Here is a 57671-nt window from a genome sequence, read left to right as displayed (position 1 = left end):
TCTCCTAAAGTAGGATGGCGTTTCCCACTTTCTTTGCCAGTACCCCCTAAAGTCACACCCTGATAAATCAGGGTATAATCACCAATAACTGATGTTTCGCCAATCACAACACCCATACCATGGTCAATAAAAACACTATTTCCAACAGTTGCACCAGGGTGAATTTCTATTCCAGTAATAAAGCGAGATATATGGGAAATTAGTCGGGGTACAAAAGGAATACCTATGTTATACAACCGATGAGCCAGCCGATGAAATAACAAGGCTTGTAAGCCAGGATAGCAAAACAGGACTTCTAGCCAATGTCGGGCGGCTGGATCGCGTTCAAAAATAATGCGAAAGTCAGTAAGGAGTGTAGATAGCAAGCTTATTACATCCTCATTTAGCCAAGCAAGTTACCACTATCTTAACCTTTCCAGCAGCATTATTCTCAATAAATATGAGTAAAAAAAGCAAAAGTAAAACAACTATACTAGAGCTTGTTCACGTTAATCACCAGAAATAAATTAAGAGGCAAAGGGAAAAAGATATATTTACTTTTCACCCTTTTTTACCTCGACATTTAAAATCGGGATTTGACAAATTCCTCTAATCTATCTAGCCCTTTTTCAATGGTTATCATGTCAGTAGCATAAGATAGACGGATATTATCATCTGCGGCAAAGGCAATACCAGGAATTATTGCAACTTTGTATTCTTCTAATAAGGACATACAAAATTCCATGGACTTCAACCCAGTTTTGCTAATATCAGGGAACATATAGAAAGCACCATCTGGTCTTGAACAACTCAAACCAGGAATATTATTGAGTCTAGCCAACATCATTTTTCTTCGTTTAATAAAGGCTTGGCGCATCTCTTCAACACAATCTTGTGATTCTTCCAAAGCTGCAATAGCACCATGCTGAATAAATGTACATACATTAGATGTACTATGACTTTGAATAGTAATTGTAGCCTTAATTAAGTCCAAGGGCCCTGCTAAATATCCAATTCGCCAACCAGTCATAGAGTAAGCCTTGGAAAATCCATTACTGGTAATAGTGCGTTGGAATATCTCTTCACCCAAGGACCCAATACTGACATGAACAGCATCATCATAGAGGACACGCTCATAAATCTCGTCGGAGACAACCAGAATATCTGCTTCAACTACCACTTGAGCAATCGCCTGAATTTCATCTGGGCTATATACTACCCCTGTGGGATTGCAAGGGGAGTTGAGAATAAATAATTTAGTTTTGGGGCTAATTGCTTGGCGCAACATTTCTGGGGTTATTTTATAACCTGTGGATGAATTTGCAGATACAACCACGGGCTTACCACCAGCTAACGTAACCATCTCTGGATAACTTAACCAGTATGGTGCAGGAATAATAACCTCATCTCCCGGTTCAATTAAAGCTAATATTAGGTTAAATATAGAATGTTTACCACCATCAGTAATAATTACGTTTTCCGCTTCGTAGTTTAGTCCATTATTGTACTTGAGTTTATTGGCAATTACTTCCCGTAACTTTGGTTCCCCAGACACAGGTCCATATTTGGTCTTACCTTCGCTTAAAGCTCTTGCTGCTGCTGCTTTAATATGTGCTGGGGTGTCAAAATCAGGTTCTCCCGCACTGAAACTACATACATCAATTCCATCTGCTTTCATTGCCTTAGCCTTGGCTGCGATCGCTAAGGTTAAAGAAGGTTTCACCTGACTGATTCGTTTCGCCAGTTTCATTGTCACTTTAAATATTTGGCAAATTTATCCCTTATTTCAGCATATCTCAAACAAGACACCAGAAGAGTATTCGATTTTTATTTGTTTTTATCGTTGACAGTTTTTTTATAACTAAACCTATAACCCATTAAAGTCAACCCAGTACATAAAAGGGTTCGTAGAATCTAAACTTCAATTAATTGCCCAAGAAATTTTCTATTATGATTTAGCCTGATAATTAGGTAATTAGAACTATGTCCCATTTCTAATAAACCCTTAAACATACTCTTGTTCTTGAGGAATAACAAAAAAGAGGAGGTATTTTGGAATTTGGCTTGTCATTCATACAGATTCGGTCTTCTAAAATCTTAGTGTGAAATTTCCCTTATGTTAAAGAAGTTACAAAAGATAATTAATTACAGTTTGTTATGTCATAATTGCTCCACCCATAAGTCGCTCGTAACGATACTTAAATTCCTCCTTTATCAAACACCAATATTCTAAAGTTGAGTCTGTTTCAATAACCGTCTGTGCTGCTTGTCGTGCCAACATCAAAATATCCTCGTGCTCTACCAAATTAGCCAAGGTAAAATCTGGTACACCAGATTGTTGAGTTCCTAGTAATTGACCGGGCCCTCTAAAACGCATATCCATCTCTGATATGAAAAAACCATCCTGTGATTGTTCTAACACCTTCAGTCTTTGTTGAGCATCCGGATTTTTAGAACTATTCATCAATAGGCAGTAAGACTTAGCAGTACCCCTTCCTACCCTTCCTCGTAACTGGTGGAGTTGGGATAAACCAAATCTTTCAGAGTGTTCTATCAACATTACTGTTGCGTTGGATATATCCAGACCCACTTCTACCACGGTGGTTGATACCAAAATTTGGGTTTGATTACCTCGGAACTTACTAATAGCCTCTTCTTTTTCGGATGAACTCATGCGACCATGCAACAACCCCAACTGAAACTCAGGAAATATTTTCTCTTGTAGCCTTTTCTGCTCATTTACTGCTGAACGCAAGTCTAATGTTTCCGATTCTTCTATCAAGGGGAATACTATATATACTTGTCTACCCTGAACTATTTCCCGTCTTATCAAATCATAAGCATAGCGACGTTGTTGTCCTGATAAAAGAGTGGTTTGAATGACTTGTCTTCCTGGTGGTAACTCATCAATCTGACTTACATCTAAATCCCCGTGAATAGTTAATGCTAGAGTACGGGGAATAGGGGTAGCAGTCATAGTTAATACATGAGGTTGTTCCCCTTTCTGCTGTAATTTTGCACGTTGTTCAACCCCAAATCGATGTTGCTCATCAATTACTACTAAACCTAACTGTCTGAACTTAACTGTATCTTGAATTAAGGCATGAGTTCCTACAACTAAGGGTAACTCTCCTGTTTCTAAACGCGAGTGTATGTGTTTTCTTTTCAACATTTTTGTAGAGCTTGTCAGTAATTCAACTGGCAAACACATCAAATTAAACCAACTCAACAACTTCTGGTAGTGTTGCTCTGCTAGGACTTCTGTAGGAGCCATCAAGGCGGCTTGATAACCAGATTGGAGAGTTGCTAAAATGGCAACCACCGCAACCACAGTTTTCCCAGAGCCCACATCACCCTGCACTAGGCGATTCATAGGTGTAGATTGTTGTAAATCTTTGAGAATATCTTTGATAACTCTCTGCTGGGAATTAGTTAACTGAAATGGTAGAATCTTACTAAATGAATCTATGAGATGACCACCGGAATTTAGAATTGCAGTGGCTTTCGTCTGTTTTGCTTGCTGTCGGCGTTGGAGTATGCTAATTTGCAAGTAAAAGAACTCATCAAAGACCAACCGTCTTCTTGCTTGTTGTAATAATTCATTATCTGTGGGACAATGAATGTTGTAAATGGCATCTTTCAATTCCATCAACTCATACTTCTCCCTTAGCCCACAGGGAAGCGGGTCTTGAAGGTAAACTATAGCTGGTAGAGCTGAAATTATTGCCTGTCTTACTGTACTTCCTAAAACCCCTCCTGTAAGTTTATAAATTGGTACTACCCTTCCAATAGTTAGGGAGTCAAGAGGATCACCAGGATGTGCTAATACTTCTAATTCGGGATTATCCAAAGTCAAACCATACTTGTTTCGTTTAACTAGCCCACAAGCTGCTACTGTACTACCGACAGGATAGCGACTCCTCAAAACTTCTTGCCAGCCTCGACTAGTAAAACGTGCTCCTGCAAAAAACCGGCTAATTTTTAACTGCCCAGTATTATCTCTTAATACTATTTCAAGGATCATTAGATTTTTATTGCGGGAGCTAACATGAAAATTACAGCGTTTTACAATTGCAACAATTGTTACTGTATCTGCAGGTCTTAGGGCACTAATGTTTACCTGACTTGCATAGTCAATATGACCACGGGGATAGTAAAATAGCAAATCACGTATTGTGCGTAAGCCCAAACAGGCTAAATTTTCCGCCTTTCTTACACCAATTTTTGGCAATTCCTGGAGTTTTTGTCCCAATCTAGGGGTGTGTCGGAGAGTTACCTTTGATAATGAAGGAATAGTATAAGCAAGAGTTGTGTATTTTGTATTTTGTATTCTGTATTGGTAATCAGATTCAGAGTCTTTCTCAATAATTTTTGCTTCCTGATTGCTTTCTATTACCCTTGACTGAAATTTCAATTGGTGAATATACTGGCGAGTTTGGGCAATTAAATGTTGTCTATCTTGGAGTTTTAAATGAGGATAATTAGAAAATTTTTCTGCTAGTTCTTGCCAACGCAGTCGTTCACTTCTAGGCAATGACCGGGGAAATTTACCAAAAGTCAAGGTGAAAAATTCACTAAAGCGATACTGTCTACCCATCAAATTAGTAAAACCATGTTCTACTTCTATTGATAAAGCTCTCTTTAATCGTGACCAATCCGGTGTTTCATCTAACATCGGTTATTTCATTTTAGATTTTTGTACTAAGTGATTAACATTCTAGTTTTTGCTCTTAGTCTTCAAACCAACTAGCACGCCATGCAGACTCAGCTTCAGCAATGGAACACTCTCTCTGTTTTTGCTGGTATTGTCGTCCTAATTTGTTTAATTTACCAAGAATATAACGAATTTGCTTGCGTAGTGATGAAAGTTGTGTATTAGCAAACTCAATTTCTCCTAACCGTAAACCTAACACCATAATTTGCGTCAAGCTAGTCTCTTCAGAAGAACTACCAGTTTCTACTTCTATTACTAAATTTAATATATTTGGCGGACCTGACATAATTTCTGCTGATGTTTCTGATGCAATTACTGCAGCATCCAAGATTGATGGAGGTAATCTTCGAGGTAAAATGTCAGCATTTTTTAATACACTATTTACCTCGCTAGAAATGTGTTTCAAATTGGCCAAAATTCTTGCTTCTATCTGCTGTTGCCACTTTATTAATTCTGCAGGGTTAGATATTTCAGACGAATAGACCTTCAAAGATAAAAAATTTGATGATAAGACTTGATTAAGTGGGACATTCCCACTCTGTGTTTTTCCTGACTGTTCATGATTATCTAGAGCTTCATATTTCTTCTGATCTTGCTCTGCATTTTCAGAGTTTGCTGATTTATCTTCCTGCTCATGGTTATTGTGAATTTCCAACTGTCGCAAATAATTTATTAAAATATCTTGTTGTTCTAACTCATCTACCTGCATTCCCTCCATATTGGTAAGAGATATAAGTCCTTCTGCTGTTTTTTTAGCAGCTTTCCGAATAGCTTGTTGTAATTTTTGGCGTTGGCTAAGAGACAGCTGCAGAAACCTTTCAGGGTATCCCTGAGTACATATGTAATAACTAGCCAAAATCAATTGCTGTCGCATCGCCTGTGCCAAGCTGTTTAAATAAATACCATAAGCAGCCTTTAACTCCTGGGCGGTTAAAGTGACCGCCTCTTCCAAAGCTGCTATTTCCTTTTTTATATGCTCAATTGCTTTTACCATAAGCCAATTATGGCATATTTACATTTAATAATAATACAAATGTATGCCAGGAGCTAAACCTATAAAAATGCCTATTTTTGGTTAATTCAAAACAGGTCAAGCAAATATAACTAATGACCTGTTTTACAACAAATATTTAAATTGAAAATAAGGAGCCAGCACCTACTGGGCAAATTCCACACTCACAAGTTTCAGAATATTAACATCCAGCACAGGGAGCAAATTTAAACTACTCCTTACGGCCAGTTTGTGCTGCCACCTCATCAGCAAAACTTAGCTCTTCTTTTTCAACTCCTTCACCAAGGACAAAGCGAACGAAGCGGCGAATCTGAATATTCTCACCCAATTGATTAATCCCTTGCCTTACAAGTTCTTCAATAAGAATACTTTGATCACGAATATAAGGTTGATCCACCAAAGATAATTCTTTCAGACGTTTGTCAATTCTACCCTGAACAATTTTTTCTTTGACATTATCTGGCTTATTGGATAAATCGTCTCTTCCCATTTCAATATCCTTCTCTTTTTGGACTATTTCCTCTGGGATATCAGCAACCGTAACATACTCTATATTGGGACAAGCAGCAATTTGCATGGATATATTCCGTACCAACTCCTGAAACTCAGGACGACGGGCCACAAAATCAGTCTCGCAGTTCACCTCTACTAGCACACCAACCCTACCACCTGTATGGATATAGCTGCCAACTAGTCCCTCTGCTGCCACCCGATCAGCTTTTTTTCCTGCTTTAGCAATACCCTTTTTGCGTAGCCAATCTTCGGCCTGCACCATATTACCATTATTTTCTTTCAGTGCTTTTTTACAATCCATCATGCCAGCACTGGTTTTCTTGCGTAGCTCTTGGACAAGTTTTGCAGATATTTCCACCATGTTGCCTCAATTGTTAATTAAATTACTTAGGAAGTTGTCTTAAATTCGAGTATTTTTATTTTACTTGGGGCTAGTTAGCAAATAAAATATAGAATATAAAAGTCTAGAAAAATCTTCCTATTAAGCTTAAAATAACTCTGAAATAGGTGTGATGAAGAAAATATCTCACTCTTGTTCGCCTTCATTATCAGAATCATCTATTTCGTTATAGTCAAAATCTTCCTCTCCTCCTTCATAATCTTCGTAATCATCTTCGAGCAATTGACCATGACGACCTTCATAAATTGCATCTGCCAGCTTACCAACAATTAACTTAATTGAACGAATAGCATCATCATTCGCAGGGACAGGAACATCTACAACATCGGGATCACAATTAGTATCTAACATCGAAACGATAGGAAGTCTTAATTTTTGGCACTCCTGTACGGCATTATATTCCCTACGTTGATCTACAATTACCACAACATCTGGGATTTTTCGCATAGTTTTAATCCCACCCAGATATTTCTGCAGTTTTGCTAACTCCCGGCGTAACATGGAAGCCTCTTTCTTAGGAAGCAAATCCAGAGCACCATTCTCCTCCCGACGCTCCAAATCTTTTAATCGTTCTACTCTGGTTTTAATTGTCGCCCAATTGGTGAGCATTCCACCTAGCCAACGCTGGTTAATGTAGTGAGAACCACAACGTAAAGCTTCCTGAGCAATAATACCTGCAGCCTGCCGTTTAGTCCCTACAAACAAAAACTTTTTGCCTTGTTCCGATTGCAAACGCATATAAGTATAAGCTTCTTCTATCAACTGAGCAGTTTGCACCAAGTCAATAATATGCACACCATTGCGTGCAGTATAAATATACTGGGACATTTTTGGGTTCCAGCGACGAGTTTGGTGCCCAAAATGAACACCTGACTCCATCATTTGAGCCAATGAAACTACTGACATATTCTTACTTTTTGCTCCTATTCGGGTTTAACCTCCTTCCAGGCGGATTTTCAAAGAATGAAAACACCCGAATTCCTGAAAGTGCGAGATTTAATTAGCCATACCAGGCTAACACATTTGTCAAAAGCATAATGCAAAATATTGTTTTAATATTGGGAAAGTAAAGGAATATTCTATCAATTGTAATTTTACTATTTATTTATCTTATGGTATATTTGGAATCTTACAATCTTTCTATCTCTAATTTTATTTACACTTAAATATTTCGCAACCACAACTTCCTTAATTTTGATACTCTGTTTTAGATACTTGAATAAAGGCTAGAGGAACTAAATAAAGAATATGCATATTTTGGAGTAACCTGTTACCTTAATGTCTATTCAAGGTAACAGTTAGTAGTTTATTCTTACTATTCAAATAGTATGGCCTTGCAGATTCTAAATAAATCTGAGACTTAATTGTTTATATTTTTCCAATTAGTATTACAGACAATTGTAGACTTCGCAAAATGCAAAGATGACAACACAAACACTGCAGAAACTAGTAGCATCAATATCCCATTAGTTTTTATAATTACCAGTATTTCTGCCCAGACTTAATTTAGCTAAAAACGAAAATTTTCTTAAACTACTTTCAAGTTACTTTAGAGGGTAGTTTTATTTATTAATACAAATTTTATATTTATTTTAACTGTGCTTCTGTATTAAACAAATTATAACACAAGCTTTGGGTAAGCAACACGATAGTCAGCAAATTAGCAGTTGCCATCATAAATAACAGTACAATTTGATGGGATGCGGCCTGTAATGGTCGAGAGTATTGAACTACACCACTAATTAAGATACCATTCATAAACCCAGGGGGTATGAATATTCCTGCAACTGCCATTTGATTAATAATAGGAAGAAAAGCTGTACGGGTGACCTCCTGACGTAATGATGTAGTTGCCTGTTGGGGATTAGCGCCTAAACTCAAATGGGTTTCGATCTCTAATTGGCTGGAATACATTCTTCTGATCAAGCATTCTCCTGTGAGGATAGCAGTACTCATTGTGCTATTCAGCACCATGGCTCCTAAAGGAATTATATACTGTGGCACGTACCATGATTTAGGTTGGAAAATCAGAAAATTTGCGTATAGGAGCACTCCAGCAGTACTCATGAACATAGATGCCCATAACAAAGGTAAAATAAAGGGGGCTTTCTTGGTAATACTATTCCTCGCAGTAATTGCACACAATGTCAACATTAATATTAGAATTACCACAGCTGCCAAAATATTGTTTAGTGCCAATATAAAATCGAGAGTATATCCCAAAATTAACAATTGAATAATGCTTTTCGCTGCAGCAATAGCAAATGCAAAACCTAGTCCAAATCCTTGCCATATACATAAAACAATTGTAAAGCTGATTAATGCTATTATGGCTATTAAATCTATTAGATTTAAGTGGTTTATTTCTATCATAAATATGTCAGATATTATTCTTTCAGGTATTCATATTGATATGTTGTCAGCATGAATGCCTCTATGTCTTTCCTAGCCATACTTTATAGAGCATCCATATAAATAAAATTACAAATCATGGTTGAAACCCAAATCAAGTCAAGCATGATATTTTACTTTTAAATAAAGAATAATTTTATTAAGGAACGTTTCAAAACTAACCAAAAAGCATAAGAATAAAAGAATATAAATCAACAACTAACTAGTTCATATATGATTTAAAAAATGATTTTATTCGAGTAAAATCTTATAGGAAATTAGGACAACCTGAATAAAGACATAAGCATAATTTTTCAAGATAAACAGGTTATATTAGTGCTTTTAAATACATAATTATAAAGCTACAGACTTTATCCTAGATAGATTGAACATGCAGTTAATTTAACACAAAATATCATCTTACTTGACTTTTTTTTTGGCTAGAGAACTGATTAACTTCAAACTAAGCACACAAGATATAGGAGATTACTAGAGTTTACATATAACACTTATTTTCAGAAGCTTTTAAATCTTTGGTAGGCAAATTCCAAAAATTGATACTTAGTTTAACCAAAAAAGCTGTTGAATATATTAATCTTCTTGATTTTTATGTTTAAAAGCAGGACAGTAACCATCAAGAGTTACTTTAAAGTTATACAAGTGTGAAGCCTGATTCCAACACCTTTGTTTTCTCTGATACTTGCAAATACTACAACAATCAATATCATATGAAGTATAGCGATTGTGAGTTTGACTAATTAATTCTTTAGGAGATAATCCTCGCACAATTAAATCTTCTCCTTGCCATCGAGCTTCTACTAAACCTGTATCAGCAAATTGTCGCCATCGAGGATTAGTTACAATCTCATCCGGTAAGGTAATTGTGACCATTGTTCCTAATTCTGTTATTTCCCCTTTATAACTAGTATCAAAAGAATTAGGCTGTAACAAGACCTCACCTATAGGTAATTCTACTAACATGTTAGCAGTGGGTGAATGAATATGATAGCGATTTTGTAGTTCCTCTAAACAGGCTAAATCTGTCAAATAATTAGGAGAGCCATGAACAAAAATGATATGCTGGGGACGCAAATTGTGAATTAGTTGGGTGGTACCAGAAGCATCACTATGTTGTGCCAGGAAATAGGTTTCTACCATTACCTTCTTTAGTGATTGCTCTTCCAATTTTACTTCCGTCTTTTCCGGTATTAAAATTAGCCAGGGTTTATCATTTGATTGATAGTATCCACTGAGTTTTTCAAGGGAATCAGTCAGAATAATACAGAGAGATTGGCTCATAGAAGAATGTTCTTCCGGATTCAAACGTCTGACTCTTGGACGCACCCTCTCATCCCAAAACAAAGGTTGGTAACGGGCAAAGTTTTGTACGGATGCAGGTAAATGGGGTAGTAACTTAAGATAAGCATCACAACCAATAGCTACTGCACCATCAACCCAAATATCTATATCTCTACCTGTAAAATAGTGGTGGCTTCTTAGCAACATTAGTAGCTCTTGCCCCAATCCTAAAGGTGGAGTAGGTAAAATAACTGAGTAGCCTTTTTTTATTGCAGAATTAATTCTTTCTACTAGTTGATTTTCTTGGTGACGGCGATGGGGATGATGCAATGTGCCATAAGTAGCTCCTACTACCAATACATCCAATGGAAATCCACGTAATTCTTCTAGACGTAGTCCTTCGACAAGCCGTGAATTTGAAAGAAAAAAGTCTCCCGTATACATTAAACTATAAGTCTGTTTGGGAGTAATATAAGTCAACATTATTATAACCGCCCCCGGCAAATGCCCAGCTGGATACAGTTCCACCAATAGACCTTCTTTAAGTTCCACTGCTGTACGTAAAGGCAATGCCTGGCAAAACTGTGGAACCGACTGTTCACAGTCCAACCAATTTAAATGTAATAACTCACTTGTTACCTCACTGGCGTAAATAGGTATTAGTGGGAATTCCTTATGTAATGCCAGTAAACCCCTGGAATGATCTGGATGAGCATGAGTAACTAAAATTCCATCCACTGGTAAAGGGAAGTCAGTTGTTTGACTAAAGTTCTCCATATCCTTAACTAAGGATGAAATGTCAATTAAACCACAATCCAATAAAAAGCGGTGAGGCCCCATACTCACCAACAAACAAATACCTTCACCATTATGGTTAACCCCATAAGTAAAACACTCCAATTCATTATTTGCTTCTACTGTAAGTAGATCAAATGATGATTGAGGCTTATGGTTTGTACTAAATTTCTGTTTACTTTCTGGTCCTTTCGGGGCATTACCCATACTTTATCTTCCTTTCCAAACTCCTAGCAAAATAACTGTCATTATGGACCCCTATTTTCTAGCAATTAGGATATTTTTAGAGGTTCAAACCTTGTTTCACTATTAGAATAACTAAAGTACAAGTAAAAAATCACCTTTTACTAGAAGACTAGGGGAATTGTGTTAATTTCAGCTACTATTTAATGGGCAGAACCATTACCATGATAATTGTCAGAATCATAAAACCCATTCTGTGTACCAAAAAATAAGCAAGTGAGGGTAAAAATAATAGTTAAACCAGCTAGTATCAGCTTCACATCCATTTGTTTTTAGTTCCTGTTACTCAGTACCTTCTTCTATTAAAGCGTTATTTTCCCAGAAGAGAAAATGTACTATATTTAAAGCTATTAAATCATATGTAAATATGTCATCAACTAGTTACATACTGACAATATCCTGATGACTTGACTTTTGGTATCTATTAGGTGCAATGAAAATCTACTTAACTATTTTTAACTATTAATAAATAGGCTAATCATAATTAGAATTAACTTCCAAGTATAATGTGAGTATTCCAGAGTATGAAATTTCATAAAACACAATTAAAGACTTATATTACTGGCCATTTTTTGAGTCATGGAAACAGATAGTAGTTGTACCACCATTAATATTTTCGTGGAGACTACCTACGCACGCAAAACTTTAGGAATTTATCTAGGTAATACATACAGCAACTTTTATTTTTATCATGTAGAGTGGGACAACAGTATTTGGGAGTAAGGGTTTGAGGATTAAATCTACTATTGCTTCCTTAAGATTGAAGGCTTTAACATTAAAAATTATGGGGAACAGACTGAAGAAAAAACTTGGCACCCATCCGATATAAATCCTATTACAATCATGGCTTGTGAATGTGCTGAAGCTAAATCACCTGAAATTCGTACATATCAACATTAAAAAACACACAAAAGAAAGGAATAGTTGGCCATAACCCCAGTCATAACTCCATTTAATACAAAGTTTAGCAAGGAGCCTATTATTGTAATAAAGGATGAATTTGTAGGTTCCACATCAACCGGGCTATCATCTACTAAAAACACATGTAACCATACTAGCAGGCTAAATCAATTGCAATAATTACCATTCTTCTGTATTCTATCATGACAAAAATTCTAGGAAATTTTAATGAATCAGTATTTATTTTCTTAAAGATGTTAATATCCTTGCCCGATAGAACTGATCATCCTCAATATGAGGATAGTAATGATGACTTATCACCATGACCATACCATCATTTACCCAAGTATTAACTTTTAATATATCTGGGTAACTATGACAATCGATTGCTGGACTATGATAGTGAGTTGCAGGCATGAAATTTTCAACCCCTCGGGAAAGACTAACCACAGCATGGTAATAGTATATATCTTGCCATGTAATAATTCCGCAGGTGGAAAAATTTTGCTCCCAAATATCATGACCAATGCTTTGGTGATCTGAGCAGACTCATAGACTAGAGTTATAATTAACTAGTCTTTAAATGATTTCTAAAGATAGACTAGCATTTTCTGGACGACTAGGTCCAGGAGGGATGACTATACCATCAGGTTGTAAATTGTTAATTTTCTCCATAGGTATATGGTCGTTGCGAAATATATGTAGCTCTGCAGCAACTGGGAGTTTGTTATCCAATTATTCCAAACAATGGATTAAATTATAAGCCAGACTGTCATATTTATCAAAAATAATAATCAAAACATATAGCTTTTAATTATAATTCAGTGAATTCCTAAACTTGAGAGATAAATACATATGATTATATGAGCTATTTATAAAACAGAAACCAAAAGGAAATAACCATATCAAATAACTGCTAGAACACTCTTATTAAGGTCTTCAAAAAACTACTAATAAACTTACAATTTTAAAATGCCCCTTCAAAAATCACTCTTAACAAAGGAGGTAAAATTAACATTCCAGCAACTAGTACAGCAACCATTGCTGAAACTAGCACTGCACCGGCAGCACAATCCTTAGCAATTTTTGCCAACTGATGATAATTGTGCTTAACAATCAAGTCTACTAATGATTCCAAAGCTGTGTTGAGTAATTCTAAGGTGAGTACCAAACCACTAGTGATACCAATGACTGAAATTTCTACGGGTGGTAAATGTAACACCAGACTTAAACTAATAGCCAAAGCAAAAATACATACATGAATACGAAAATTCCTTTGAGTCATAAATGCATAAACAATACCAGACCAAGCATACTGGAAACTCATGAACAAATTTGTTGCAACTTTCCAAGAAAGTTCTCTTTTTTTTGTAGTAATAGCCTCTAGATTATCGTTTGATGGTGGGGAAGAAATTCGTTGTGACATGATTATGCAGAAAATAGAATAAGTAAAGTAAAAGACAATTTATAATTGCGGAACTCATAAATAAATCAGCATAAACGTTAACGCCTTGCATATAATTATTGGGAGTATGTTTCCCCAAAATGAATTTCGTCAGAATATATTGGCAGTAAATTTAAACTTCAAACTCAGTCTAATCTACAGTGGATCGAAGTCAATAGTAATACCCACCTTGTTCAGCAGTGCCACCTGTTGATGAAACATGATTTGTAAAGTATATTCATCATGGTGATCCCAGCCCAGCAAATGCAACAATCCATGAGTCGCTAACCAAGCCAACTCAGTCAGGAGAAGATGTTCTTGCTTTTGGGCTTGGCGTTGGGCTGTCTCAACGGAAATAATAATGTCACCAATGCTGAGAGGCATAGAGTTAAGCATGTCTTCGCTTTTGGGATATTTGACCTCCAATGTAGCAAAAGCCAGAACATCTGTAGGTTTATTTTGAAAACGATAATTGGCATTGAGAAATTGGATTTCCTCATCACTAGTCAGCAGTACTCCCAACTCATAACTAGGTGCTGGTGGAATATGAGGTTGCAGATATTCCAACCAGGTTTTAAACCAATTTTTCCATGTTTGGGGATATATACCAGCTGGATACAAATTTAGGTTGGTTAATTTATCTTTAGATGATTGATTTATTTGGCTCTGGATGCATACTTCCACTTGCATGCTGTTGAGTATTCTCTTTCAAACTAGTTTGTTTACTGTCTACTTGTTATTAAATTAGCGGGTCAAATAAGCTAAGCCAAGGAGAATTACTAATATCCCTAAGGTCGAAAGGGCAAAATGCTTAAGTGATTTACTTCCTTTTTGGAGCATATTTCGCATAGCCAATTTGACATAGGAAGGATGTAGTTCTTCAGGGGACGATTTGTTCATAGTTTTATACCTATCTTCTACTAGCCTAATTAATGAATTTAATAGTGTAAATATGACAGTTTGTTGAGTGTTCCTTGGGAAAAAAGAAAAAATGGTTTGAAAAACATAGCAGTAGGTAAATAACATAGATTATGAGCCTAGAATTGCTTTTCCGAATTGTGAGTTCTACATCAATTTCTTCTATCTTCACTCATGGAAAATCCAAACAAACTCCTATTACTATAAACTGGGAATTAAGCGGGAATAGACTTGACTAACTGTGTTTGCTGGCGCAGGTAAGCCTTAATGAATTCATCTAAATCACCATTCATTACATCCGTAATCGCAGCTGTTTCCAGATTGGTGCGTAAGTCTCTTACTATTTGGTAAGGGTGAAATACGTAGTTGCGAATTTGATTGCCCCATGAAGCTTCCACTATATCACCACGAATTTGGGAAATTTCTTGGGCTTTTTGTTCTTGGGCAATTACCAAAAGTTTGGCCTTTAGCCTTGCTATGGCTTTCTCTTTATTTTGTAGTTGGCTACGTTCCTCTGTACATCGCACAGCAAGGCCTGTAGGAAGATGAACAACCCGTACAGCTGTTTCCACTTTATTAACATTTTGCCCACCTTTACCACCAGAACGGGATGTGGTTATTTCCACATCCTTTTCTGGTATATCCAGTTGTATGGAATCATCAATTTGCGGCATAATTTCCACTCCTGCAAAGCTGGTCTGACGTTTACCATTAGCATTAAAGGGGGAAATTCTAACTAGGCGGTGAATGCCCATTTCTGGACGTAAATAACCATAAGCATAGCAACCATCAATTTCCAAAGTGGCAGATTTTATTCCTGCTTCATCGCCTTCAGAAAGTTCTGATAAATGGACTTTATACCTATGGCTTTCTGCCCAGCGGGTATACATTCGTAGTAACATCTCTGCCCAGTCTTGGGCATCTGTGCCACCTGCTCCAGCATTAATAGTCAGTACTGCACCTTGATAATCATAAGTACCGGAAAGCAGTTGCAATAATTCCCACTTTTCCAGTTCACAATTAAGCTGACTAGTTTTAGACAGGGCTTCTTCTAGTAAATCCCGATCTTCCTCTAGTTCCAGCAGCTCTAATACAGCCTTCGCATCTTCCAAACTATCTTTCCACTTATAATACTGTTCCAAATTAACCTTGAGGTTATTGAGTTGTTGAAGAATTTTTTGGGCTTGATTATGTTTATTCCAAAACCCAGGCTGGGCAGAAATTTCCTCCAAGTCTTGTATTTTGGCTTGTAGTGCGGAAACGTCAAAGACACTCCTGAGCTTTACCCAGGCGTTCAGATAACATTTCAACTTCGCGTCTTAGTTCTGGTATTTCCATATTGACGATTGCATTGTGAAAAGTGGCTTCTTAATTGTAGCAATAAGTAAGCCGGATGTTTAAATACGAACCACCTAAAAATAACAACTTAGGACAAAGCCAGACTCCAATAAATTATTCCAAGCCAATTTATATTTTTATGTTGAATTATAGAGATAAACCACCAATTAAAAGATTATTTTAGAATAGGCTTTTGCTGATTTCTCTTGCATTTAGGGATTGACTCAAGTAAGAATCTAACACATCCATCATATCCATAGTTAGGACCATATTTATGGTATTTTATTAATCAACTTTATCAGTAATATGCAGCACTACCATAACTTTAAATATTATGAATTAATAATTTATCTTCGAGACAAACTTGTTAAGAACTTTAACTTATCGTGAATGCGTTAGGAGACAAGAAACTTTTCATTATCACTCAATTTCAGAGAGTACTTGAAAAGTATACCTCTTATTTTTTTATTTTTTTGAAGACTACTAAATATTTAATCTAAAACTATAACATGTACTTTATAGTAATTTTATTTATAAATATGTCTTGTATATTTACCATTTTTATTGCCATAATAGTCAGAAATATGTCATTCAAACCTTTAGCTTCTCGCCGAGACCTTGTTCTTATATAAATATTTGCTGTCTGCTGCAAGCTTTTATTTAGTCTTTAATTTGATCTTACCTAACAATAAACTTATCGTCAAAACTTTGTCTTAACAGTAACAGTAAATAAGTACTAAACTATAGTTTCACAAACCAAATAAGTAAAGCTTACCATGATGGTATTAATACATATCTTGCTATGTGGTTAATATTATAAATTAAACGCCGATAATAATTTTCGCCTCTGATAACTGATAAAAAATTAATCTTTAAAATTTGTAAGAGCTCTTGATCATTTCACTGCTAAAGTTAATCAGAGCTTTTCCCATTATTGCTTAAAAGATTTGCAGTTGGGTTTCTGATTCTAGTAAAAAAATATCAGAATTAATATTTATATAAATATTAATTCTTGCAGAATAACTCGATTCTCTTATGGAGAATCGAGCAAAGGTAAATTGGAAGACAAAATTTTTTATATTTGCTAATATCAGAGGTTCATATAGCAGAGTAAGTGATAAATCTCAGTTTTCGATGAAGAAATTTAGAGGAATTGAAAATGCTGGAGTTGCTGTTATCAGGTCTATTAAAAGTTTGGTTAGATACAGCTGGGGTAAAAGTTCAGCCCTTAGAAATTTTGGAATATTTGACTTGGCAAAGTAATTTGGGAAGAGTTGTATTTAACGATCCCAACCCAGTAGCCAAAAATATTGTGAAACAATATCTGCAAAGTTTAGTTAATAGGAAATTAATTGATAAGAGTTTAATAAGAAATCAGGGAATTTGGATTCAGTCTGGCCCAATGCTTATGGCAAATAATGAGGGGAAAACCCCTATGCCAGCTGCATCCTTAACAAAAATTGCTACTTCCCTGGTAGCATTTGAAACTTTTGGACCAGATTATCAATTTGAAACTTTTATTAGTACCACTGGAAGAATAAAAAATGGGATTTTAATTGGTGATTTGATTGTTCAAGGTAGTGGTGATCCCTTGTTTGTGTGGGAAGAAGCAATTGCTATTGGCAATAGTCTGAACAGAATGGGTATTAAACAGGTTAAGGGAAACCTGAATATTGTAGGGGACTTCACAATGAATTTTCAACGCAATCCAATTTTAGCTGGTCAGTTATTCAAAAAGGCATTGAACAGCTCTAACTGGAATCGAAATATTTTTTTGCAGTACTCTTCAATGATTAAAGGTACTCTCAAACCCAAAGTAGACATTACAGGGGAAGTAAAAGCCCAAAGTCAAGTTAAGCCAGGTACCAATGTATTAATACGCCATCAATCCTTACCAATGAAACGCTTGATTACAGAGATGAATACATTCAGTAATAATGATATGGCACATATGCTGGCAGAAGCTGTAGGTGGTATAGATACACTCAGTACTAAAGCTGCTCAGCTAGCAAAAGTTCCTATATCAGAAATTTTGCTAATTAATGGTTCAGGTCTGGGTTTAGAAAATCGAATTTCTCCCAGAGCTACCTGTGCAATTTTGATGGCATTACAGAAGCAAGCCTTGAGACACAACCTCAATTTGGCTGATTTATTCCCTATTGCTGGTGTTGATAAGCGGGGAACTATTTTGTTTACCAAAAATTTACCCAAAGCTACTGTGGTTAAAACTGGTACTCTTAATACTGTAAGTGCTTTAGCAGGGGTATTACCCACACGTGATCGTGGTTTGGTTTGGTTTGCTATTATCAACCGTGGGTATCGAATTGCAGCTTTCCGCTCTAAACAGGGTAAATTGTTAACTAGTTTAATTAAACAGTTAAATTTTCCTCAAAAAGTTCCATATGCAATTACTCGCCATGAAAAAACTAATTCTGAACTACAGTTTGGGGCCAAAAATCGCAATCAAATTATTTATGAGGGATAATTTAAAGGTAAAGAAAGAGGGAAAATAAAAAGAATCAGTATTCTTTTTAAAAGTCAGAAAACTCCCATATTCTTATTGTGGAATTATCTCTGATACCACACTTTTTCTATTATTACCACCACTGATAACCATATGACCTATTTTTAAATTTCCTACTGCCTTATCACCATTAAAAGTTAATGATGGTTTGACTTGTTTATATACTACATCACCCGAAGCCTCAATAGAATTTTTATCTAACAACCAGGTTAATTTTTGGGATTTAATAAACTTAATATGCTGTCCTGTTACATAAACGCCGCCCCCTAAAGACAATATTTTCTGAGGAATTTTCAATTCACCATAATTTCCTGTAACTTTAATATTTTCCGACTTTTGGAATACCTGTACAGAAGTGTTACTGCTAACTGTATGTGTATTGATATCCCACGTCATCTCTTTGCTTGTGATTTCCATAAGTGGTTCCAGCAAATGTATCTGAGCATTTTTGGTGATGCGGGCGATTTTCGCTTTTAAATCTACTTCTGCAGCACTACCTCGAAGATGCTCAGCTATTTGCCTATTTTTGAAATGATCAATTTTTATAGTATGACTGGTAATTAATTTGTCTTGCATAATTTGCCATGTCAAGTGTTGGGTTCTGATTTTTAAAGGGGGATTTATGGAGTCTATTACCACATCTCCAGAAAAATCAATCCTTTGGCTACGTGTTTTTATCCTAGCTTCTTTTGCAATTGCTTTTAATTGTTTATGAGTACCATTAATTTCTTTACGTATAATCAGCAGATCTTTCTGGGGTTTCCATTCCAACTCATTACCCCGAAGTACAGCACCATTTTTGGGGTTAATGGCAGTAATTTTACCCCTAAGAAATAATCTCTTGTCATCTTGCTTAATATCTGCTGCGTCTGACTGAATTTGGTAAACAACTTGTCCATCTTGATATATTTCACCATAGAGATTATCTACTCGTCCAAACTGCTTGTTTTTAGTGTAAACGGCTCGTTTTGTCTTGAAACTCCAAATTGGCTGCCCTACTTTATCAGCTTGTTCTAAGGTTACATCAAAAAAAATCAAGTTATTATCCAGTTTCTGACTGGTAGTAATTTGTGTTTTTGGAATATATGTTTGACTACTACAACTATACAAACCAGTGATACAATATAAAACAATTACAGATAGTAATCTTATAGAAACTATTGTATGGAAGACCAATTGCAACATTGCCACTTTTAAATAATGGTTTTCCTTGTATTGAGGAATGTATTATATCAGTTTATCTATGATTCTTGAATATACTAAAAAGACAAAAAACAAGATAAGAGAATTTAACCTGTTAGATTTATTAGTTAATAAGAGGATATCCAGTTAATTGATTAACTATATAAGGATAATACGGCAGTCTATATCCAGGCAGGTATTCAATCTACAATTTGATTTTGTGGGGGTTTTCTTTAATTTTACCTGGAATGTACTCTAATGTGTTGGGGAAACAGATTGTCAGAAAATTTATATACTAAATTTTCTAAAAAAGCATTATCCATAAAGTTAATATCTATTAAACAATTAATTGATAAACTTCATAGGACTGATAATCTATAACAAATAATGAGTATGTCTAATCTTACTCGAGTTAAATTTGACTAGTAGATTTCCAGGATTTGAAAATTGTATAATCACATTCTTATTAATCTTTAAGGATATTCTCCAAAAAAAGCCCTAAAATTATGATTTTTATCAAGAGAAAAAAATGAGAATAGAGATTTGAGTTAGTCAAGTATAATTCACAAAAATGCTATTACTAAAGTGAAGATTAGAATTGGTAATAATAAAGTTTACCTTAAAATGAATGTATATTTTAGAAGCAATTTTAACAATTACTATCTCAGTCCTATAGTAATTTATATTTAATGGCATCATAAAATGTATTTTATTAAACATACAGATTATATAATCGTAAATTAAGCTTAACTCAATTTCTAACAAATAGATTACTCCGGAATTTCTAAACTAATACCAGGATTTAAAAGGGTGCCTAAAAAATTAACCCTTGACAAGGGTAATATTAATAGGATGTTTTTTGAATATCTTCTTTTACCTCTTCTAAGTCAATATAGCTATTACTAATATTACTTAAACGATCATTAGTCATTGAGCAGAAACTAACTACTACCACTATTACATCACGATAACCATCCAAATTCACTACATATTCCAAATTTCCATCTCCACTAACTAAGACAGCAGTATCATATGAATCTACCAATACCATCATTATTCACTGCGATTTCAACATCTAAATTTGACTTATTTGAGTCATCCAGCAGCTGCACTAATCCTTTTCCTATTACATAATAACCATTGCTTCGTATCCACAATAAAAACTCTTGCTGCGTCTCATTTACTCTATCAATACTTATGTAAAAGAATGCATGTAGAAGTTAGGAATCAGAGGTTAACTTGTACAAGAATTTGGTATGGTCACTTTCAATTCCTAGGTGTAAAGCTGCATAAAATAAGTTAGAAACGTTAATAAATATAGCTACATGACTTTTATTCTAGAGTAGATATAGATGAGTTTATTAAGTGCTCTAACATATTTAAAATACCTTACTTAATGAAAATATGCTCTGAATTATTACTGTGTTTCGTTAATTTATTATGAGATTTATATACAATTTTTGAATTGTAATGAGGCTAATTTAAGTCTGATTTTTTCAAGTTGTTAGTAACACAGCATGTATATCAATGTCAAAATAGAAATATTAAAATTAGAACAGCCTGAAATTTTAATTTATTTGTTTTATATTAATGATAATACTTATTATATAAGTATTATATACAAACTCTAAAAAAGAGAAGAGTATGATATTTGTGTTGACTATTATATCATCGTGGGAATTATTTGATTAACTTATACTGTTTATCATCTTTCAGGAAATATTTGAAATTACAGTGCCAACAGAACTCATTTTTAAGAAAACTCCCTATTCATATTCATGAAATTAGTAATTTAATCGGAGAAAACTTCACCAAAAAGTATAACCATAGTTGATTTTTTCTATATTTATTATGTTGTAAATAATTCTCAAATATAAACTATACGCATTTATACTGAATGAGATTCAGGCAGCTCTATACGTTTAAAGATGGGTTTAGCTTTACCAAGAATTTGTCCACTAGCTAATAAACCCCATGTACCATGAGTATTTACAGGTGCCTTTAAACTGGGTAATGAGTCATTAAAGTTAATTTCAAACCCTAGTTGTTGATAAATATCTGTACTAATATCAGGAATAACTGGAGACAAGAAGTAAGCTACCAATCTGACTGATTCTAGAACTGCATAAAGTACTTGTTCTAATTTTTCTTGTTGTCCTTGTTTGTATAATGACCAAGGGGCCTGCTCGTCAATGAATTTATTACTTGCTTTAATTAGAGATAGAAGAATTTCACATACCTGATTGAAAGCTAGTGCTTCATAAGCAATTTTTACCTTGTCTGTGAGTTCTAAGCCAATAACTTTTAAAGGATTTTTAGTAGGGATATCCTGACTGTCTACTGGGGGTATTTTACTATCACAATATTTCTTAACCATATTGAGGGTACGATTAAGTAAATTACCCAGATCATTTGCTAGATCAGCATTTAAAACGTTGATAAATCTGGTTTCATTGAAATCACCATCTTTACCAAATTCAATTTCCTTAATAAAGTAATAACGAATAGCATCGGCGTTATATCTTTCTCTAAGGGTAAAAGGATCAAGTATGTTGCCTAGGGTTTTACCCATTTTATGTCCATCTTTAGTTAAAAACCCATGTCCAAATACTTGTTTAGGTAAGGGCAAACCTGCTGACATGAACATTGCAGGCAAGTATACTGCATGAAAACGAAGAATATCCTTACCGATTAGATGTAAGTTAATTGGCCACCATGTCCCAAGGGCATTCTCTAAGTTGGGTTCTGAATCTGTATCTAACAAAGCAGTAACATATCCCAATAGAGCATCAAACCATACATATAGGGTATGTTTTTCATCACCAGGTACAGGGAAACCCCAGTCTACATTTACACGAGAAATGGAAAAATCTTGTAAGCCTTTTTCTATAAACTTAATTATTTCATTACGTCGACTAGTAGGTTGTATAAAATTTGGTTGATTTTTGTATATTTCTTCTAGCTGACTTTGGTATTTCGACAAACGAAAAAAGTAATTTTCCTCATCACGCCATTCAGCTTTTTTATTAGGATGTAAGGGACAAAAGTTTCCTTCCAGAAGCTCTCTTTCTTCTTTAAATTCTTCACAAGATACACAGTACCAACCTTTTTGTTGTCCCAAGTAAATATCATCTTGTTTTTTGACTCTCTGAAAAAACTCCTTGACAATAGTATGGTGGCGAGGATCTGTTGTGCGGATAAAACGATCATACTTAATATTTAATAATCCCCACAATGAAATAAATTCAGCAGACATACGATCACAAAAATCTTGGGGAATTTCTCCTTTACTCTCAGCTGAGCGCTGAATTTTTTGACCATGTTCATCAGTACCAGTAATAAAAAGAACTGAATTTCCCATAAGCCGATGATATCTTGCAAATACATCAGCTGCCATAGTGGTATAAGCACTACCAATATGAGGTAAGCCATTTACGTAGTATAGGGGGGGTTGTCAATGCAAATTTATTGTTTTTTTTATTCACTAGATTCATAGAAATAACAAGATTTTAAAATAGTTGATAATTTAATTGTATATTCTCAGGAAAAAGAGAACTATATAATAGATACTATTACAACCCTAATTATATATTATCTGGATTCCTATGATCCGACATTTATGTTTTTTGTATGTATATGTAATAACTCAAGTATTTATGTTTATTCAAACACTATTTTTAATAATTAGTGAAAATATATTTATTAGGGATATTTTACTCTTAAATTGCCCTAAGTATTAGACAATGATATTTAGTAGATAAAGTAAGCATAGGTGAGTATAGAGACAATGGCTATTAATAATAGTGACAGACCTCAGATAGTTTCATAGTTATAGTAAAAGACTTGTATATAGGAGTAGGCAGCAACACCTTGAAATAGTTGGCTATAAGGTATTTAACAATTAGCTTAATAAAGCTAAAAAATAATATATGAACTTAATTCAGGTGTTATTATAGATAGTAAAATATTTTCATGTGTGATCAAATTTCAAAAATTCCACAACATATTCTAGTTAAAATTTCATTAGATAGATTTACTACTACACCTTAAGAGTTCTGATTTTTGTATAATTTTCCCCTCTTAATTTTACCTATTTTAGTCAAGTATTATTAATTATCATTTTTTGCTTGTATGCGAAGCTACAGGTTCTATGTATAATATATCACAGGTATATTAAGATAAGCTTAGTTACGATAGAAATAGGGCCTTTTATATCGTAACTAATATGATATAAATATCAGGATAATTTAATATTACAAATCTTTTTGATGAATCTTATTAGCTTAACTAAGTTTTCACAACAACACAAATAAGAATTATCTAAAAATAGCAGTATATATATTTATATAAATGATAAATAATGATTAAGAGACTAGAACCTACTAAGCATTAATTCTAATTTATGGTGAAATAGAAGATAAACCAGAGTTTATGAACTGTTTTCTTAGTGATTGCTTGACTCTAGAATGGTTATCTAAGGGCAATATCTATCTAATAAAATTACTTCAGTTAAATTTATTTACAGGTTTTAATTAAATCTATAAATTAATTTGTCAAACTACTTACTTACCATTTTGGCAATAGAATTCTTATGATTCCTAATAACAATTGATAGAATCCAGTATATTATTTAATGTAAATTCTTACAAAGAGTAGACTAAACTTTCTTGTAAATAGTTGTATATTAGATATCTTCAAATTGGATTTTTTTAGTTAGAAGCAAGACAATCAAAGCACATGAATTATCAAATCCTAGTAATTGATAGAGCTAACAGAAAATGACTATGACCATTCTTAATTTAGTAAAGAGGTATATTAAACTTAGTCAAATCATTCAAAATTGCAATTAATATTTTTTCTATCCTCACTATCATAAAAAACCAGAAAAATAAGTATAAAAATCACTCCATATAGCTAAATTGTAAGTAAGTTAAATCTTATACTAGAATTATATGGTTAATTTTTGCTACCATCGAATAAAAATTCTATATTTTAATGATAGTTAAAATAAAAATGACTCAGGCAAGAACTCAATTTAACAAGCAATTCTTTAATCCTCCATTCTTAATTTTTACTAGTATGGGTTTGTCCAGTCATTACAATAACCTAGACAAATTAAGTGGCTTGTATTTTATAAAAGCTTTGGTTAATAAAGAATGTCTTTGATTATTTTATCAGGTACTGATGATTAGCTGAAACTATGAGTTATTCTCCAATATCTTTAAAGACTCTTTTATCTTGCTATAATCAAAATTCATACCTAAGGTAAGTAGCATGATTTTTACTCCTGGCAACTTTTAAGTTATCCTCTTAGGCATGTAAGGAAAATCAGCATAAAATCGAATTTCTAAGTAATACTGGTATCATAAAGTTCAAAGAGAAAATAAAATGGAAGTTAAAACCAGCAATGCTAACCTTTTACAGTGGACAGGAGATGGTTTGGCTATTGGTTTTTTTGAGGGAAAGCTAGAATTAATCGGCGATTTAGCAAACTTAAATGATAAATTGGCTGGTGCCATTCAGGAACTTATTACTGAAGAAGAATTTAAAGCGAAGATTAACAGTATCATTTTCACTAGGGTAATTGGTGGTAGCCAGGTTCGGAAAATAATAGTGGTAGGTTTAGGGAAAGCAGAAGATTTCAACTTAGAAAGTCTAAGAATAGCTGCTGCTAGTATTGTTCGTGTTGGTAAAAAACAAAATGTAAATCTTTAGCAATTAGCTTGCCTATTTGCAATAATTTGGCAGAGACGGCCAAAACAATTACTGAAAGTGTAGAATTAGCAGTATATGAGGATAATCGCTTTAAATCAGAGCCGGAAGATAAAAAAAATACTATTGAGACTGTAGATTTAATTGGGTTGGTTGGGCAAGAAGAAGCTATTAATCTAGCACATCAAATTTGTTCTGGAGTTATACTTGCCAGGGAGTTGGTAGCTGCACCGGCCAATGAAGTTACACCTATTACCATGGCAGAGACTGCCCAAAAACTAGCTACTGAATATAACTTGCATTTAGAAGTATTAGAACATGGAGAATGTGAGAATCTAGGTATGGGGGCTTTCTTGGGGGTAGCAAAAGCCTCTGATATACCACCAAAATTCATTCACCTGACCTACCAACCTCAAGGTATCCCCAGGCGAAAATTAGCAATTATTGGTAAGGGTCTAACTTTTGATTCTGGTGGATTAAATATTAAGAGTGCTAGTAGCAGCATTGAAACCATGAAAATTGATATGGCTGGTGCAGGGGCTACTTTTGGAGCGGCCAAGGCCATTGGTCAAATCAAGCCAGATGTGGAGGTACATTTCATCTCTGCTGTTACCGAAAATATGATCAGCGGTTGTGCTATGCACCCAGGAGATATCTTAAAAGCATCAAACGGTAAAACAATTGAAGTTAATAATACTGATGCAGAAGGACGTCTAACTTTGGCTGATGCTTTAGTATTTGCTGACAAGCTAGGAGTGGATGCAATTGTTGATTTAGCCACTCTTACAGGTGCTTGTATAGTAGCTTTAGGCAATAATATTGCTGGGATGTTTACTCCTAATGATGAATTAGCTAAACAATTAGATATTGCTGGATATAAGGCAGGGGAAAAACTATGGCGTATGCCCATGGAAAACAAGTATTTTGAGGGATTGAAATCTAGTATTGCAGATATGAAAAATTCAGGACCTAGTGCAGGTTCTTCCATTACAGCATCTTTATTTTTGCAACAATTCGTTAAAAATACTCCTGCTTGGGCACATTTAGATATTGCCGGTCCGGTTTGGACAGATAAGGAGAGTGGAGTTAACAACATTGGTGCAACTGGTTTTGGTGTACAATTACTTGTAAATTGGGTAATGAGTTAGAAGAGTAAAGCGAAGATGATAATACAAAGTTCGCATACATCGATTAAGGCATAAATGTCATTGAATCCATAAGCATCGAAACCAGCGTTGTCTGGTGACATTGAAGTAAGCCTAAAATAACAAAAATCCCAAACCTCTGGATCTGAGCTTGAGGAAATACAAGAGACCTTAAAAATAGGAGTTTGATATGTATTAGGATAAAGTCTGAATAGACTTAGTGGTAAGTCAGAGTTGCAGATAAAATTATGCAACCCTATTCTTTATTTATGAAGCTTAGTCTAATTAAGCAAAACAGAGTGTAAATAATCTGTCCTGGGGAAACGTAACCAAGCTTTGTATTGTATTACAAAAACATCTTAGTTTGAAATAGAAAGTAAAAGTAATTGTTGTTTGTAAACAAGTTGCTAGTAGAGTATCAAAAGCTTTCCTATTTGATCAAGTTATGGTCCCCAGCAGCCACTCTTAATTTAATAAGCACCAAATTCTTAAAGTAATCTCATTTAACAAGTAAATTTGATGAGTATTTCTTAATTGACCGATATGTTTAGTCAATAAATTTTTAAGCTAAATTGGGTTATCTTTTCATTTGAGTATTCATTCTCCTTAATATATAATAAGGTAGTGAATTCTTGGGTCATATCTTACCAGAATTCTGTAAATTTTATAAACCTTCTAAAATTTGAACCTAGAGAATTTTTTCAGTTGTTAATAGTTATTATTTTGAAGTAATTATTGGCATGATATTTCCCGATTTGTACAGATTGTTACAGATAGGAAAATTTGGTAATCTCTAATAAAGTGGTTGTATAGTAAAACTTGACCAGTACTCAATACTAGGTAATCACAAATGTAATTGTGACACTGCAAAATTTTATATATTAAGAGACACAGATATTATAATAGGTCATAACCATACTTATTTTTCTATCTTTGAATTGCCATCAAACTTAAAGTATTCAACTAATAGCACTTACCTAAAATTAAATTTAGGATTGATAACAAATTGTACTTCTATTATATCTTATAAATTATCCTAACTGTAAACTAATTAAGAATTTGAAATTTATTTTTGCAGACTTTTATTACACCTATACCAATACATCATAGAATTCCTATTTACAAACATGAGTTTAATAAAAAAAGCATTATTCCTAAAATTCTTATATACAGTGTTTTTGGTGCAAATGTAGTAAACCTAAATTTAATAATATAATATATATCCATAATCTAGGTTTGTAAATTTCCTCTCAAGTTACCATAACTCTTTATCTGTCTATATTTTATTTTTTAACCATTTATAATTTCATATTTCGAAAACAAATAGTCTTAAAAATTTCTTCCACTAATATGAATATGGTGAAGTGTATAATACAACATATGTAATCAACAGCAATGAGGGTTACCAAAAATTACCCTTTGTTATATTTTTCCCTTAAGGTTAGACTTATTAGGTTTTAGCCATACTGTATAGCTAGCTATTTATTAAATTCTCCCTTTCATATCAATTTCCATTATTAGTAAAATCAAATTCCTGATAGGAATCGTTGTACAGAAATATTTAAAACATAAGTACAAAATCAAACCATAACTTAAATCAATATCCTTAGTATATTTGCAACCACTTCCGGTATAGACAGGTAAGCAATCTCAGTTTAGTATTATATTAATCTCCAAAAAGTGTTATTGATAATCCATTATATTAAATGGGCTTAATAATAAACGAGTTCTAGAAACTATAAGATAATTCTCTACTATTACACTGATTCAATTATGTTTAAACTATTATCTTAAGTAGTTAATATAAGGTAATTATGTATTCATAAAAATTTTTGATTAGTTCAATTTAATGCTAAATTGCTGGAATTTAAAATTAATTTAACTTCTCCTAATCACCTATGAGTTTTGATATACACTTTTTAAGTAAGCCCGAATAGCTTTTAAGTAAGTTTATTAAAAATCTAAATCTTGATTTTAGACTTCAGTTATTGTAATTTCAACTAAAAATAGAATATTATGCCCAGTTACATTTCTGCTATACTACCTTTTACTTACGTTAAATCCTGTTGCCAGCCACACTAATGCCCTAGCGCCATCACGAACAGATTTTTGAATTGGTTCTGGAGGTTTGTCAGAAGGAACAGGTATTGATTTAAAAGTAATACCCCGGCTACCTAAAACAATTTCGCCAACAACTGTAGCACGACGCATATGAAAATCTGATGTAATCAAATAAACACTTTTAATACCATGAAACTCTAAATCGTCGATTATAGTAGTGAAATTAGTGACTGTGTCTACTGCCTCATAATCTAAATATAATCGCTTAGGACTAATTCCAGCCTCTGTAAATACTTGTTCTGTTGATGTCTTAGGACTACCCCCTGTAATCCATATTGGTAGATTTGGATGTTGACGGACAAACTTAGCTGTGAACTTCTCACGCTCTAGATATTGGCTTGAACCACCTAATACAAGTACAGCTTGGGGGACTACCGATTGAGCTTTTATTTCCTTATTATATGTAGACCAAACATATAAGAGTATTAGTATAAGCATAAACCGAAAACATAGTCTTGATAGTGGTTTATTCAAGGGTTTTATACTTAGTTTTACTAAAAAATAATAGTGATGAACAAGATTTTAATGTTGAAGTAATACTTGTTTTTATTTATTCAGCTAAGTTAAATGAACTCCTAAATGTTAATAAAAACAAGTATTACAACAAGTTAAATCTATTGACTAATGTTTAGTTTGAACATGGTACTGTTTTTCAAACAAAATATTTCATGAATAACACTACTCCTAAATTGAGATATACAAAATACAAAAGTATGTAATTATCTTACGGTGACGGGGCTGGCGCGGCTCGAACGCGCGACCTAGCGCTTAGGAGGCGCTCGCTCTATCCAACTGAGCTACAGTCCCAAATAAAACACCGAACATAAATAATAATAGCAGTTGTTTTAATCTAACTACCAGTTTTTTTAAATAATTGTCATCTATTTCTAATTCTATAGATAAACCTTTCAGCTTCCAGAATAATTTTTTGTTGCTTGTCACTGAATTGTCATATTTATAAATTTAATTTCCCTTGAAAGGTATGACAACAATGAAAAAGTTAGATTTATTTCTGTGTTTCTGGGCGCCTTTAGGAAAATATCAGGTAAAATTTTAGCTGCAAGACAGGTTAGTTACAGGAAACAAATTCATGAATATTGATCTTGGTCATTTACTCCAAACTTAGCTATGGATTCCGTCCACCAAAGTCCTTATACCACCCTCTCTTGTAATCGATGAAAGCTTAGGCTGGGTTCTTTTCAATGCTATTTCAGTTACGCTAAAGCCATTATTATGGAACCATAAAACCCCAATAATTTCCTTTGTAAGGTATAGATATTAAATAAGTTAATTTAATCTAAAATCCCATTTAAACCAACCTGTGGGTTATGATTTATTAATACTTATGCTCATCTAAGCTTAAAAATTTGCATTTAGGATAACTAAACAGCAGTAAAACTCATTGAGAGAATCAGGCTTTCTAACTTGAATGTAATAATAACTGGGCAATAGATACCAGTAATTTTGACAGGTTTTCATAATAGATTGACTATTTTTGTAAGGATTTTAAACCCTGATAATTTTTAAGTGAGTTATTTTAACCCCTAAAATTTAGTCTGGGATATAGCTTATAAAATTGCTCTTAGAAGTATGTAACAGTTATGGTGTCTAATTAGTATTACTTTAGTACTTTTACTTAGTATCTCAACGATCATAGAGTTTAGTCATTTTTAATAACTTCTGACTCAATTGAGGGGTTAATAAACTAGAGCTGGTGTAGCGCCATCGCCAGTTGCCTTTATTTGTACTAGGGTCATTTATTCTCCCTTGATTATCCAGATTTAACACATCTTGTAAGGGTATAATAGCCAAATCGGCCACAGAAGACAAAGCCAGACGAATAAATTCCCAGCTAATTGACTCTATTTTTTCCGGTGAGTCATAACCTAAATAATTAGCAGCATGTTCTTTAGACTCCAGACTAGAAAATTCTTGCCACCATCCTAAGGTAGTTTCATTATCATGGGTGCCAGTATAAACCACACTGTTATGAGTATAATTATGAGGCAAGTGAAGATTATCAGCATTACTACTAAAGGCAATTTGGAGAACACGCATGCTAGGAAAATCAAAATGATCCCGTAATCTTTCTACTTCTGGGGTGATAATACCCAAGTCTTCTACCATTACTGGCAATTTACCTAAAAGATTACTCAGAGTTTCAAAGAACTCAAATCCCGGTGCAGATACCCATTCCCCATTAATTGCAGTTTTCTCCCCTGCTGGAACTCGCCAATAGGCTTCAAAGCCACGGAAATGGTCAACTCTAATAATGTCCACATATTTTAGGGTTGAATTAAACCTTTCAATCCACCAAGCAAAGTTGCTTTCTTTAAGTTTTTCCCAGTCATAAACTGGATTACCCCACAATTGTCCTGTAGCACTGAAATAGTCTGGAGGTACACCCGCAATATAAGCTGGGTTTAAAGTTTGTCTATTTAGCTGGAAAATTTCCGGATTAGCCCATACATCTGCACTGTTATGGCAAACATAAATAGAAATATCCCCTACAATTTTAATGTTTTTACTATTGGCATATTCCCGTAGTTGTGACCATTGTTGAAAAAATATGAATTGTAAAAACTTATGGTAGGCAATAGTTTCTTGGTATTTCTCTGCTACTAGTTTGAGATCATTTGACTGTCGGCAAGCGAGCTTTTTATCCCAATTATTCCAACTATCACCATTATGTAATTCTAGCATTGTCATGAATAATACATAATCATCCAACCAAAATGATTGTTCTTGACAAAATTCCTCAAATGCTAATTTGCCTAAACCTTTTAATGATTTTTGCCAACGTTGATTTGAGAGCTTTAATATCCTTGTTTTGTAAGTAATAACACGGCCAAAATTTACTCTTTGGGGATTATCTTCAGGTGGAAAGGGAGCTAGTTCTTCAGCTTGCAACAATCCTTGTTTTACTAACTTTTCTAGACTTATTAATAAATGATTACCAGCAAAAGCACTAAAATTCATTGTATAGGGAGAATACTCATAACCAGTAGGTCCTAGGGGCAAAATTTGCCATAGTTTTTGACCACTTGCCTCCAGAAAATCCACAAATTTATAAGCAGATTCTCCTAAATCCCCTATTCCGAATTGACTAGGTAGACTAGTTGGGTGTAGTAAAATTCCACTTGCTCTGGAAAAACTCATATTTACCGCCTATAACAATTAAATTAGAAACCAGAACCAATAATATTATGAGCCAAACAAAGTAAGTAAATTCAATTATTACAATGAAATTATGCAAATTCTCTAGTAGTAACATTAAATATTGAGAAATAAAAATCATGCAAAATTCATTATTGAAAGACGATCCCCTATGGTTTAAAGATGCGATTATTTACGAGGTACCGGTGCGTGCCTTTGCTGATAGTGATGGAGATGGCATCGGAGATTTCAAAGGATTAATGGAGAAATTAGACTACATTCAGGATTTAGGAGTTACAGCAATTTGGGTACTACCCTTTTTCCCATCTCCTTTACGGGATGATGGTTATGATATTGCAGATTATAATAGTGTTAATCCAATTTACGGAAGTTTAGAAGACTTTAAGGCTTTTTTAATAGCTGCTCATCAGAGAGGAATTCGGGTAATTATTGAGCTAATTATCAATCATACATCTGACCAACACCCTTGGTTTCAAAGGGCATGCAAAGCGCTACCAAATACTAAGGAAAGAGATTTTTATGTGTGGAGTGATACCCCGGAAAAATATCCAGATGCCCGAATCATTTTTAAGGATTTTGAGCATTCCAATTGGGCTTGGGATCCATCAGCAAAGGCTTATTACTGGCACCGTTTTTACTCTCACCAACCTGATTTAAATTTTGAAAGTCAGGCAGTGAAACAAGCTATATTTGAGGTAGTAGATTTCTGGCTGAGTATGGGGGTAGACGGACTAAGGTTGGATGCTGTTCCTTATCTATACGAACGTCAAGGAACAAACTGCGAGAATTTACCAGAAACTCATGCCTTTCTAAAACAATTACGACAACACATAGACAGAAAATTCCCAAATCGAATGTTATTGGCAGAGGCTAACCAATGGCCGGAAGATGCAGTTAAATATTACGGTCTTGGAAATGAGTGTCATATGGACTTCCATTTTCCTCTGATGCCTCGCTTGTTTATGTCTTTGCAAATGGAAGATAGTTTTCCCATTATTGATATCTTACAGCAAACACCCCAGATTCCTGACAATTGTCAATGGGCTTTATTCCTACGTAACCATGATGAACTGACTCTGGAAATGGTAAGTGATGAAGATCGGGATTATATGTACCGCGTTTATGCTCAAGACCCACAAGCAAGATTAAATCTAGGTATTCGTCGTCGTTTAGCACCTTTAATGGGGAATAACCGTCGCCAGATTGAATTGATGAATGCTTTGTTAATGTCTTTGCCAGGAACTCCCGTTCTTTACTATGGGGATGAAATTGGTATGGGAGATAATATTTACTTAGGTGATCGTAATGGTGTCAGAACCCCCATGCAGTGGAGTGCAGACCGCAATGCAGGCTTTGGTTATGGAAATCCTCAGAAGCTTTATGCACCAGTTATTCTAGACCTGGAGTACCACTACGAAGCGGTAAATGTGGAAGCACAGAGAGCAAATTCCAATTCTCTGTGGTGGTGGATGAAGCGATTGATTGCCACCCGAAGAAGATTTCAAGCCTTTGGTAGAGGAACCTTTGAATTTCTATATCCAGAGAATCGCAAAGTTTTGACTTTCATTCGGACTTATGATGGAAAGCATATTTTGGTGGTTGCCAACCTATCCCGGTTTGTCCAGACAGTACATATAGATTTATCTAGCTTCAATGGAATGATACCGGTAGAAATATTTGGTAGAACGGAGTTTCCTGCCATTAGTGAAAGACCTTATTTTATTTCCCTTGGTCCACATTCGTTCTACTGGTTTACCCTTCAATTAAGCCCCAGTCCTACCTGTCCTGTCAGAAAACTTAACCAAATACCGAAATTAGTAGTGAGCGAAAAATGGCAAAATGTCTTTACCAAGATAGATGCCAGAATAGCTTTAGAAACCGCACTACCAAATTATTTGTGCAGCTGTCCTTGGTTCGATAGTACACGGGTGATTCAAGGGGTTAATATTATTGAAACTATTCCCATTGCTTCTTCCAAACATGAAGCTTATATTCTATTGGTAGATATAGATTATACAGAGGGTGATGCCAATACTTATGTTTTAACTTTGGGTTATGAATCAGAAGGTATAGATAGTCAAAGATTTATAAACAGCCCAGAACAAATAGTTGCTCAAATTCAGGTACGTGGAGACGAAAAAATAGGAGCTTTATTTAATGCTCTTACTGATAAAGACCTCTTAGAAATTCCCTTGCTATCAGTTACACAAAAACAAAAATACCATGGTAAATTAGGGGAGTTAGTCCCAACTCAAACAGAAGCATTCCCGTATGTTTGGCAGAATATTACTGAACAATCTTCTAGTAATAGCTGGGAAGCTCACCTATTAAAGGGGGAACATAATAACACCTCAATTATCTATGGAGACAAATTAATATTCAAACTTTTCCGCAAAGTGGAAGAGGGTATTAATCCCGACTTAGAAATCCGTACTTTTCTCAATCGGAAGACTCGTAACTTGCACTCACCCTTATCAAAACATTTTGCTGATGTTGCCAGTGCTTGGGAATACCATCGAAAGGGTTACAAACCAATAACATTGGGTATACTACAGACATATACTCCTGATATTGTTGATGCTTGGTCTTATAGCTTAGATAGCCTAAGAGACTTTTTTGAACTAGTACTACCCAAACAAATAGATATTACCGAGATTGATTTACCTCCATCCTTACTATTTGTCGCTCTTAATACAGATATTCCCCAGATAGTACAGGAATTAATGGGTTCGTTCTTACGTATTGCTGAGTTACTAGGACAGCTTACTGCTGAACTGCATATAGCCCTTGCTAGCGATAATGAACATCCTGACTTTGCCCCAGAACCATTTTCTTCTTTTTATCAGCGTTCTGTATACCAGTACATGCGAAACCAGGCAGGTCAAGTTTTAATCTTGTTAAAAAAGTATCTCAGCAGATATAGTTCCGAGATTCAGGCATTAGCAAAGATGCTACTGAATCAGCGGGATTCAATCCTAGAAGAGTTTAAACAACTGCTGAACCGAAAAATTACAGCTATGCGTACCCGTTCTCATGGACATTATTCATTAAAAGAAGTATTGTATACAGGCAAAGATTTTATTATCATTGACTTTGAAGGAGATACAAGCCGTTCTTTAAATGAGCGACGCATGAAACGATCACCACTGAGAGATGTGGCATCAATGTTACAATCCTTCTACTGTGTTTGTAGTATGGCTCTACGTAATGAGAAAGAAAGTGGTATTATCCACACAGACAAGTTACCTGTTATGGAACGTTGGTCACAGTTCCTATTTTGTTGGTCTAGTGTTGCTTTTTTGAAGGCCTACTTTGCTAATGCTGGTGATGCAACTTTCCTTCCTCAAGATAAATCAGAATTACAGGTACTTCTGAATACCTTTATTTTAGAAAAATCTATTTCGCAGTTAGACTACGAGCTGAGAAACCGTCCTGACTGGGTAGAAATAGCTTTGCAGAGGACTCTGAAATTATTGGAGCCTATTTAGGTCTTTTCGGTTATTAAGTTTGAAATAGTGGGAACGTGTTCAACCCTCAAGTATTATTTTCCACCATTATCTTAGTTTTAAACTTTATATATGTAATCGGCAATTAACTTTCAGAAAACCTATATAAATATCTCATAAAATAAATAAAAACAGACAACTTTTCAAGTATTGCCTCGTGGTGAGTATATGAGTTTTATCTACTAAATAGTAGGTAAAAGACAAGGCAGGCATTGCCCACCTTACTTAATAATATCTAATAAAGGATTGAGGATAAATCGTCAACTAAGCTAAGCAAATGCTGCGGTCTTCACATCATTCCTTGCCAAGATATCCTGTAACTCCTCCGCATCTACAGTTTCCTTTTCTACTAGGATGTCTGCAAGTTGGTTGAGTATATGGCGGTTCTCTTCTAATACTTGCTTTGCCCTTATATAGGCTGCATCAACCAACTGCCGTACTTCTTCATCAATAGTAGCAGCAGTCTCTTCTGAAAAATCACGCTCAGACATAATATCTCTCCCTAAGAACATATTACCTTGCTGACGACCCAAGGCCACAGGTCCTAAGCGATCACTCATACCAAAACGAGTTACCATCTGACGTGCAACACGTGCAACTTGTTGTAAGTCATTGGAGGCACCAGTAGTTACCTCTTCATCACCGAAGATTATCTCTTCTGCCAAGCGACCACCTAAAGCTACTGCCATTTGGTTCTCCAAGTAAGAACGACTATATAAACCGGAATCCATTCTATCCTCATTAGGAGTAAACCAAGTCAAACCACCTGCCCTACCGCGAGGAATAATACTAATCTTTTGTACAGGATCATAATCAGGCATTAAGGCACCAACTAAAGCATGACCAGCCTCATGATAAGCAACCAGTAACTTTCGCCTTTCACTCATTACTCTATCCTTCTTCTCGGGTCCAGCTAAAACCCTGTCAATGGCATCATTAATTTCATCCATGGAAATTTCTGTTAGATTCCGACGTGCTGTCAAAATTGCGGCTTCATTCAGCAAGTTGGATAAATCGGCACCAGTAAATCCAGGGGTACGACGAGCAATCCGATCTAAATCTATACCCTTAGCAAGGGTTTTACCACGAGCATGAACGTTAAGAATTTCTACTCGTCCAGCATAGTCTGGACGTTCTACGACTACCTGACGATCAAAACGTCCAGGACGTAATAATGCTGCATCTAAAACATCGGGACGGTTAGTAGCAGCAATTATAATAATGCCAGTATTTCCTTCAAAACCATCCATTTCAGTCAGTAATTGGTTTAGGGTTTGCTCCCGTTCATCATTACCACCACCTAAACCAGCACCACGCTGACGACCTACTGCGTCAATCTCATCAATAAAAACAATACAAGGGGCACTCGATTTTGCCTGCTCAAACAAGTCACGGACACGTGATGCACCGACACCTACAAACATTTCTACAAACTCAGAACCAGAGATGGAGAAGAAGGGAACACCCGCTTCCCCGGCTACTGCACGTGCAAGAAGTGTTTTACCAGTTCCTGGAGGACCAACTAAAAGAACTCCTTTGGGGATTTTTGCTCCTACTGCTGTGAAACGGTCAGCGTTTTTCAAGAAATCCACAACCTCATTCAATTCTAGTTTAGCCTGTTCAATACCAGCTACATCACCAAAAGTAACTTGAGTTTGTGGTTCCATTTGTACTCTGGCTTTAGACTTACCAAAGTTCATCGCCTGGCTACCAGGACCACTTTGGGCACGACGTAGTAAAAAAACAAACCTACTAGCAAAAGTACTGGGAAAAAAAGGCTGCTTAGAGCTTTAAACCAGAATCCATCATCACTTTGAGGTAAAACATCAATACCTACACCCTTAGCACTTAAAGTTGCAATTAGCTCTGGATCATTAACCAAGGTTACTAATCTTTTACTGGTTTCATCCTTGGGGGTAACTAATGCCTGTTTACGATCAGGACTAATACTAACTTTTTCCACCCTATTATTTTCAACTGCCTGGATAAATTGACTATATCGCCATGTTTTTCTAGCTTCAGGTTGCTTATCTAAGAATGCAGTTCCTAAGGCAATCAGGACTATAAAAAGCAATGCATACAGGCCTGTATTTCTCCATCGTTTATTATTCACCTAGATTTAGTCCTCCTATAAATTTTTCTAAGTTTCTGCAATTTTCCTGATAAGAAGAGGTACAATTAATAGTTGTGTTAACTTATTTTAAATAATACCAGAATTAATAAGTCTTATGATAAGGGCATTCCCTTTAACTGTTGTAAGACTAGATTTTCGACATCGTAATTTTAACAATTCACATGGAGAAACAACTGTGTAAATCGTAATAATTTCTACAACAATTTTCGAACCATTCTATTGTTCAGAATTCCTCTAGCACTTATTAACGTTGGTTTTCCAAGCATTGTAAAAGTTACAATTGCATAATACCCAGTAGAATTCTCTTTGTTGAGTGTGTTGTCTACCAGTAACTTAACCCCATTATCACAAATTATTCTGTACTTGTATTTGCTAAGTTTCCCTGAGGATTAACTCAACTTACTTCTTGGGTATTGAGTTTTCCTATACAGATTTTGATTGATCATAAACTGGGGTACTCTCAATATTTTATGTATAGGGTAAAAGTCCCTATAATCTTTCTTGTGGAATCCTTGAAATAATTCCCAGCTTTGTTTTCTATCTGAATTAGAAGGTAAAATTCTCCCAGTAATCCATTTTCAGTTATTAGGGAAAACGGATTATGAAAAATATAAACTTTAGAAATTGATAACCATGCCAAGCACTGATATGCTGTGTTTGGAATAGTGCAGTCATAACTTAACTTACCATTATGAACTCAGGTAGTAGGGAGAACTATTTATTTTGCTATAATATAAACCAGAATTACTAACAGATAAACTTAGGATATTTTGATTGCTTAAACAACCATGATAGCCAGTAGATAATTATACTTTGTCACATAAATCTTCACTTTCAAGCTTTAATAACATATTTAGTAAACACTCCTGTCTCGATACCCTTATAATATTGCATTCTAGGCATAGTAGCAAAAGTAGCAATTAGGCAATTATTTGAAATGTATAGAAATTCAACCAATTTGAGAACTGCTAATTTAAATAATAAAAACATTAATAATGTCAGTTTTAACAAAAATAAAACCTGTAGTCTCAAGCCATGATAACCACCATATTAGTAAAAGAATATATAAAAGAACCATATAAGAAAGTGTAGAAATGTTACCCTAAAACTTATCTTATGCGCTTATATAAACAATAATCATACATATTCTATTCAGATAATTATATCCTTATGATTGCAGTGATGGTGACTGTGAGAAGATAACACACCCCAAGAATAAGCATCTTATAGAAATAACTCTTATTCAATAATTTAGTCATTAAAATCCTAGGATACTTTAGTGTATGTGGTAAACAGGAAAATCATTATCTCGTTAAATAAAAACCATAGGGTAAACTAAGAAATAAATTACTTGGAGTATAATTAAAGAGTGTAATTTACCTCAATATAAGTATGAATTTATAAAAGTAAAACATTATTAAAATCAAACTTATAAATTTATTGGGTTGTTATTTTTTACCGAACTCTGAGAAGATGTATAAAAGATGAAAAAACACAGAATAACTGTTGACTGTGAAAATTGACTCGAAGTTAAAAGTGAATGCCCCCGAGCATATTAAGAGCAGCTCTGATACTACTGATTTAGGACAGATTACTAAGGATATTGATCTTAGAGAGAAACCAATATTAGTTTTTGGAACGACATTTGTAACTGTATTTATGGCGGAAATTGGGGATAAAACTCAGTTATCAACCTTATTGATGAGTGCAGAGTCTCACAAACCATGGATGGTATTTTATGGTTCCGTGATGGCTTTACTAACCACAAGTTTACTGGGTGTGCTTGTTGGTACATGGATGGCAAAAAAATTGCGTCCTGAAACTATAAATATAGCAGCAGGAGTAATACTATTATTTATTTCTCTGATGCTCATTGGTGATGTTTTAATTGATTAAAACATCTGTCTGCTGTACCTACGAACTAAATACATGAATACTATTATTTGACTTAAACGCAGTGTTATCATATCTTGCAATGTAAACTAGTGGCAAATGGCAAATTAATAACTCCAATAAATGTAAATAAATGAAAAATGAGAATTACTAAAACCTAAAATAAGCAATAAATTTAATGATAGATTATCATCTAATTGGACTCAGCTTTGTCACAGTATTTTTGTCTGAGCTGGGGGATAAAAGTCAATTGGCTACCATTGCTCTTTCTGGACGTTCACAGGCTCCCCGTGCAGTATTTCTTGGCACTGCAACAGCCCTGATTATAAGCAGTTTTATAGGAGTATTGGCAGGGGGGACAATTGCAGAATTCCTACCAACAAAATTATTGAAAATAATTGCTGCTCTCGGATTTGCTTTTCTTGCTATAAAGCTACTCATTTTTGGTGAAGAAGGTAAGAAGTGAAAGGGAAAAGAGCAGATTTTGTTATTTTGCTCATATTTATACCAGAGTTGGCATAGTCATATCAAATTTAATTAACCAAAAAAAATGCGGCAAATTTGTTTTTCCCATTCACTCACATTACTTTCCACTTATCCAGGAAGTGCCAAATCACACTATAACAAGTTATAAATTTAGTTAAAAATACTGTAAAATCATGGAAATATTACCGGAAGAATTGCAGACCTTACAAGGAAAAGTTGCAATTGTCACTGGCTCGTCGAGAGGTATTGGTAAGGCAATTGCTAAAGAGTTTGCTAAGTTGGGTGCAAATGTAGTTGTCAACTATGCTCGTTCTAGTCAACCGGCTGAGGAATTGGTAGCAGAAATTACCTCGGTTGGGGGTAATGCAATTGCACTGCAGGCTGATGTATCTAAAGTTGAACAGGTAGACTCATTATTCAAGACCGTAATCAGTAAGTATAAAAGTATTTATATTTTGGTTAATAATGCAGGTATTACATGTGACACATTGTTATTAAGGATGAAACCAGAAGATTGGCAAGCAGTGATAGATTTGAATCTCACAGGTGTTTTTTTGTGTACCCGCGCAGCTAGTAAGAATATGCTTAAGCAGAGGTCAGGAAGAATAATTAATATTGCCTCCATTGCTGGACAAGTAGGTAACCCGGGACAAGCCAACTATAGCGCCGCAAAAGCAGGGGTAATAAGTTTCACTAAAACAGTGGCGAAGGAATTTGCCTCACGTGGGATTACTGTAAATGCGGTTTCTCCTGGCTTCATTGCCACTGATATGACAGAAAGCATAAATTTAAATGAAATTCTCAGGTATATTCCCCTTGGGCGTTTGGGGCAACCTGAAGAGATTGCAGGCATGGTAAGATTTCTTGCTTCAGATGCTGCCGCAGCCTACATTACTGGGCAGGTCTTCAATGTTGATGGTGGCATGGTTATGATATAAAAAAATGTTGATGGATATAAAAATTAGTATTTAGCATATTAAACAAGACTATAAATTAAACCCTATTCTCTCCGCTAGTTCAATTTGGGCTTTATACTTTGATGAAATACTCATTGTTCTTCATCTAGCTTTTGTTAGAATTCTGAACCCTAGTATTTTGTTATTTGTGGTGTTCGTTATAATTTCCTCATTTCAACATCTGCCCCTCCAATTGCTATCTTAACCTTATTAAACTTTCACTGCCCTCATTCTCTGCCAAACAGTAAATCCCAAAAGTAAAACAACTCCAATAGTAGTAACTGAAATTACAGGAACACTCATACCTTGTACTTTCATCGCTGCCAAGTTACAAACCAATGCAATTGACCATAAAGTTAAAGTTGCACAACGTTGAGATAAACCCCAAGCTAAAAGACGATGGTGTAAATGGTCTTTTCCTGGAGTACTCATTGGATTTTTACCTGCCATTAGTCTCCGTATGATAACCTGGGTGGTATCTAATACAGGTAGTAACAGGAATAAAACTGGGGGTATTAAGGCTACTAGAGTTGAAATTTGTAGTTTACCCAAAATTGTTGTTGCTGCAAGCACATAACCGAAAAAATATGCTCCAGCATCACCCATGATTATGTGTGAAGGATGAAAATTATGGCGTAAAAAGCCAAGAGAACCACCTCCAAGAGCAGCTAGTACTAGAGTAGCTGCAGCACGATTAGGGAATTGAGCAGAAACTGCTAACAGACTCATAGCGGTAATAAAACTTACTCCTCCTACTAAGCCATCCATACCATCCATCAGATTAATCGCGTTGGTAATTCCAACTACCCACAGTATTGTTAAAAAAATGGAAAGTAGTGAATCAACAGGAGTTCCAAATGTGACTTCTAGTCTAATGTCATTCCCCACTAGTAATAGTGCTGTTAGTACTTGTACCAATAGGCGCACTGAGGGTGGTAAACCGAATTGATCATCAATAAAGCCAACCAAAACTAGAATTGAACCTCCTAGTAGTACTGTTAGCACCTGTGCTAAAACGTTTTGTAATTCAATCGGTCGTAACAAACTAGCTAGCACCAATGCTGCTACAACTCCAGCATAAATTGCCAAGCCACCTGCATTGGGCAAAGGTTCTTGGTTAAGACGACGGGCATTAGGTTGATCTGCCCACCCGACCCTTAGAGCAAATTTTCTGACAGCAGGAATTAAACGCCATGTTACTACCCAAGCTAATAAAAACGTAAACACTACAGCTAGCCAGCCGGAACCGCCAGGGCTAGCAATACCCATTACCTTCAGGTAGTTGTATATATTCATTCACCAATCTAATTAACTAATAAGGATTTTTCACAGGATTATCAAGTGTATGCTAATCGATTTTGATGATTGATCGGTAATTTCCCAATCCTATGGGGTTAGCACTCTTTACCTTAGAGTGCTAAATTGTCTAATGGAAGAGATAGAAAAGCAAAACATGGCAAAAATAATTTCCTTTAATGAAAATTCACGTCGGTCACTAGAAAGGGGTATTAATGCCCTAGCAGATGCTGTGAAAATTACTTTGGGACCCAAGGGTCGTAATGTGCTTTTAGAAAAGAAATTTGGTGCACCTCAAATTGTAAATGATGGTATTACAGTTGCCAAAGAAATTGATCTGGAAGATCCTTTAGAAAATACTGGTGCTAAATTAATACAGGAAGTTGCTTCCAAAACTAAGGAAGTTGCTGGAGATGGAACTACAACTGCTACAGTTTTAGCTCAAGCCATGATTAGGGAAGGGCTAAAAAATGTAGTAGCAGGAGCAAATCCTGTAGCGATAAGACATGGAATTGAAAAAACTGTTGAGTATTTAGTTGGGGAAATAAGTAAGATCGCAAAGCCAGTAGGAGAAGATGTAATTGCTCAGGTAGCTGCTGTTTCTGCTGGCAATGATGACGAAGTTGGCACAATGATTTCTGAAGCAATGGTTAAGGTAACCAAAGATGGCGTAATCACTGTAGAAGAGTCCAAATCCCTAAGTACAGAATTAGAAGTGGTAGAAGGGATGCAAATTGATCGCGGTTATATTTCTCCCTATTTTATTACTAACAATGAGCGTATGACGGTGGAACTAGAGAATCCCCGTATTCTCATTACAGATAAGAAAATTAGCAATGTTCAAGATCTAGTAGGTATTCTGGAAAAAGTTGCCAAGAGTGGCCAACCATTACTAATAATTGCCGAAGATATAGAAGGTGAAGCTCTGGCTACCTTAGTTGTAAATAAAGCTAGAGGCGTGTTATCTGTGTGTGCTATTAAAGCCCCTGGTTTTGGTGATCGTCGTAAGGCAATGTTAGAAGACATTACCATTTTGACTGGTGGCCAACTAATTTCTGAAGAAATTGGTTTAAACCTGGATGCTGCTTCTTTAGACATGCTAGGAACAGCACGCAAAATAGAAATTGATAAGGAAAATACCACTATTATTGCTGCTGGAGATAATACACAGGATGTGCAAAAGCGCATTGCACAGATCCGCAAGCAACTGGAGTTAACGGACTCCGAATATGATAAAGAAAAACTACAAGAACGTATTGCCAAGCTAGCAGGTGGTGTTGCCGTAATTAAAGTCGGTGCGGCCACAGAAACTGAACTAAAAGACCGCAAGTTGAGGATTCAGGATGCCCTGAATGCAACGAAGGCCGCTGTCGAAGAAGGAATTGTTCCTGGTGGTGGTACAACATTAATTCATTTATCTACAAAAATTGATGCTATTAAACACAAACTAACAGAGGAGGAGCAGATTGGTGCAGATATCGTAGCCCGCTCTTTAGAGTTGCCTCTATGTCAGATAGCTGATAATGCTGGTGCTGAAGGCTCCGTAATTGTAGATAAAGTAAGAAATACAGAATTCAATGTTGGTTATAATGCCATCAATGGAGAATACCAAGATATGATTGCGGCTGGAATTATTGACCCTGCTAAAGTAGTCCGTTCTGCTCTACAAAATTCCGCCTCAATTGCTTCCATGGTATTAACGACGGAAGCGATAGTTGCTGAGATACCCGAAAAACAACCTGCTGCTCCTGACATGGGTGGTATGGGTGGTATGGGTGGTATGGGTGGTATGGGTGGTATGGGTGGTATGGGTGGTATGGGCATGCCTGGCATGGGTATGATGTAATCCTATCCTAAGAATTTTTATTTCACCCTGCTTATCCCATAACGATAGTATAGAAAACCCCTCTTTAAAATTAAGTAAGAGGGGTTCTCTTATTAAGAATAATAATATGTTTTCAAATATTCATCATGAACATAATTTTCTACATTTTGCCAATAAAGCGAAATAGATAAACTCCCAGAAAACCTTTGATATATGATAAATAGTATATGAAAGTTGTCGCAACTAATGTAATTATTTAGAATTGAGAAAAAACCGATATTTCTAAAAACACTACTGAAAGATAACTTGATAATAATTATTATGACGTTACATTAATGATAGTCTTTAGCTCCTAGCTGGACTCTAACACAATCAAAAGGTGCTATAACGTGAAAGTGTATTTTTGTCAAAAATATCCCGGAATCACAAAGTTTATCTAAAAAAAGGGGCTGGCAAGCCCCCACCAATCAGTCAATATGATTCAACAATCTGGGTACTCCTAAATGAGAAGGAATAGTAACCAAAAGAAACTACTAATTTCAAATCTCTTCTTCATATTCTGGCTGTCTTTCCCTAATTTCTTTGGGGGGAATATTTACTGGTTGCGGTTTATCTTCCCAAGCATCACTTTCTAAATCATCATTGTGTTGATTATATTCTTCGGCAAATTCATTTGCATTTGTCATAAAAGGCTGAGAGTATTGTTTAGCTTTTCCTTTAGCACTGCTCCAATTATCTTCTTCTTCATAGGGGATTGGTTCAGTTTCATACTGTAGAGCTTTCATAACCTGAGGGTGGGGACGTTGTTCTTCATAGTAGTCTTCATCCCATTCTTGTCTTACTACAGGTTCAGGGTGACGGATTTTAACTTTGGGAGATTCCAGAGGTACACCACTAGGTAATTGGTTAGATGGTGCAACAGTACGGGGGGTATATATTCCTTCGTCTTCTCCTTCCCAAGGTGCTTTTCCTAATCCTAATCTCTCTAATAAACCGACGGTTAACTGGGTGACTCTCTCTTCCGCACCTTCAAATACAATCAATCTATTAGGGCCTGTACTGACAATCTCTTCAATAGATAATTCGTAAGTACTTAATAATTGATCTGGAATTTGTGGCAATCCAAAATAGGCAACAACAATGGAATCAATTTTGCCAGTTTTACCGTTGAATTTAAAGCTGCGCACTTTACCTAACACTTCCCCATTTTCGGTAATTACTTCCCAGTTAATGAGAGTGCTGTAACAGCTTACATTAATATCTTCAATTACTTCTTCGTCATCAACCAGAATTACATCGCCAATTTGATTGATTTTTTCCAGGTACATATACTGTGGGATAACAGATACAGAGATCAGGCTGTCTCGTAGGCTTAGAGCCACAACCTCTCGCTGATCTATATCTACCCAAACTTGATTAACAATGCCCAACCGTTTGCCATTGTTACGGGTAATTACCTGAGTATTTAAAATATCGGAACGCCTAGTAATTTGTTCAGAGGTCATTCTATACGGAGTCCTGATCTCGAATCCGGTTTATCAACACACACTATTATTAACAATAACTCAAGCAGAGTTAGAGTTTGTTTGCAATCTAATACCCAGAACTTGGGTATTAGTTCCCCGTGCTTGAGTCACACCAATTGTACGCTCGGCTGATTCTATCATCGGGCGACGCAAACTCACAACTATAAATTGTGCTTGTTGTGCTTGTTGTTTAATCATTTTAGCTAATCGTTCCACATTAGCCCCATCTAAAAACATATCTACTTCATCAAAAGCATAAAAAGGCGAAGGACGATATCTTTGCAGGGCAAAGATAAAACTTAGGGCTGTGAGGGATTTTTCTCCTCCGGACATCGAGACTAATCGCCTTACAGGTTTGCCTTTGGGATGGGCAACAAGGTTGAGTCCACCTCTAAAGGGATCTTCAGAGTTATCTAGTTGCAAGTAGCCATCCCCATCAGAAAGGATGGCAAAGATAGATTTAAAGTTTTCGTTAACAGCATCAAAAGCTTCTTTGAAGGCTCTTTGTCTTAAGGTTGTGAAGTTTTCAATTCTTAATAATAGCTCAGTGCGTTCCCCTTCCAAAGTTTCTAATTTTTCACTCAGTCCTTCTAGACGTTTTTGGGTGTGATCATATTGTTCTAATGCCAGCATATTCACTGGTTCCATTGTCTGAAGGCGTTTGGAGAGTACTCGTAATTCTTTTTGTAGGCTTTCCAAGTCTGCTTCATCTGGTACTTCTAGCAGATTTGAGGGTAATTCAGCAGTCAAAACAACCATTTGTTCTTGAACTACTGTCAGTTCTTCCTGAAATTTTTGTTGGCCTTCTTGCAGTTTCTGCAGTTCCCATTCCAATTTTTGTTGATTTAGCAAGTCTGCCCGTAATTTCCCCTCTATGCTATTACGGATTTTCTTATCTTTTTCTAAACCTCTTTCAAATTCTTTTATTTGAGTCTGGTTTTGGACTATTTCCCCACTCAGAATAAAGATTCTGTGATGAATATGCTTAATTTGTTCTTGGCGTTTTATTTGTTCCTGTTGATATTCACCAACACGTTCTTGGGCAGATTGAATTTTCCCTTGGAGGCTTTGCTTATGCAATTCGAAGTTATTCAAATTGTTTTCAGCTTCCCGCAATTTCTCATCTATTATTTGCAAATTCTGCTCTTGATTTTTGATTTTACCTTGGATCTTTTGCCACTTTTGTGAGGTTTGGGATCCTTCCAAATCTGCTAAGGTTTGTCTTATTTGTTGTAATTGTTTCTCCCCCCCTGATAATTCCTGAGATAGCACTTCTAAGCGAGCTTTGGCATAAGCAAGTTTTTCTTGATTTTGTATAAATTGTGATCGTGCTGCTTCTAATTGTCTAGTTAAAGTTTTTATTTCTTTACCAATTTGCTCACACTGCAATTTCTGCTCTCTGTAATTTTGACTCGTTTCTGCTAATTGTTGCGATAGTTCTTTCAATTTTTGGGATAAATTACTGATAGTTTGATTACAGCAAATTAGAATTTCTTCAATATGATTTAGACGAGTTTTTAAAGCAGTTACCTCTTTAGATTCTGCTGTTTCCGTCCTACCAAATCTCAAAGAAGAACGATGACCAACATAGCCACCAGTTATAGCACCGCTAGTTTCCAATAATTCCCCTTCTAATGTAACAATACGATATTTTCCTAAATTTTGCCTAGCCAGTTGAAGAGTGGAAAAGATTACAGTATTACCAAATACATACGAAAATATCCTAATATAGCAATGATCGCATTCTACAAGATTAACAGCATAATCAATAAAGCCATTAGAATCTTCCAAGGATGGGGATAATGATAAACTGGAAGGACTGATTTTATTTAACGGTAAAAAAGTTGCCCTTCCTGCTTGTTTCTGATTTAACAGCCGAATTCCATTAGCAGCAACAGAATCATCTTCCACTACAATATGCCCTAAACGACCACCAGCAGCGATTTCTAATGCTAATTGATACGTGGGGTTAACCCTGCCCAATTGTGCTACCAAACCACAAATTCCAGGTATTCCTGATTGCAATATAATCTTACTAGCATATTTACCCTGTAATTCCTGATGTGCCTGCCTCTGGGCCTCCAGCTTGTCTAATAGACGTTGTTTTTCACGTTGCTCTTGGTACAGTCGCTTTTGAGTATCTTGTTGAGTTTGCAGTTCCTTTTCTATTACTGCCACATTATGGGCTAAATCATCGATGGGATTACTATGATTATCCAGCTTCACTTGCAGAAGTTTATACTCCCCTTTTTTTCCTCTAATTCTGTCTCCCAAATAGTGATCTGTTGCGTTTGTTCCTCAACTTGTTGCAGCAATTGAAGATGACGTTCCATTAACTGTGCTTTTTCTGTGCGTTGGGGTTCTAAAATTTGTAGTAAATTTTCAATCTGTCGGTTTAATGCTGTTTGCTGCTGTATCCAATTTTCAGAATTGGAAGCAGTTTCCATGGCTACCGCCCGGGAAATTTCTAAATTTTGCTGTGCTACTTCCCGTTCATTTTTTTTGCTGCAATAATTACAATTTGCTGAGTTAATCGTTCAGTGAATTGCTCTAGAGACTGCTGATTCTGGATAATTTCCTCTTGGGTTTGTTGTAACTTGTGAGTGATATCCTGGGAAACTGCTTCTATTTCACTTTGTTGGCATTGTAATTGTTTCCTTTCTGCCTCTTGATTTGCTAGAGTCGATTGAGTTACTAGAAGTTTTTCCTCTCCCAATGCCTTTACATTAATATTAAGCTTCTCTAACTCCCGACTTTCATGAGCAATTTTGGTATTTAAATTTGTAAGTTGTAACGTTAATTTATCATAGTTACAATCGCAAACTTGTATCTGTGTGAATAACCTGTCCTGATGAGTTTTCAAGGAACGCCATGATAGAACACTTTCCCACTTCTGCTTCTCTAAAAACTCTAAACGTAACCTTTGATACTTTTCCGCCTTTATTTTATCTTGAAACAGACAGTCACATTGGATGGTCAATTCCCTTTCAATAATCCTGCAATTATCCTCCTTATCTTTCACATCTTCTAAGGTTTTCCTTGCCTGATTAATTTTTCGATCAAATGCTGCCACCCCTGCTAATTCATCAATTATTTCCCTTCTTTCATTAGCATTCATGGAGATAATACTGGTAACATCTCCCTGTAGAACAATATTATACCCCTCAGGATAAATATGTAAGTCGGCTAAATCCTGATGCAGTTCTGTCAGGGTGGAAGAAATACCATTAATGTAGTAATTGGATGTATAAGTTCCCTGGGGGTTAACCCGTAACCTTCGAGTTACACTCCATTCCCCATCTTTTTGTACCTGAATCTTCTCACTACGAATTTTTTCATTTTTGGTTTCCTTACTATTGTCTATTTCTCCCGCAATTCTCACTAAATTAGGATTATTTTCTGCTTCCTCCACTGTGGATATTTTGGGTGATTTATCCAAACTGCTTGTAACATAATCAGATAGATCAAACGTAACCGTTACGCTCATTTCGACTGCTGAACGAGGTTTTCCACTTTGGTTAGTATTTACCAAATCCGGGAGCCTATCCGCCCGCATTCCCTTAGAACTAGCTAAACCCAAACAGAATAATAGTGAATCGAGAAGATTCGACTTTCCCGAACCATTAGGTCCAGAAATCACGGTAAATCCTTCGAGAAGAGGAACTCTACTTGTGCCACTAAAAGATTTGAAGTTAGTTAGTTCTACACTTTTTACATGCACCATAGGCGCCTTCCGACTAGGTTTTTATAGTTAAAATGTACGATATGAAAGGTAATTAGGGGTTAAAGGACTTTAAATTTACTTAATTTAATTTAAAAGAAGTATAGGGGTTTCATAGACATGGGGGACAAGTTTTTCTGAGACTATTATATAAGCCTTATTTAGGGGGATGATGGAAGTCTTACCTCAATCAATAAGTATTTGAAGTAAAAAAATCCTAACCACATCATTAATTATCTGATCTTATACTGGAGAAAATTTCTACGTTCTATAATGAATAATATATTGAGTAATTTCCGGAAAGCAAAAACTAATTTGACCAATATCATTATAGTGATTCATGGATAGATTTGGGTTTTTTATTCAAGACACTCCAACACAAATCAAGTGAACATCTTCAAATGGATAAATAAATAGGTAAGGAACAACATTTATATAATGGTTAAAAACACCATTATATTATCATCCTAGATCTTGCAAAAATATCATGCAAATTACCTTAAAATGATGGGTTTGAATTAGTTTGTTTTTTTCCCTGTAATATACCCAATTTAATATTTTTAGTTAGATAAAGTAAAATTAGGTCATTGTAATTGAGGAGAGGAAGGATATCTGTAACGTGACCTATTTAATAGTCATAGACGTTTTAGGTTAGAAGTATAACCGCTGAGAATTAAGTATATCAACTATAGGTATAGACTATTTAAAAAACATGGGTTTCAGTCTAAGGTTATAACTTTGCAGTCATAACCTTAGCCTTATTGAACAGTTAGCAAATAGTCAATAAGGCTTTTTTCAAATATTCTTGTTTTTATAGAATAGCTATAATTAACAAGAGATTCGGGATAGGCTTCTATCTGCCTAACTATGCCAAGTTCTTAACACAATTAATTTGATTATTGTTATTCTCATAATTATTATAATTTATCTCCACATTATTTGTTATTTTTGTCTTTTAAAGACTGTAGTGATATTTATTAACCAAATTAAACTTAGCTAAAAAATGTCAAGCATACCTACATATAGTAAAATCTCTATGAATTTTAAACTTAGGGTTTCAAATCCTAACTATTTTTGAGTGAGCTTTTCCAGCTATAGAGTTTAGACTGAACTCTATACAGCTACTTTATTAAAAGTGAGTTTAACCTATTATAATAAAACTATTAAACAAAAATTTACCCTAAAAATCTAAAAAGCTCTACGGATGATCATTTCTTTACTTTACTCCGTTTGTGCTGCTATCATCAGCTACTATATTCTTGACTGCTTAGAGATTATTATATTATCTGAATATGAAGCTGAAGTTAAGTATGTCAATATGCCATTTTTCATGTAATTTGGTTATTTTTCCACAATGTTCAGGTTAAAAGCCTGATATAATCCCCTGACAACTAATTAGTTACTTGTCAGGGGAAATAATGACAAAATGGCAGGAAATCACTGGTGGAGTTACAGCACCCAAAGGGTATCAGGCTTCAGGAGTTAGTGTTGGATTTAAACGTTCTGGGCGGCCTGATTTAGCATTAATCTTGTCTGATGTAGAAGCAATTGCAGCTGGTGTATTTACTAATAGTCAAATGAGATCAGTCTCTATTGACTATTCTCGTCAGCGTTTACGGATAAAACACAGCGCGAGGGCAATTCTATGTAATTCGGGACAGGCTAATACAGGAACAGGAAAACAAGGGATTCTGGATGCAGAGGAGAGCGCCCAATTACTAGCAAAAGAACTAGGTATTGATATAGAACTAATTCTATTAGCTTCTACAGGGGTTATTGGGCAAAGAATTAATATGGGGGCAATGCGTAGTGGTATTAATTATTTAGTAGCAGAATTGTCCAAGGACGGATCTGATGCTGCATCCCAAGCTATTATCACCACAGACTTAGTGAAAAAATCCATTGCCTTAGAAATGATGATTGATGATCGACCAGTACGAATAGGTGGAATTGCCAAGGGTTCGGGAATGATTCACCCTAATATGGCAACTATGTTAGCCTTTATAACTACAGATGCTGCAATTTCCCCTCATTTGTGGCAAGAAATGTTAATTAGGTCAGCTAATAGGAGTTTTAATTCTATTACTGTCGATGGGGATACTAGTCCAAATGACTGTTTAATTGGTTTGGCAAATGGACAATCCCGCACACATGCAATTACTGAAAAGGGTAAAGATGCAGACAAATTAGAGGAGATGTTGACTGCTGTATGTCAGCATTTAGCCAAAGCAATCGCTCGTGATGGTGAAGGTGCTACTTGTTTAATAGAAGTACAAGTAACTGGGGCTGTAAACGAAAAATCAGCTTGCCAGGTAGCTAAAACTATTGTTGGTTCTTCTTTAGTTAAGGCCGCTATTTTCGGTAGAGATCCTAACTGGGGAAGAATTGCCGCTGCTGCTGGTAGAGCCGGAGTCCAATTTGACCAAGATCTTCTACGTATTCAATTAGGAGATTTTTTAATCATGGAAAACGGGCAGCCCCTGGAATTTGACCGTATGGCAGCTATTGCATATTTAGGACAAGCATCACAAGGCGCTTATTTACAAGGAGACATCGTGTTAATTCAGGTAAGTATTGGTCATGGTTGCGGTAAAAGTGTGGCTTGGGGGTGTGACTTAAGTTATGACTATATCAAGATTAATTCTAATTATACTACTTGATTAAGTAACTCCTGATGCAATTATGAGAGCACAATAGTGCTCAGGGGAATTAATTTACATAACGATATGAAATTCTCTTAATGCAAATTCTAAACAACCAATTTATGAATATATAGTTAAAGATACCAAGTGCTAACTGCTTCATAATATCTATAACACTATCTAAAATTAATTATATCTTTATTCGAGGGTCGAAAATATTAAATAGCAAAGGAGTCGCTTAAAAATATATTGTTTAATAATCCTTTATTTGCTACTATGAATTTTAACTAAACTATATTCATGACAGTTAGTACACCTATAATTTAATTGTCCCGGTTTTAAGTCTTCTTTCGGAATTTCATCATGTGAATACAATTTCATGTATTTTGGACATTTGTAGTAATTATTACTAGGGTATGTTGGCAGGCATAAATTGGTGGTGTGTAAAAAATAATATATTGTTAGTTAACTTTAATTTCTTCATATGTGTCGCTTATTAACATATTTTGGCATGCCTGCTGTTTTAGAAGACTTACTATATGAACCAGAACATTCCCTAATTATACAAAGTTATAAACCAAAAGAAATGATTTCGGGAACAGTCAATGCTGATGGCTTTGGCATTGGTTGGTATCATCCGCAAAAAGATGTAAAACCATTCACCTATAAAAGTACTCTTCCTATTTGGAACGATGTTAATCTCCCAAGCCTTAGCCGCTATATAGAGTCAGGGTGTATACTGTCTTATGTACGTAGTGCAACTCCTCAGCAACCACTGGATTTGAGTAATTGTCAACCCTTCACTTATGGTAATTTATTATTTACTCACAATGGAAGAATTGACAAATTTCATAAAACACTATGCAGGCCTATTCGTAATATTTTAAGCGATAAAATATATGGAATTATAAGCGGTAATACTGATTCAGAACATATATTTGCCCTAATATTAAATAATTGTCAGAAATACCCAAAGAAAACATTAGAGCAATCCTTATATACTACTTTACTCGAACTGCAAGAACTAGCAGAAAGTTATCAAACTAACGTTTATGCTAATGTCACCATTAGTGATGGTAAACGCTTAGTTGCAGCCCGATTTGCAACAAAACCTCCAGCTCCTTCCCTCTACTGGCTACAGGATAAAAGCAAAGATACAAATCCTATTATCATTGCTTCTGAACCATTATTTTCAGGTAATTGGACAAATTTTCCAGAAAATAGCATTATCAATGCTGGAGAAGATGGTTATATTAACATTCAGCAAATCTAAGTAAAAAACACCACCTTCAAAAATGTCTCTAGTTGAAGAATTTAAGGCTTGTCGTCACAAAACTCTACAAATTTTCAAGGATATCGACAGGGAAACCCTTTGTTATCAAGCCGACCCTAATTTTAGTCCAGTGGGTTGGCATCTAGGACATATTGCTTATATAGAATCTCTTTGGTTGCTAGAAAGTAGTGGGGGTTTACCTTGTTTATTCCCTCATTACCGTCAGTTATTTGCAGCAGATAGTTTACCCAAAAGTCAGCGGTGTAATCTGCCAGACTTAGGGGAAATTTATAATTACCTAGAAGTCGTTAGGAAACAAGTGTTTCAATATTTGGAAACAGTTAATTTAAAGTCAGATATCAAGTTATGCTACTTTATTATCCAGCATGAAAGCCAGCATTATGAAACCATATGCTCAGTTTTAGAAATCATTAAACAACAAAAAAATTATCAGCCTCAGTTAACCTCTGGTAATTATTCTTCACTTAATAATGAATTAGTAGAAATAGCTGCTAGTAAATTTCTTATGGGTAATAACTCCACCTATGCAATGGATAATGAATCACCCACGATTACTATACATCTAGACACTTACTGGATTGATAAATACCCAGTTACCTGTAGCCAATATCGTAAATTCATTGAGTTTGGTGGGTATAACAATCCCAAATACTGGAGCAAATCAGGTTGGCAATGGCGACAAAAAATAAATATTCAACAACCCCTATATTGGCAAAATAATATTGCCTTAAACAATCATCCAGTAAGTGGTGTTAGTTATTACGAAGCTCAAGCATACGCTTGCTTTATTGGTAAACGACTCCCCACAGAAGCTGAATGGGAAAAAGCAGCGAGTTGGAATATAGAAAACAACTCATGTCAGATATATCTTTGGGGAGATCAAGAAAATACCCGTTATTACAACTATAATAACCACATAGGTACAACAACGGTAGTAGATAGTTACCCCTTAGGACAAAGTGCCTATGGATTATTTGATACTCTTGGTAATGTTTGGGAATGGACTGATTCCTGGTTCTGTAGTTATAAGGGATTTAAATATCATCCTTCTAAAGAATATTCTCAAGTTTACTTTAACAACCAATACCATGTTTTGAAAGGTGGTAGTTGGGCAAGTACTCACTGGATATTACGTCCTAGTTTCCGCAACTGGTACCATCCAGAAACCAGGCAGGTTAGGATCGGTTTTCGCTGCGCTGTAAGTTAATTGGAGTTTACAACTGGTATTTATTATTTCAAGGAAAAAATCACAAAATACCAGAGCTCACAATCTAGATATAAGTAATTAGAGTATTTTAAGATGGCCTTTCCTTTATATTGTTTGTGATGTTTTATTGACTTATCACTAAACCAAAATTACTCAATAAGTATTACTAATTAATAATTGCTTTATAAGCAGCAACTCAAAATAATTTACTTGGATTTATTCTAAAATATGCAAAAAATATTTCCGGAATTTTAACTAATTAATTCAGTATAATAATTTTTGTACAATCACTTCATGACAATATATACTAAATTCTATACTCTTCTGAGTAATAACTCACATTCCTAGACTAATTGCTAACATGCTATAAACTTATCAAAAGTAAACTATAAGATATATATCGCCTTTTATAAAATATAGGTAATGGTGTTTATTAAAACTTTAAAAATGCTTGGATAATCTAATGAAATGAATTTACTCACCTGTTACATAAAAAGTTTCTCGTACTTAAGAGAAATATATAAACGGATATTTACTATTTAGGTTTTTTATTGGGACTTCCTAATTTGCTGGAGAAATTATTTATTTTAAAAATACTCCTCCAGTTTAACTACTGCAAATAAGACTATTCAAATCAATCCTAAAAATTAACTGCAGTAAATAGTTTTGGCTATTTCACATTCTTACCAACATCAAAACCCACATATTATCCTATTGTAGATTACACTTTTTAATATTTTGAATTTCGATGGATCCCTCATCAGAGGTATTATTACAACTCTCAATTTCTATCCAAATCTAACTACTAAGAATATGATTGATTATCTGGTTAATATCATTTTTGCATCAATGATGGAAGTTTTGCTCTAGTTTACTAAATTAAGGCACTATTGTAGGTCCAAACTATTACTAATTTTTTGCTTCTCATGTTATTGATAGAATAACGATAATGGCAAGTTTAAAAACCCTTTAAAGGAGTATATAATCAACTGACATGGGATGATAAACATCAAGTAAGCAAAAGAGCAAAGAAGTACATAAAGTAGTATTTCTTTTTGGGGCTAGATAGAAATATAAATAATTATATGGAAAAATATCATCATAGTATAGAGCCCATACATCAAGGTAAAGGAAGAGAAGTAATATATAGATGAGATATATTTTGATCATCCTAATAGTGAAAAGATTTCCAGCGCCAAGGAAGCTTATGATTATGTAAATACATACTGAAGTTTTTATTCAACAGTATTAATATCAAATATTTAATAATATAGATAATTATGGAGGCTAAAGTTCAGCAACTCAACAATTAGGAGTAAAAATCAACATAATTTAAAACCGAAAGCATAATACTAAGACTATTAGCATACAGAACAAGTCCAAAAGTACTTTCCAGTATGGCCCGCTAACAGAATAACTAGCTAGCTTATCGCCAAATAATACAGGTAGCAGCATATATGGCTGGCCAAATTATATCTATCTATATCTTACTAATGTTTAATTTGCATGGTGTAGTCATTCATATAAACTACTTGTTTTTCGGGAAAAAAGTCTGAACAGTTTCAATTTGACTAGAGAAGTAAGCCAATTGCTGGCTAACAAATCTACGCTTTCAGTTGTGGAGCTTGACACAAATTAATTAAACTAATTCAATACTTATTATCTCAAAGTAAATTTAAAGAAATAATTGCTGAAAGTGGAGGTAATAATACCCTCACAGGTTTTTTTATCTCTATTCAATCTCTTATAACTTTAGATATTTTCTAATTTGTATCTTAATTCATATTCTAAGAAAAATTACTTATTCCTAATTAAGAACCCAAAACACCAAGTATGATAGAACTCCTGATTACCGCACTTACCATTATTTTGGGTTCTGCAACTTGTGCTATGGCAGAAACGGCTCTGTTTTCTGTTCCCAGAATTAAAGTACAACAATTAGCACAATCAAAAAAACCAGGAGCAGAAGCACTACTGGCAATTCGTAAAAATATGAATCGGCCAATCGCTACTATTGTAATTCTTAATAATATTTTTAATATAGTTGGTGCTGCTGTAATTGGTATTCTTGCCGATAAGGTTTTAGGGCAAGCATGGGTGGGTGTTGTCACGGGAATTATGACATTGTTAATTATTATTTTTGGTGAGATAGTTCCTAAAACTATTGGGGAACGTTATGCTCAAACTATTGCTGTGATTTTCGCTTTACCAGTCCGCTTTCTAACAGTGGTGTTTATTCCTTTGGTATGGCTAGTAGAAAAAATTACACTCCCTTTTACGCGAAGTAAGAAAATACCCACCACTAATGAGGCAGAAATCCGCTTCCTTGCTACCATTGGTTATCAAGAAGGGGTAATTGAAGATGATGAAGCTGAGATGATTCACCGAGTATTTCAGTTAAATGACTTAACTGCTGCCGATGTTATGTCTCCACGAATAACTATTACTTATCTTCATGGTGATTGTACTTTAGGAACAGTTGAACAAAGTATTATTTCTTCTCAACACAGTAGGATTTTAGTGGTTAAGGATTCTTTAGAACAAGTACTTGGTCTAGCACTTAAGCATGAATTGCTCACCGCTCTAATTCAAGGTAAATATGAACAACAAGTTGCTACTTTGATTCGTCCTGTGCATTTTGTACCAGAGATGGTACGTTTGGATAAACTACTCAAGAATTTTCAAGATACTCATGAACATTTGGTAGTGGTATTAGATGAGTATGGGAATATATCTGGTGTTGTTACTTTGGAAGATGTGTTAGAGGTGTTGACCGGTGAAATTGTCGATGAAACAGATAGAATTATTGACTTACAAGAGATAGCACGTAAACGCCGAGAGAATATGCTTAAATCTAGGGGTTTATACGATGTCTTGCATAAGTAATAACTAGTTTAGCATTAACAACTTGACCTTTTTATAATAAGTAAATTGCAGGATAAGTATACTGTATCTGCATAGGTTAAATTTTTCACTCCATTTAAGTTTAGCTAGTGAATTTACAAACTAAGAATATTAAGTTATCGATAATATTATTCTTATTTGGTAACATAACATAAAATGGTGCGAAAATTATAGCATTAAAAGTACAATTAATAACCATAACGGATAATAATAACCTGAAATCATACATTTAATGCAATATCGACTTTACTATTTCAATGATCAGATATAAAAGTAAGTATGAAAACACTTACTTTTATATCTGATCATTGAAAACTTTAATTCAAGAATTACGAATAGACTTTAGTCGTATGATTATGAATAACTAATAACATGGAGATTATTATCTTAATATTAGTTAACCATCTACAGCAAGAAAAAAATATGGTACATCTTAGCTTAAAATATAGGGTTAATCTTAATATTTATTAAATT

Annotated in this window: 31 protein-coding genes, 1 tRNA gene and 5 pseudogenes (1 of these 37 running past the window's edge); 12 read left to right on the top strand and 25 right to left on the bottom strand. The window is 35.0% G+C overall.

The window, feature by feature from the left end:
- From cysE to RINTHH_RS11340, 9 genes are all read right to left on the bottom strand, one after another.
- Nucleotides 1-365: the 5' portion of a serine O-acetyltransferase gene (cysE, locus tag RINTHH_RS04055; RefSeq protein WP_008233214.1), read on the bottom strand. The gene continues 382 nt to the left of window position 1, outside the view; the window shows 365 of its 747 coding nt (coding positions 1-365); its start codon is at nt 363-365; the stop codon falls past the left edge of the window.
- A gap of 197 nt (nt 366-562) precedes the next feature.
- On the bottom strand, nt 563-1729 hold the full coding sequence (locus tag RINTHH_RS04050; RefSeq protein ID WP_008233213.1) for a pyridoxal phosphate-dependent aminotransferase: 1167 nt from the start codon (nt 1727-1729) through the stop codon (nt 563-565).
- A gap of 405 nt (nt 1730-2134) precedes the next feature.
- Entirely contained in the window at nt 2135-4654 is a 2520-nt protein-coding gene (gene recG, locus RINTHH_RS04045) for an ATP-dependent DNA helicase RecG (RefSeq protein ID WP_008233212.1), read from the bottom strand.
- 55 nt (nt 4655-4709) lie between these two features.
- Nucleotides 4710-5687 carry a hypothetical protein gene (locus tag RINTHH_RS04040; protein ID WP_008233210.1) on the bottom strand — a complete coding sequence of 326 codons (978 nt, stop codon included), beginning with the start codon at nt 5685-5687 and terminating at the stop codon, nt 4710-4712.
- Nucleotides 5688-5916: 229 nt separating this feature from the next.
- Nucleotides 5917-6579 (bottom strand): translation elongation factor Ts, encoded by a 663-nt coding sequence (tsf, locus tag RINTHH_RS04035; RefSeq protein WP_044304586.1) that lies wholly within the window; start codon nt 6577-6579, stop codon nt 5917-5919.
- A 165-nt stretch (nt 6580-6744) separates the two neighbouring features.
- Nucleotides 6745-7524 carry a 30S ribosomal protein S2 gene (rpsB, locus tag RINTHH_RS04030; RefSeq protein ID WP_008233207.1) on the bottom strand — a complete coding sequence of 260 codons (780 nt, stop codon included), beginning with the start codon at nt 7522-7524 and terminating at the stop codon, nt 6745-6747.
- 681 nt (nt 7525-8205) lie between these two features.
- On the bottom strand, nt 8206-8991 hold the full coding sequence (locus RINTHH_RS04025) for an ABC transporter permease (RefSeq protein WP_008233205.1): 786 nt from the start codon (nt 8989-8991) through the stop codon (nt 8206-8208).
- A 609-nt stretch (nt 8992-9600) separates the two neighbouring features.
- Nucleotides 9601-11310 (bottom strand): MBL fold metallo-hydrolase, encoded by a 1710-nt coding sequence (locus tag RINTHH_RS04020; protein ID WP_008233204.1) that lies wholly within the window; start codon nt 11308-11310, stop codon nt 9601-9603.
- Between the two features lie 179 nt (nt 11311-11489).
- Nucleotides 11490-11612, bottom strand: coding sequence for a hypothetical protein (locus RINTHH_RS11340; RefSeq protein ID WP_008226342.1), 123 nt, complete (start codon nt 11610-11612; stop codon nt 11490-11492).
- A gap of 313 nt (nt 11613-11925) precedes the next feature.
- Between RINTHH_RS11340 and RINTHH_RS10985 the strand changes: the two genes are divergently transcribed.
- The gene (locus tag RINTHH_RS10985; protein WP_008233201.1) at nt 11926-12069 is read left to right on the top strand and encodes a hypothetical protein; all 144 of its coding nucleotides are present in this window, start codon (nt 11926-11928) and stop codon (nt 12067-12069) included.
- A gap of 417 nt (nt 12070-12486) precedes the next feature.
- On the opposite strand, the gene RINTHH_RS10980 is transcribed toward RINTHH_RS10985, so the two are convergent.
- From RINTHH_RS10980 to prfB, 6 genes are all read right to left on the bottom strand, one after another.
- Nucleotides 12487-12663 (bottom strand): type 1 glutamine amidotransferase family protein, encoded by a 177-nt coding sequence (locus tag RINTHH_RS10980; protein WP_008233199.1) that lies wholly within the window; start codon nt 12661-12663, stop codon nt 12487-12489.
- A gap of 162 nt (nt 12664-12825) precedes the next feature.
- Nucleotides 12826-12981 carry a glutamine amidotransferase gene (locus tag RINTHH_RS04010; RefSeq protein ID WP_008233196.1) on the bottom strand — a complete coding sequence of 52 codons (156 nt, stop codon included), beginning with the start codon at nt 12979-12981 and terminating at the stop codon, nt 12826-12828.
- A 232-nt stretch (nt 12982-13213) separates the two neighbouring features.
- Nucleotides 13214-13672, bottom strand: a complete 459-nt coding sequence (locus RINTHH_RS04005) for a diacylglycerol kinase family protein (RefSeq protein WP_008233194.1) — start codon at nt 13670-13672, stop codon at nt 13214-13216.
- A gap of 174 nt (nt 13673-13846) precedes the next feature.
- Nucleotides 13847-14380, bottom strand: coding sequence for an rRNA maturation RNase YbeY (ybeY, locus tag RINTHH_RS04000; protein ID WP_008233190.1), 534 nt, complete (start codon nt 14378-14380; stop codon nt 13847-13849).
- A gap of 54 nt (nt 14381-14434) precedes the next feature.
- Entirely contained in the window at nt 14435-14590 is a 156-nt protein-coding gene (locus RINTHH_RS10370) for a DUF3285 domain-containing protein (RefSeq protein ID WP_008226326.1), read from the bottom strand.
- Between the two features lie 233 nt (nt 14591-14823).
- A protein-coding gene (gene prfB / locus RINTHH_RS03995) for a peptide chain release factor 2 (RefSeq protein WP_155943900.1) occupies nt 14824-15946 on the bottom strand; the annotation gives its coding sequence in 2 pieces (ribosomal slippage) (nt 14824-15873 and nt 15875-15946; 1122 coding nt in all).
- A 1159-nt stretch (nt 15947-17105) separates the two neighbouring features.
- Between prfB and RINTHH_RS03990 the strand changes: the two genes are divergently transcribed.
- Complete coding sequence (locus RINTHH_RS03990) at nt 17106-18431, top strand: D-alanyl-D-alanine carboxypeptidase (protein ID WP_008233185.1); 1326 nt, start codon at nt 17106-17108, stop codon at nt 18429-18431.
- A 72-nt stretch (nt 18432-18503) separates the two neighbouring features.
- On the opposite strand, the gene lptC is transcribed toward RINTHH_RS03990, so the two are convergent.
- From lptC to metG, 3 genes and pseudogenes are all read right to left on the bottom strand, one after another.
- Complete coding sequence (gene lptC / locus RINTHH_RS03985) at nt 18504-19655, bottom strand: LPS export ABC transporter periplasmic protein LptC (protein WP_008233184.1); 1152 nt, start codon at nt 19653-19655, stop codon at nt 18504-18506.
- Nucleotides 19656-20422: 767 nt separating this feature from the next.
- A pseudogene (locus RINTHH_RS11185) lies at nt 20423-20989 on the bottom strand (LabA-like NYN domain-containing protein); the annotation flags it as partial.
- A gap of 551 nt (nt 20990-21540) precedes the next feature.
- A pseudogene (gene metG, locus RINTHH_RS03975) lies at nt 21541-23146 on the bottom strand (methionine--tRNA ligase).
- 1894 nt (nt 23147-25040) lie between these two features.
- On the opposite strand from metG, the pseudogene RINTHH_RS03970 reads away from it, so the two are divergent.
- Nucleotides 25041-26512, top strand: a pseudogene (locus tag RINTHH_RS03970) (leucyl aminopeptidase).
- A 2037-nt stretch (nt 26513-28549) separates the two neighbouring features.
- Here the strand turns inward: RINTHH_RS03970 and RINTHH_RS03965 are convergent.
- The 3 genes from RINTHH_RS03965 to malQ all read right to left on the bottom strand — a co-directional run bounded on the left by RINTHH_RS03965 (nt 28550) and on the right by malQ (nt 31789).
- Nucleotides 28550-29068, bottom strand: coding sequence for a YdcF family protein (locus RINTHH_RS03965; RefSeq protein ID WP_008233178.1), 519 nt, complete (start codon nt 29066-29068; stop codon nt 28550-28552).
- Between the two features lie 295 nt (nt 29069-29363).
- Nucleotides 29364-29437: transfer RNA gene (locus RINTHH_RS03960), tRNA-Arg, on the bottom strand.
- Between the two features lie 837 nt (nt 29438-30274).
- Nucleotides 30275-31789 (bottom strand): 4-alpha-glucanotransferase, encoded by a 1515-nt coding sequence (gene malQ, locus RINTHH_RS03955; protein WP_008233177.1) that lies wholly within the window; start codon nt 31787-31789, stop codon nt 30275-30277.
- A gap of 137 nt (nt 31790-31926) precedes the next feature.
- Here malQ and treS point away from each other — a divergent pair, with 137 nt between their 5' ends.
- Nucleotides 31927-35295: a maltose alpha-D-glucosyltransferase gene (gene treS / locus RINTHH_RS03950; protein ID WP_008233176.1), complete on the top strand. Its 3369-nt coding sequence runs from the start codon at nt 31927-31929 to the stop codon at nt 35293-35295.
- A 287-nt stretch (nt 35296-35582) separates the two neighbouring features.
- Here treS and ftsH3 read toward each other — a convergent pair.
- Nucleotides 35583-37426, bottom strand: a pseudogene (gene ftsH3, locus RINTHH_RS03945) (ATP-dependent zinc metalloprotease FtsH3).
- Nucleotides 37427-38983: 1557 nt separating this feature from the next.
- Between ftsH3 and RINTHH_RS03940 the strand changes: the two are divergent.
- The 3 genes from RINTHH_RS03940 (at nt 38984) to fabG (ending at nt 40764) form a co-directional block, all read left to right on the top strand.
- Nucleotides 38984-39343, top strand: a complete 360-nt coding sequence (locus RINTHH_RS03940) for a TMEM165/GDT1 family protein (protein WP_008233169.1) — start codon at nt 38984-38986, stop codon at nt 39341-39343.
- A 178-nt stretch (nt 39344-39521) separates the two neighbouring features.
- On the top strand, nt 39522-39806 hold the full coding sequence (locus RINTHH_RS03935; RefSeq protein WP_044304590.1) for a TMEM165/GDT1 family protein: 285 nt from the start codon (nt 39522-39524) through the stop codon (nt 39804-39806).
- A gap of 193 nt (nt 39807-39999) precedes the next feature.
- On the top strand, nt 40000-40764 hold the full coding sequence (fabG, locus tag RINTHH_RS03930) for a 3-oxoacyl-[acyl-carrier-protein] reductase (protein WP_008233167.1): 765 nt from the start codon (nt 40000-40002) through the stop codon (nt 40762-40764).
- A gap of 228 nt (nt 40765-40992) precedes the next feature.
- Here fabG and RINTHH_RS03925 read toward each other — a convergent pair whose 3' ends face one another.
- Entirely contained in the window at nt 40993-42078 is a 1086-nt protein-coding gene (locus RINTHH_RS03925; RefSeq protein ID WP_008233165.1) for an MraY family glycosyltransferase, read from the bottom strand.
- Nucleotides 42079-42235: 157 nt separating this feature from the next.
- On the opposite strand from RINTHH_RS03925, the gene groL reads away from it, so the two are divergent.
- Entirely contained in the window at nt 42236-43924 is a 1689-nt protein-coding gene (gene groL / locus RINTHH_RS03920; protein ID WP_008233163.1) for a chaperonin GroEL, read from the top strand.
- A 518-nt stretch (nt 43925-44442) separates the two neighbouring features.
- On the opposite strand, the gene RINTHH_RS03915 is transcribed toward groL, so the two are convergent.
- Entirely contained in the window at nt 44443-45408 is a 966-nt protein-coding gene (locus tag RINTHH_RS03915; RefSeq protein WP_008233161.1) for a PRC-barrel domain-containing protein, read from the bottom strand.
- Nucleotides 45409-45468: 60 nt separating this feature from the next.
- Nucleotides 45469-49153: pseudogene (gene smc / locus RINTHH_RS03910) on the bottom strand (chromosome segregation protein SMC).
- A gap of 1415 nt (nt 49154-50568) precedes the next feature.
- Between smc and argJ the strand changes: the two are divergent.
- From argJ to RINTHH_RS03890, 4 genes are all read left to right on the top strand, one after another.
- Complete coding sequence (gene argJ, locus RINTHH_RS03905; RefSeq protein WP_008233155.1) at nt 50569-51810, top strand: bifunctional ornithine acetyltransferase/N-acetylglutamate synthase; 1242 nt, start codon at nt 50569-50571, stop codon at nt 51808-51810.
- A 466-nt stretch (nt 51811-52276) separates the two neighbouring features.
- Nucleotides 52277-53065, top strand: coding sequence for an ergothioneine biosynthesis protein EgtC (gene egtC, locus RINTHH_RS03900; RefSeq protein WP_008233154.1), 789 nt, complete (start codon nt 52277-52279; stop codon nt 53063-53065).
- A gap of 22 nt (nt 53066-53087) precedes the next feature.
- Complete coding sequence (locus tag RINTHH_RS03895) at nt 53088-54293, top strand: SUMF1/EgtB/PvdO family nonheme iron enzyme (protein WP_008233152.1); 1206 nt, start codon at nt 53088-53090, stop codon at nt 54291-54293.
- Between the two features lie 1833 nt (nt 54294-56126).
- Nucleotides 56127-57179 (top strand): hemolysin family protein, encoded by a 1053-nt coding sequence (locus RINTHH_RS03890; protein ID WP_044304582.1) that lies wholly within the window; start codon nt 56127-56129, stop codon nt 57177-57179.
- Nucleotides 57180-57671: the final 492 nt, after the last annotated feature.

Origin of the sequence: Richelia intracellularis HH01, from assembly GCF_000350105.1 — a bacterium.
Classification (GTDB): Bacteria; Cyanobacteriota; Cyanobacteriia; order Cyanobacteriales; family Nostocaceae; genus Richelia; species Richelia intracellularis.
This window is presented reverse-complemented; position numbering and strand designations above follow the sequence as displayed.

Bases quoted from the DNA above. Each gene is read 5' to 3' on its own strand.
- lptC (WP_008233184.1), bottom strand. From the start codon at position 19,655: ATGTTGCAATTGGTCTTCCATACAATAGTTTCTATAAGATTACTATCT.
- RINTHH_RS03990 (WP_008233185.1), top strand. From the start codon at position 17,106: ATGCTGGAGTTGCTGTTATCAGGTCTATTAAAAGTTTGGTTAGATACA.
- groL (WP_008233163.1), top strand. From the start codon at position 42,236: ATGGCAAAAATAATTTCCTTTAATGAAAATTCACGTCGGTCACTAGAA.
- rpsB (WP_008233207.1), bottom strand. From the start codon at position 7,524: ATGTCAGTAGTTTCATTGGCTCAAATGATGGAGTCAGGTGTTCATTTT.
- RINTHH_RS04040 (WP_008233210.1), bottom strand. From the start codon at position 5,687: ATGGTAAAAGCAATTGAGCATATAAAAAAGGAAATAGCAGCTTTGGAA.
- RINTHH_RS03895 (WP_008233152.1), top strand. From the start codon at position 53,088: ATGTCTCTAGTTGAAGAATTTAAGGCTTGTCGTCACAAAACTCTACAA.
- RINTHH_RS10985 (WP_008233201.1), top strand. From the start codon at position 11,926: ATGGAAACAGATAGTAGTTGTACCACCATTAATATTTTCGTGGAGACT.
- fabG (WP_008233167.1), top strand. From the start codon at position 40,000: ATGGAAATATTACCGGAAGAATTGCAGACCTTACAAGGAAAAGTTGCA.
- egtC (WP_008233154.1), top strand. From the start codon at position 52,277: ATGTGTCGCTTATTAACATATTTTGGCATGCCTGCTGTTTTAGAAGAC.
- malQ (WP_008233177.1), bottom strand. From the start codon at position 31,789: ATGAGTTTTTCCAGAGCAAGTGGAATTTTACTACACCCAACTAGTCTA.
- RINTHH_RS10370 (WP_008226326.1), bottom strand. From the start codon at position 14,590: ATGAACAAATCGTCCCCTGAAGAACTACATCCTTCCTATGTCAAATTG.
- RINTHH_RS04025 (WP_008233205.1), bottom strand. From the start codon at position 8,991: ATGATAGAAATAAACCACTTAAATCTAATAGATTTAATAGCCATAATA.
- RINTHH_RS04020 (WP_008233204.1), bottom strand. From the start codon at position 11,310: ATGGGTAATGCCCCGAAAGGACCAGAAAGTAAACAGAAATTTAGTACA.
- recG (WP_008233212.1), bottom strand. From the start codon at position 4,654: ATGTTAGATGAAACACCGGATTGGTCACGATTAAAGAGAGCTTTATCA.
- tsf (WP_044304586.1), bottom strand. From the start codon at position 6,579: ATGGTGGAAATATCTGCAAAACTTGTCCAAGAGCTACGCAAGAAAACC.
- RINTHH_RS04050 (WP_008233213.1), bottom strand. From the start codon at position 1,729: ATGAAACTGGCGAAACGAATCAGTCAGGTGAAACCTTCTTTAACCTTA.
- RINTHH_RS10980 (WP_008233199.1), bottom strand. From the start codon at position 12,663: ATGCCTGCAACTCACTATCATAGTCCAGCAATCGATTGTCATAGTTAC.
- RINTHH_RS04005 (WP_008233194.1), bottom strand. From the start codon at position 13,672: ATGTCACAACGAATTTCTTCCCCACCATCAAACGATAATCTAGAGGCT.
- argJ (WP_008233155.1), top strand. From the start codon at position 50,569: ATGACAAAATGGCAGGAAATCACTGGTGGAGTTACAGCACCCAAAGGG.
- RINTHH_RS03915 (WP_008233161.1), bottom strand. From the start codon at position 45,408: ATGACCTCTGAACAAATTACTAGGCGTTCCGATATTTTAAATACTCAG.
- RINTHH_RS03965 (WP_008233178.1), bottom strand. From the start codon at position 29,068: ATGCTTATACTAATACTCTTATATGTTTGGTCTACATATAATAAGGAA.
- ybeY (WP_008233190.1), bottom strand. From the start codon at position 14,380: ATGCAAGTGGAAGTATGCATCCAGAGCCAAATAAATCAATCATCTAAA.
- RINTHH_RS03890 (WP_044304582.1), top strand. From the start codon at position 56,127: ATGATAGAACTCCTGATTACCGCACTTACCATTATTTTGGGTTCTGCA.
- RINTHH_RS11340 (WP_008226342.1), bottom strand. From the start codon at position 11,612: ATGGATGTGAAGCTGATACTAGCTGGTTTAACTATTATTTTTACCCTC.
- RINTHH_RS03925 (WP_008233165.1), bottom strand. From the start codon at position 42,078: ATGAATATATACAACTACCTGAAGGTAATGGGTATTGCTAGCCCTGGC.
- treS (WP_008233176.1), top strand. From the start codon at position 31,927: ATGCAAAATTCATTATTGAAAGACGATCCCCTATGGTTTAAAGATGCG.